The organism is Ramlibacter sp., from assembly GCF_041916345.1.
Taxonomy (GTDB): Bacteria; Pseudomonadota; Gammaproteobacteria; order Burkholderiales; family Burkholderiaceae_C; genus Ramlibacter.
In genome coordinates this window covers 6,431-60,371 of sequence record NZ_JAYRZR010000010.1, presented here as the reverse complement: position 1 = coordinate 60,371, position 53,941 = coordinate 6,431, and the positions used below count along the sequence as shown (strand labels likewise).

General features: G+C 71.3%; 55 protein-coding genes (1 of these 55 only partly in view). 26 read left to right on the top strand and 29 right to left on the bottom strand.

Annotated elements, in window-relative coordinates:
- The 3 genes in view from ACE3T5_RS05110 to ACE3T5_RS05100 are tightly spaced (each overlapping or abutting the next) and all read right to left on the bottom strand, a layout consistent with a single transcriptional unit that may run on beyond the window.
- Positions 1-577: the start of an amidase gene (locus ACE3T5_RS05110; RefSeq protein ID WP_374665151.1), read on the bottom strand. The gene continues 947 nt to the left of window position 1, outside the view; only the first 577 of its 1,524 coding nucleotides appear in the window; its start codon is at positions 575-577; its stop codon lies off the left edge, out of view.
- Positions 574-1,527, bottom strand: a complete 954-nt coding sequence (locus tag ACE3T5_RS05105; protein ID WP_374665149.1) for a Bug family tripartite tricarboxylate transporter substrate binding protein — start codon at positions 1,525-1,527, stop codon at positions 574-576. Before ACE3T5_RS05105 ends, ACE3T5_RS05110 begins: the two co-directional genes overlap by 4 nt.
- Positions 1,524-2,144, bottom strand: coding sequence for a TetR/AcrR family transcriptional regulator (locus ACE3T5_RS05100; RefSeq protein WP_374665147.1), 621 nt, complete (start codon positions 2,142-2,144; stop codon positions 1,524-1,526). The genes ACE3T5_RS05105 and ACE3T5_RS05100 overlap by 4 nt, the downstream gene beginning before the upstream one ends.
- 77 nt (positions 2,145-2,221) lie before the next feature.
- On the opposite strand from ACE3T5_RS05100, the gene ACE3T5_RS05095 reads away from it, so the two are divergent.
- Positions 2,222-3,085 (top strand): peptidoglycan DD-metalloendopeptidase family protein, encoded by an 864-nt coding sequence (locus ACE3T5_RS05095; RefSeq protein WP_374665145.1) that lies wholly within the window; start codon positions 2,222-2,224, stop codon positions 3,083-3,085.
- A 54-nt stretch (positions 3,086-3,139) separates the two neighbouring features.
- Positions 3,140-3,523, top strand: coding sequence for a glutaredoxin (locus ACE3T5_RS05090; protein WP_374665143.1), 384 nt, complete (start codon positions 3,140-3,142; stop codon positions 3,521-3,523).
- A 25-nt stretch (positions 3,524-3,548) separates the two neighbouring features.
- On the opposite strand, the gene ACE3T5_RS05085 is transcribed toward ACE3T5_RS05090, so the two are convergent.
- From ACE3T5_RS05085 to ACE3T5_RS05075, 3 genes are all read right to left on the bottom strand, one after another.
- Positions 3,549-5,216 carry a hypothetical protein gene (locus ACE3T5_RS05085; RefSeq protein ID WP_374665141.1) on the bottom strand — a complete coding sequence of 556 codons (1,668 nt, stop codon included), beginning with the start codon at positions 5,214-5,216 and terminating at the stop codon, positions 3,549-3,551.
- A 32-nt stretch (positions 5,217-5,248) separates the two neighbouring features.
- Positions 5,249-5,842, bottom strand: a complete 594-nt coding sequence (locus ACE3T5_RS05080; RefSeq protein WP_374665139.1) for a carboxymuconolactone decarboxylase family protein — start codon at positions 5,840-5,842, stop codon at positions 5,249-5,251.
- Positions 5,843-6,050: 208 nt separating this feature from the next.
- Positions 6,051-6,767, bottom strand: coding sequence for an autoinducer binding domain-containing protein (locus ACE3T5_RS05075; RefSeq protein ID WP_374665137.1), 717 nt, complete (start codon positions 6,765-6,767; stop codon positions 6,051-6,053).
- 27 nt (positions 6,768-6,794) lie between these two features.
- On the opposite strand from ACE3T5_RS05075, the gene ACE3T5_RS05070 reads away from it, so the two are divergent.
- From ACE3T5_RS05070 to ACE3T5_RS05055, 4 genes are all read left to right on the top strand, one after another.
- Positions 6,795-7,208: a DUF4902 domain-containing protein gene (locus tag ACE3T5_RS05070; RefSeq protein WP_374665135.1), complete on the top strand. Its 414-nt coding sequence runs from the start codon at positions 6,795-6,797 to the stop codon at positions 7,206-7,208.
- Positions 7,209-7,287: 79 nt separating this feature from the next.
- Positions 7,288-7,890: an acyl-homoserine-lactone synthase gene (locus ACE3T5_RS05065; protein ID WP_374665133.1), complete on the top strand. Its 603-nt coding sequence runs from the start codon at positions 7,288-7,290 to the stop codon at positions 7,888-7,890.
- 4 nt (positions 7,891-7,894) lie between these two features.
- Entirely contained in the window at positions 7,895-9,007 is a 1,113-nt protein-coding gene (locus ACE3T5_RS05060; protein WP_374665131.1) for a hypothetical protein, read from the top strand.
- Positions 9,008-9,118: 111 nt separating this feature from the next.
- Positions 9,119-10,150: a BLUF domain-containing protein gene (locus ACE3T5_RS05055; protein WP_374665129.1), complete on the top strand. Its 1,032-nt coding sequence runs from the start codon at positions 9,119-9,121 to the stop codon at positions 10,148-10,150.
- 3 nt (positions 10,151-10,153) lie between these two features.
- Here ACE3T5_RS05055 and ACE3T5_RS05050 read toward each other — a convergent pair whose 3' ends face one another.
- Together ACE3T5_RS05050 and ACE3T5_RS05045 are read right to left on the bottom strand one after the other, a co-directional pair.
- Positions 10,154-10,573 (bottom strand): VOC family protein, encoded by a 420-nt coding sequence (locus ACE3T5_RS05050; RefSeq protein WP_374665127.1) that lies wholly within the window; start codon positions 10,571-10,573, stop codon positions 10,154-10,156.
- An 88-nt stretch (positions 10,574-10,661) separates the two neighbouring features.
- Entirely contained in the window at positions 10,662-11,015 is a 354-nt protein-coding gene (locus tag ACE3T5_RS05045) for a hypothetical protein (protein WP_374665125.1), read from the bottom strand.
- Between the two features lie 87 nt (positions 11,016-11,102).
- On the opposite strand from ACE3T5_RS05045, the gene ACE3T5_RS05040 reads away from it, so the two are divergent.
- Complete coding sequence (locus ACE3T5_RS05040) at positions 11,103-11,858, top strand: 16S rRNA pseudouridine(516) synthase (protein ID WP_374665123.1); 756 nt, start codon at positions 11,103-11,105, stop codon at positions 11,856-11,858.
- 34 nt (positions 11,859-11,892) lie between these two features.
- Here the strand turns inward: ACE3T5_RS05040 and ACE3T5_RS05035 are convergent, their stop codons facing one another.
- The gene (locus ACE3T5_RS05035) at positions 11,893-12,285 is read right to left on the bottom strand and encodes a hypothetical protein (protein WP_374665121.1); all 393 of its coding nucleotides are present in this window, start codon (positions 12,283-12,285) and stop codon (positions 11,893-11,895) included.
- A gap of 147 nt (positions 12,286-12,432) precedes the next feature.
- Between ACE3T5_RS05035 and ACE3T5_RS05030 the strand changes: the two genes are divergently transcribed.
- Both ACE3T5_RS05030 and ACE3T5_RS05025 read left to right on the top strand, forming a co-directional pair.
- The gene (locus ACE3T5_RS05030) at positions 12,433-13,320 is read left to right on the top strand and encodes an acyltransferase (RefSeq protein WP_374665119.1); all 888 of its coding nucleotides are present in this window, start codon (positions 12,433-12,435) and stop codon (positions 13,318-13,320) included.
- Positions 13,321-13,362: 42 nt separating this feature from the next.
- Positions 13,363-14,796, top strand: a complete 1,434-nt coding sequence (locus tag ACE3T5_RS05025; protein WP_374665116.1) for an amidase — start codon at positions 13,363-13,365, stop codon at positions 14,794-14,796.
- Positions 14,797-14,803: 7 nt separating this feature from the next.
- On the opposite strand, the gene ACE3T5_RS05020 is transcribed toward ACE3T5_RS05025, so the two are convergent.
- Positions 14,804-15,283 carry a DUF4124 domain-containing protein gene (locus ACE3T5_RS05020; protein ID WP_374665114.1) on the bottom strand — a complete coding sequence of 160 codons (480 nt, stop codon included), beginning with the start codon at positions 15,281-15,283 and terminating at the stop codon, positions 14,804-14,806.
- Between the two features lie 91 nt (positions 15,284-15,374).
- Here ACE3T5_RS05020 and ACE3T5_RS05015 point away from each other — a divergent pair, with 91 nt between their 5' ends.
- From ACE3T5_RS05015 to ACE3T5_RS05005, 3 genes are all read left to right on the top strand, one after another.
- Entirely contained in the window at positions 15,375-16,220 is an 846-nt protein-coding gene (locus tag ACE3T5_RS05015; RefSeq protein ID WP_374665112.1) for a cyclopropane-fatty-acyl-phospholipid synthase family protein, read from the top strand.
- Between the two features lie 86 nt (positions 16,221-16,306).
- Positions 16,307-17,236: an EamA/RhaT family transporter gene (locus tag ACE3T5_RS05010; RefSeq protein WP_374665110.1), complete on the top strand. Its 930-nt coding sequence runs from the start codon at positions 16,307-16,309 to the stop codon at positions 17,234-17,236.
- Positions 17,237-17,389: 153 nt separating this feature from the next.
- Positions 17,390-17,704: a hypothetical protein gene (locus tag ACE3T5_RS05005; protein ID WP_374665108.1), complete on the top strand. Its 315-nt coding sequence runs from the start codon at positions 17,390-17,392 to the stop codon at positions 17,702-17,704.
- Positions 17,705-17,726: 22 nt separating this feature from the next.
- Here the strand turns inward: ACE3T5_RS05005 and ACE3T5_RS05000 are convergent, their stop codons facing one another.
- On the bottom strand, positions 17,727-18,365 hold the full coding sequence (locus ACE3T5_RS05000) for a GDSL-type esterase/lipase family protein (protein WP_374665106.1): 639 nt from the start codon (positions 18,363-18,365) through the stop codon (positions 17,727-17,729).
- 133 nt (positions 18,366-18,498) lie between these two features.
- Here ACE3T5_RS05000 and ACE3T5_RS04995 point away from each other — a divergent pair, with 133 nt between their 5' ends.
- Complete coding sequence (locus ACE3T5_RS04995; RefSeq protein WP_374665104.1) at positions 18,499-19,071, top strand: RcnB family protein; 573 nt, start codon at positions 18,499-18,501, stop codon at positions 19,069-19,071.
- A 28-nt stretch (positions 19,072-19,099) separates the two neighbouring features.
- Here the strand turns inward: ACE3T5_RS04995 and ACE3T5_RS04990 are convergent, their stop codons facing one another.
- Positions 19,100-19,750: a hypothetical protein gene (locus ACE3T5_RS04990; RefSeq protein WP_374665102.1), complete on the bottom strand. Its 651-nt coding sequence runs from the start codon at positions 19,748-19,750 to the stop codon at positions 19,100-19,102.
- On the bottom strand, positions 19,750-20,655 hold the full coding sequence (locus ACE3T5_RS04985) for an SDR family NAD(P)-dependent oxidoreductase (RefSeq protein ID WP_374665099.1): 906 nt from the start codon (positions 20,653-20,655) through the stop codon (positions 19,750-19,752). Before ACE3T5_RS04985 ends, ACE3T5_RS04990 begins: the two co-directional genes overlap by 1 nt.
- Positions 20,656-20,871: 216 nt before the next feature.
- Here ACE3T5_RS04985 and ACE3T5_RS04980 point away from each other — a divergent pair, with 216 nt between their 5' ends.
- The gene (locus tag ACE3T5_RS04980) at positions 20,872-21,669 is read left to right on the top strand and encodes a hypothetical protein (protein ID WP_374665097.1); all 798 of its coding nucleotides are present in this window, start codon (positions 20,872-20,874) and stop codon (positions 21,667-21,669) included.
- Between the two features lie 59 nt (positions 21,670-21,728).
- Positions 21,729-24,965, top strand: coding sequence for a response regulator (locus tag ACE3T5_RS04975; protein ID WP_374665095.1), 3,237 nt, complete (start codon positions 21,729-21,731; stop codon positions 24,963-24,965).
- 39 nt (positions 24,966-25,004) lie between these two features.
- Here the strand turns inward: ACE3T5_RS04975 and infA are convergent, their stop codons facing one another.
- Both infA and ACE3T5_RS04965 read right to left on the bottom strand, forming a co-directional pair.
- Positions 25,005-25,262, bottom strand: a complete 258-nt coding sequence (gene infA / locus ACE3T5_RS04970; RefSeq protein WP_374665093.1) for a translation initiation factor IF-1 — start codon at positions 25,260-25,262, stop codon at positions 25,005-25,007.
- A gap of 117 nt (positions 25,263-25,379) precedes the next feature.
- Positions 25,380-26,288, bottom strand: a complete 909-nt coding sequence (locus ACE3T5_RS04965) for a LysR family transcriptional regulator (protein WP_374665091.1) — start codon at positions 26,286-26,288, stop codon at positions 25,380-25,382.
- Positions 26,289-26,395: 107 nt separating this feature from the next.
- Between ACE3T5_RS04965 and ACE3T5_RS04960 the strand changes: the two genes are divergently transcribed.
- Together ACE3T5_RS04960 and ACE3T5_RS04955 are read left to right on the top strand one after the other, a co-directional pair.
- Positions 26,396-27,364, top strand: coding sequence for a Bug family tripartite tricarboxylate transporter substrate binding protein (locus ACE3T5_RS04960; protein ID WP_374665089.1), 969 nt, complete (start codon positions 26,396-26,398; stop codon positions 27,362-27,364).
- The gene (locus ACE3T5_RS04955; protein WP_374665087.1) at positions 27,361-28,569 is read left to right on the top strand and encodes a Rieske 2Fe-2S domain-containing protein; all 1,209 of its coding nucleotides are present in this window, start codon (positions 27,361-27,363) and stop codon (positions 28,567-28,569) included. Before ACE3T5_RS04960 ends, ACE3T5_RS04955 begins: the two co-directional genes overlap by 4 nt.
- Before the next feature lie 98 nt (positions 28,570-28,667).
- Here the strand turns inward: ACE3T5_RS04955 and ACE3T5_RS04950 are convergent, their stop codons facing one another.
- From ACE3T5_RS04950 to ACE3T5_RS04910, 9 genes are read right to left on the bottom strand one after another with little or no spacing between them, the layout of a single operon-like run.
- Entirely contained in the window at positions 28,668-29,036 is a 369-nt protein-coding gene (locus tag ACE3T5_RS04950) for a RidA family protein (protein ID WP_374665085.1), read from the bottom strand.
- 12 nt (positions 29,037-29,048) lie between these two features.
- Positions 29,049-30,509: an amidohydrolase family protein gene (locus ACE3T5_RS04945; RefSeq protein WP_374665083.1), complete on the bottom strand. Its 1,461-nt coding sequence runs from the start codon at positions 30,507-30,509 to the stop codon at positions 29,049-29,051.
- Positions 30,510-30,529: 20 nt separating this feature from the next.
- A complete protein-coding gene (locus tag ACE3T5_RS04940; RefSeq protein WP_374665192.1) occupies positions 30,530-31,513 on the bottom strand; it encodes an ABC transporter ATP-binding protein in 984 nt (327 codons plus the stop codon).
- An 11-nt stretch (positions 31,514-31,524) separates the two neighbouring features.
- Positions 31,525-32,529: an ABC transporter ATP-binding protein gene (locus ACE3T5_RS04935; RefSeq protein WP_374665081.1), complete on the bottom strand. Its 1,005-nt coding sequence runs from the start codon at positions 32,527-32,529 to the stop codon at positions 31,525-31,527.
- Positions 32,526-33,413, bottom strand: coding sequence for an ABC transporter permease (locus tag ACE3T5_RS04930; protein WP_374665079.1), 888 nt, complete (start codon positions 33,411-33,413; stop codon positions 32,526-32,528). Before ACE3T5_RS04930 ends, ACE3T5_RS04935 begins: the two co-directional genes overlap by 4 nt.
- Positions 33,414-33,429: 16 nt before the next feature.
- A complete protein-coding gene (locus ACE3T5_RS04925; RefSeq protein ID WP_374665077.1) occupies positions 33,430-34,365 on the bottom strand; it encodes an ABC transporter permease in 936 nt (311 codons plus the stop codon).
- Between the two features lies 1 nt (position 34,366).
- On the bottom strand, positions 34,367-35,950 hold the full coding sequence (locus ACE3T5_RS04920; RefSeq protein ID WP_374665075.1) for an ABC transporter substrate-binding protein: 1,584 nt from the start codon (positions 35,948-35,950) through the stop codon (positions 34,367-34,369).
- A 42-nt stretch (positions 35,951-35,992) separates the two neighbouring features.
- Positions 35,993-37,438 carry a M81 family metallopeptidase gene (locus ACE3T5_RS04915; RefSeq protein WP_374665073.1) on the bottom strand — a complete coding sequence of 482 codons (1,446 nt, stop codon included), beginning with the start codon at positions 37,436-37,438 and terminating at the stop codon, positions 35,993-35,995.
- Positions 37,439-37,441: 3 nt separating this feature from the next.
- A complete protein-coding gene (locus ACE3T5_RS04910; RefSeq protein ID WP_374665071.1) occupies positions 37,442-38,581 on the bottom strand; it encodes an NAD(P)/FAD-dependent oxidoreductase in 1,140 nt (379 codons plus the stop codon).
- A 110-nt stretch (positions 38,582-38,691) separates the two neighbouring features.
- On the opposite strand from ACE3T5_RS04910, the gene ACE3T5_RS04905 reads away from it, so the two are divergent.
- Positions 38,692-39,414: a helix-turn-helix domain-containing protein gene (locus ACE3T5_RS04905; protein WP_374665069.1), complete on the top strand. Its 723-nt coding sequence runs from the start codon at positions 38,692-38,694 to the stop codon at positions 39,412-39,414.
- 18 nt (positions 39,415-39,432) lie between these two features.
- Here ACE3T5_RS04905 and ACE3T5_RS04900 read toward each other — a convergent pair whose 3' ends face one another.
- Positions 39,433-39,822 carry a VOC family protein gene (locus ACE3T5_RS04900; protein WP_374665066.1) on the bottom strand — a complete coding sequence of 130 codons (390 nt, stop codon included), beginning with the start codon at positions 39,820-39,822 and terminating at the stop codon, positions 39,433-39,435.
- 83 nt (positions 39,823-39,905) lie between these two features.
- Here ACE3T5_RS04900 and ACE3T5_RS04895 point away from each other — a divergent pair, with 83 nt between their 5' ends.
- On the top strand, positions 39,906-40,541 hold the full coding sequence (locus ACE3T5_RS04895; protein WP_374665064.1) for a trimeric intracellular cation channel family protein: 636 nt from the start codon (positions 39,906-39,908) through the stop codon (positions 40,539-40,541).
- A 93-nt stretch (positions 40,542-40,634) separates the two neighbouring features.
- Here ACE3T5_RS04895 and ACE3T5_RS04890 read toward each other — a convergent pair whose 3' ends face one another.
- Positions 40,635-41,099, bottom strand: a complete 465-nt coding sequence (locus ACE3T5_RS04890; protein ID WP_374665062.1) for a CBS domain-containing protein — start codon at positions 41,097-41,099, stop codon at positions 40,635-40,637.
- Between the two features lie 100 nt (positions 41,100-41,199).
- Between ACE3T5_RS04890 and ACE3T5_RS04885 the strand changes: the two genes are divergently transcribed.
- The 5 genes from ACE3T5_RS04885 to ACE3T5_RS04865 all read left to right on the top strand — a co-directional run bounded on the left by ACE3T5_RS04885 (position 41,200) and on the right by ACE3T5_RS04865 (position 47,745).
- Positions 41,200-42,495, top strand: a complete 1,296-nt coding sequence (locus ACE3T5_RS04885) for an O-acetylhomoserine aminocarboxypropyltransferase (RefSeq protein ID WP_374665060.1) — start codon at positions 41,200-41,202, stop codon at positions 42,493-42,495.
- 15 nt (positions 42,496-42,510) lie between these two features.
- Positions 42,511-43,314 (top strand): alpha/beta fold hydrolase, encoded by an 804-nt coding sequence (locus ACE3T5_RS04880; protein WP_374665058.1) that lies wholly within the window; start codon positions 42,511-42,513, stop codon positions 43,312-43,314.
- Between the two features lie 136 nt (positions 43,315-43,450).
- On the top strand, positions 43,451-46,108 hold the full coding sequence (locus ACE3T5_RS04875) for a GDYXXLXY domain-containing protein (protein WP_374665056.1): 2,658 nt from the start codon (positions 43,451-43,453) through the stop codon (positions 46,106-46,108).
- Positions 46,105-47,382, top strand: a complete 1,278-nt coding sequence (locus tag ACE3T5_RS04870; protein ID WP_374665054.1) for a cytochrome P450 — start codon at positions 46,105-46,107, stop codon at positions 47,380-47,382. The genes ACE3T5_RS04875 and ACE3T5_RS04870 overlap by 4 nt, the downstream gene beginning before the upstream one ends.
- Positions 47,383-47,406: 24 nt before the next feature.
- Positions 47,407-47,745, top strand: coding sequence for an Mpo1-like protein (locus ACE3T5_RS04865; RefSeq protein ID WP_374665052.1), 339 nt, complete (start codon positions 47,407-47,409; stop codon positions 47,743-47,745).
- 181 nt (positions 47,746-47,926) lie between these two features.
- Here the strand turns inward: ACE3T5_RS04865 and ACE3T5_RS04860 are convergent, their stop codons facing one another.
- Genes ACE3T5_RS04860 through ACE3T5_RS04850 form a run of 3 tightly spaced genes read right to left on the bottom strand, consistent with a single transcriptional unit; the run spans position 47,927 to position 52,008 of the window.
- The gene (locus ACE3T5_RS04860; RefSeq protein WP_374665050.1) at positions 47,927-49,363 is read right to left on the bottom strand and encodes a class I adenylate-forming enzyme family protein; all 1,437 of its coding nucleotides are present in this window, start codon (positions 49,361-49,363) and stop codon (positions 47,927-47,929) included.
- Positions 49,364-49,375: 12 nt separating this feature from the next.
- On the bottom strand, positions 49,376-50,809 hold the full coding sequence (locus ACE3T5_RS04855) for a class I adenylate-forming enzyme family protein (protein WP_374665048.1): 1,434 nt from the start codon (positions 50,807-50,809) through the stop codon (positions 49,376-49,378).
- Complete coding sequence (locus ACE3T5_RS04850) at positions 50,806-52,008, bottom strand: YihY family inner membrane protein (RefSeq protein WP_374665046.1); 1,203 nt, start codon at positions 52,006-52,008, stop codon at positions 50,806-50,808. The genes ACE3T5_RS04855 and ACE3T5_RS04850 overlap by 4 nt, the downstream gene beginning before the upstream one ends.
- Positions 52,009-52,031: 23 nt before the next feature.
- Here ACE3T5_RS04850 and ACE3T5_RS04845 point away from each other — a divergent pair, with 23 nt between their 5' ends.
- On the top strand, positions 52,032-52,430 hold the full coding sequence (locus ACE3T5_RS04845) for a DUF2069 domain-containing protein (RefSeq protein WP_374665044.1): 399 nt from the start codon (positions 52,032-52,034) through the stop codon (positions 52,428-52,430).
- Positions 52,427-53,854, top strand: a complete 1,428-nt coding sequence (locus ACE3T5_RS04840) for an FAD-binding oxidoreductase (RefSeq protein WP_374665042.1) — start codon at positions 52,427-52,429, stop codon at positions 53,852-53,854. Before ACE3T5_RS04845 ends, ACE3T5_RS04840 begins: the two co-directional genes overlap by 4 nt.
- Positions 53,855-53,941 lie beyond the last annotated feature (87 nt).

Here is a 53,941-nt window from a genome sequence, read left to right as displayed (position 1 = left end):
TGCGCTGGCCCACGACGCCGCACAACGCGGCGGGAATGCGCAGTGAGCCGCCCGTGTCCGACCCTGTGCACAAGGGCAGCATGTCGGTGGCCAATGCCGCGGCGGAGCCACCGGAGGAACCGCCCGCATTGAGCGTCGGATCGAACGGGTTGCCGGTTGCGCCCCACACCGGGTTGCGCGTGTTGGCGCCCGCGCCCATGTCGGGCGTGTTGGTCTTGGCGGTGACGATGGCGCCGGCCGCGCGCAACTTCGCCACGAGCGACATGTCGGCCGCGGGCACATGGCCGCGCAAGCGCACATTGCCGCTGGTGGTGAGCAGGCCCGCCGTGGCTTGCAGGTCCTTCACGCCCAGCGGCAGACCATGCAGCAGTGGCAATGCGTCGCCCCGGCGCACCGCTGCCTCGGCCACGCGCGCCGTCGCGAGGGCGCGCTCGAAGTCCGTCGCGCAGATCGCATTGACGGCCGGGTTCAGCCGCTCGATGCGGGCGATGCAGGCCTGCATCACCTCCACCGGCGACACCTCCCCGCGCGCGATGAGGCTGCGCAGGGCGACCGCGCTCTGTGCGGCCAGGCTCATTCCGTCGCCAGGCCCAGCTTCTCGATCAGCGGCTTCCACACCGCGATGTCACGCTCGGCAAAGGCCGTCACATCGGCGGGCCGGCTGGACACCAGCGTCACGTTCATCGCCTGCATGCGGCTGACATAGGCGCTGTCGGCGCGGCACTTCTCGGTGGCGGCGTTCAGGCGCTGCACCACCTCGGGCGGCGTGCCCTTGCGCGCGACGACGGCGATCCAGGCCGGGCGCGCCAGCACCTGCGGGCCACCCGCTTCCGCGATGGTGGGCACCTCCGGCATCAGCGGCGACCGCTCGGCTGCGAACACCGCCAGCGGCACCAGCTTGCCGGCCTTCACCTGCGCGGCGGCGGTGCCGATGACCAGCGTCATCACCTGGATCTGCTGGCCCATCAGCGCCGTCAGGCCCGCGGCCTCGCCCACGAACGGCACGTGCGTGGCGGGCCAGCGCATCGCATCCGTCAAGGCCGTGGTCAGCAGATGCGCCGGGCTGCCCTTGCCGGGCGAGCCGAAGTTCAGGCCGCCGGCCTGCGCCTTGGCCACCTTCTCCAGATCCGCCAGCTTCTGGATGCCGCTGCCGGCCGGCGCCACCAGCACCAGGGGTGACAGGCCGATGACCGAGATGCCGTCGAAATCCTTCAGCGGGTCATACGGCATCTGCTTGTGCACGAAGGGGGTGATGGTCATCTGCGACATGCCGATGGTCATGACGTTCGCGCCATCGGCCGGCTGGCCCTTGAGGTAGTTGATGGCCAGGATGCCATTGGCACCCGCCTTGTTCTGCACCACCATCGGCTGGTTGATCTGGCGCGCGGTGCATTCGGCCCAGGCGCGGGTCATGGCGTCCGACCCGCTGCCGGGCGGCTGCTGCGCGATCACCTGCAGCGGGGTCTGGGCCTGCGCGAGCAGGGCGGCGCCGCCCAGCAGGGCCGCCGCGAGGAACGGCTGGGTCATGAAGAAGTCTCCGGGTCGTTGAAGGACTGCAGGTAGCGCGACAGCTCCTGCAATTGCGGGGGGATGGCCGAGGGCTCGGCAAAGGGGGCCAGCAGGCCGATGCCGCGCAGCGTGGACAGCACGAACTGCATGCGGGCGGCTGCATGCGGGCCGCGGCACATCTCCGGAAAGCTGAGCGCCATGTGGTGATGGAGGTGGGCCGCCAGCTCGGCACGCTGCTCGATGATGTGGGCCACCATCTCCGCGTCGTCTCGCGCCGCGAGGTAGGCCGACCAGGCGACGGCGAAGCGCGGCTGCCCGTACAGGCGCGCCCAGGCCTCGCGCACGAAGTGATCGGCCCGGCGCTGCAGCGGCCAATCGGGCGACGGCCAGAAGTCGCTGTCGCTGCCGAGTTGGCCAATCAGATGCGTGAGCACCTGCAGCATCAGCAGCGCCTTGGAGCCGAAGTGATGCTGCACCGCCCCGGCCGTGACGCCAGCGGCGCGCGCGAGCTCGTGGATGGAGAACTGGCCGTGCCCCTTGGCCTGCATCAGCGACACGGCGGTGTCCAGCAGGTGCTGGCGTGTCTGCTCGCTGCGGATCTGGTGCTGATTGGGGGGCATGGCGGGGTGCGTCATCAATTACATTATGGTCGTATTGTAATTTGGTGCCTCATGGATTCCCCGGATGCCGCGGCCGGGCTATGCTGTGCGCCATGCACTGGAACCGTCGCAACGCGCTGCATCGCCTGCTGCTGGGCGCCATGAGCGTGGCGCCCGGGATGAGCATGGGCGCGCCGCCTGCTGCGGCCGCCGACCCCGCCTTGCCGCGCGCCCTGCCCGTGCCTGGCGGCATCGCCCGCATCCCGCTGGGGGCGCATGCGCAAAGGCCCCTTGCGCATGCGGGAGAGGTGCCCTTGCTGGTGATCGGCTCGCCCGCCGACTGGACCGCCCTGGTGGGCATTCCGCTTGCGGCCAAGGCGGGCCGGGCAGCGCTCCGCGTGAAGACCGATGGACCCGAGCGCGAAGTGCCGTACACCATCGCCGCCAAGGCCTATGCCCAGCAGAAGCTCCAGGTCGCGCCGCGCACGGTGGACCTCTCCGCGCAGGATCTGGCCCGCCATGAGCGCGAGCGTGTGCACCAGCAGCAGGTGATGGCGGTGTTCTCCTCTCCCATGCCGAATGCCGAAGCGCTGGGCATGCAGGCCCCGGTGGCCGGCCCGCGATCCAGCTCGTTCGGCCTGCGCCGCGTGTTCAACGGCCAGCCGAGGCAGCCGCACAGCGGCATGGACATCGCCGCGCCCACGGGCACGCCGATCACCGCGCCCCTGCCCGGCCGCGTGCTGGACACTGGCGACTACTTCTTCAACGGCGGCACCGTCTGGCTGGACCACGGCGGCGGCCTGCTCACCCTGTACTGCCACCTGAGCGCCATCGACGTGAAATCAGGCGACACCCTGCGCACCGGCGACCGCCTGGGCGCCGTCGGCGCCACCGGCCGCGTAACCGGCCCGCACCTGCACTGGGGCGTGCTGCTGAATCGCACGATGGTGGATCCGGCGCTGTTCCTGCCTGCTTGAGCACGCTGCAGCTGTCTCACGCCAGGCTCACTCTCACCCGTCACACTGCAAGCCATGCCCCGCCCCATCCTCCCCGAAACCGCTCTCCACCCCGCCATCCGTGACCGCGTCGCCGGCTACCAGCAGGCCATCCTGAAGGAGGTGATGGACGCCGTCGCCACGCATGACGTGGTGGTCGTCGGCATGGCGATGAACCCCTTCCCCAAGGCGGCCTGCAAGGCGCTGGACGAGATCGGGCAGGGCTATCACCTGCTTTCCTACGGCAGCTACTTCAGCGACTGGCGGCGCCGCCTGGCCCTGAAGATGTGGACCGGCTGGCCGACGCTGCCGCTGGTCTTCGTCCGCGGCACGCTGGTGGGCGGCGCGCAGGATCTGAAGGCGCTGATCGCCAGCGGGGAGCTGAAGGCGATGCTGGCGGCGCCGCGCGCCCCGCACTAGCCGGGGCTACGGGCGACACCTTCCGCTAGATGCGGTTGCCGGCCGACTTGCCACCGCCACCTTCGAGCGCGCGCAGCAGGTCCTGGTCACCCGAGCGGCGCACGTGCTCCAGGACGGATACGCCGTCCAGGCGCAGGCGCCCGTAGTCGACACCGGCCTTGCGCAGCAGCCGGATGGCATCGAACTGGCGCGCCATCACGGGGATCAGGGCGACGGGCACGGGCTGCTGGCCGACGAGGGCATCGGTCCTCGCCCCCGCCTTCAGCAGGCGCTCCGTCGCGGCGATCTCGCCGCTGGCCAGGGCATAGGCCAGCGCGTTCATCTGCTGGCCATCGGTCCTGTCGATCTTCTCCCCGGCATTGGCGACGAGCTTGCGCACCACGGCCACACCGCGGTCCGAGATGGCGAGATCGGCCATCAACCGGGGGGACACCGGCGCCAGTGCGCGCGCCTTCAGCAGCAACTCCGTGCCCGGTGCGGCTTCTGCCTGGCTCCACGCGATGTAGGTCACCAGGGCGCCCACCGCGCGCCGATACTCGGGATCGCACTGGGCGGCGGCGTCCAGCTGGCGTTGCGCCTCCGCCGTGTCGCCGCGCCAGAGCGCGAGGAAGCGGGCGTAGTCGGCCGGGTGGCACCAGAACTGCGGGTAGTCGGCGATGTGCTGCCGGTGCAGCGCCTCTGCCGCGTCGGCCTCGCTGCGGCGCTCCAGCAGGCGGATGGCGCGGTCGTAGGCGGACTCCCGCGCCTGATCCATCCGGTCGCCGGTGGGCTTGACGGCCAGCGCCTGGCGGTACTTCTCCAGCGCTTCGTCCGCGCGCCCCTGCCGCTCACGCAGCTCACCCCAGTTCACCCACAGCCAGAGGTTGGCCACCGGCGGCTGGATGGCCGCGAGCTCGGTGAAGAGGGCCTCGGCCTCGGCCTCCCGGTTCTGCCAGCCCCGCACGTACGCCAGCACCACGCGCGCATCCACGCTGTCGGAGCGCAGCTGCAAGGCGCTGCGCAGCAGGGACTCGGCGTCGCGCAGGCCCTCCTGCGTCCAGTTCTGCTTCATCGTCACGCGTGAGAGTTCCACGTACGCCGACTCCACCTGCGGCGTGCCGTTCACCACGGCCAGCAGCACGCGCCGCGCGAGCTTCAGCGAGGCCTCGTCGCCCTTGTCCACGTAGGCGCCCGCCAGGTTCACGGCGGCCTCGGGCGTCTTGCCGTTGAGGATGGCGTAGGCCTGGGCCGCTTCGGCAGTAGGCCACAGCACATCCCGATCGACGGAGGCACTGGCCACTTCGGCCTGGGTCGACAAATCGCGAAGCGCCACCGTCACGCGGCGCGAGACCAGCCCGGTCTCCTTCGTGAAGGGCAGCACCCACTCGTGCTGGTGGGCACCACGCTGCGCCGCCGCGCCCCCCGGGAGGGTGATCTGCCGCGATACCTCGCTCCCGTCGACGCGGTCCGCCCAGTGGCTGATCTCCACGCTCACCGCCTCCGGCGCGCCGGTGTAGAAGTACTCGAAGCGCAGCGTCCACTGGCCATCGGGCCGCGGGACCACGTCGACCCCCTTCACCTCGTTCTTGCCGGGCAACGGCGGCTCCGGCGCCACGCCGTACTGCCACCTGTAGACGTAAGGCGCGATCCACGGGCTCGCGAGGTACCCGGCCAGCACAAGCAGCAGGATGCCGCCCAGGATGTTGATTCTCATGGATCCCACTCCGATCCTCCCTTCGCCCGATGCTAGCGCGCGTGCTTGCCCGGCCCCCACCCCCGCGCGCCCGCAGCCTTCTGCGCCACCTGCGTCGGCACCGGCTCCAGCGGCGTGGCCATGCTGTCGTTCCAGCGGTTGAGGAAACCGAACATGGCCACCACGCCGAGGATCTCGACGATCTCGCCTTCGCTCCAGTGGGCACGCAACTGGTCGAACAAGTCGTCGGTCACCGCATTGGGCTGGGCGGCTGCCGCCAGCGCGAAGTCGAGCGCCACCCGCTCACGCGCCGTGTAGTGCGGGCTGCTCGCGTAGGCCCACACGTCGGCGAGCTTCTCTTCGCTGACACCGAAGTTGTGCGCGCCCAGCAGCGTGTGCGCCTGGCAGTACAGGCAGCCGGCGGCCTTGCTGGCCACATGGCCGATGAGGCGGCGAAAGCCCAGGTCCACCTCGCCCGCCGGGTCCATCACCGCACCATTGAGCTGCGCGAAGGCCTGCACCAGCTTCGGCTTGCGCTGCATGGTCAGCACGCTGTTGGGCGTGAAGCCCAGCGTGCCCAGGAAGAAGTCGAAGTGCGGCTTCAGTTCGGGCGTGGTCTCGGGCGGCAGGGGGGCCAGGCGGGGCATGGTGACAGTCGATCAGCGATGGATGCCGCGCATTCTGATGCAAGAGCAGCTGCCGGGCCGCGGCGCTTGCCGACGCGGGACGCCATCCCCATCACGGCCTTGACGGACCCGGGTCGGCCAACCCCTCTCCACCCGGACAGCCCCCCTACCCGGACAGCATCCCCCCGCCCGCCCCGGGGCTAGACTGCGCCCCGTGAGCGCCCTGCGATCAGCTGATCATCCCCAGCGCCACCCCCATGGCCACGGCCTGCATGCGGGTGGAGACGCCGAACTTCTTCAGCACGTTCTTCACGTGGAAAGCGGCGGTGGTCTCGGAGATGTTCAGGAGCTGGCCGATGTCCCAGTTGCTCTTGCCGATGGCGACCAGCTTGAAGCACTCGCCCTCCTGCGGGCTCAGGCGCGGGCGCTTGCTCTCCAGGATGCCGGGCACGATGAGGCGCTGCGAGGCCATGTGCACGCAGGCGGCCAGCACCTCGCCGGCCTGGATGGCGCGCTGCTGCTCGGCCTCGTTGGCGAAGGGCTGGTCGCGCGCCAGGCTCAGCATGCCCACGACGCGCGGGCTCTCGTGCACCGGCAGGCTCACGCCATAGCCCAGCCCGTGGTGGCGCGATTCCTCCATGATCTCGTAGCTGGAGGGCACGTAGATCTTCTCGGACCACACCAGCGGGTCGCTGCGCGTCTGGCAGTGCGTGACGGTGGGGTCGCGCGCGATGAAGGCGCGCTGGTGATAGAGCTGCTGGTAGGGCATGGGGTAGCCGCTGGTGATGTGCTGCACCACGCCCACCTGCGGCAGCCGCATCTCGATGCCGTAGAGCACCTGCTCGCAACCGATCGTGGCCATGGCACCGCGCATGGCTTCCAGTAGCCCCGCTTCGTCCTGCGCGTGCAGCACCGACCACATCACGCCCAGTGCATCCTGCCCCATCCTGCGCCTCCTTCGGAGATCTCCTTGATGACCTACTCTCCCCGCCAGGCCTTCACCCAGCTGCACAGCGGCGACTACCGCCTGCGCATGACCCTGGCCCAGCTCGACCGGCTGGCGCTCACGCACCTGTGCACGGTGATGGATCCCTCCGTGCTGGAAGACGCGCACGCGCTGCAGCCTCGGTGCGCCGGCTGGACGGAGTGGACGGCCGACCATCAGGGCCGGGCCGTCTCGCTCGCGTGGGACTGGGTGGAACTCGCCGATGGCGCCATCCAGGCCCTGCCGCGCGTGCCGCCGCGCACCAATCTGCAAGTGGTGGATGGTAAGGGTTACGACCTCACAGGCAAGGCCCATGAGCAGGCCCTGATGGCGCGCCTGGCGGCCCTGCGCTGGTCGTCTGCCGTGCGCACGGGCGTGATGCACGCCGGCTTGCCTGTATAGATCCGCAGCCTCTCTACCTGGAGAGGTGCCTGCGCGGCCGTGCGCCGGTTCAATGGACCTGCACAGAGGGGCGCAGGTCATGAGTCACACCATCCAGACGCATTCGCTCAGGGACATGGCGGCACAGGACCGCCTGGGCATGTTCAGGCTTCGAGCCGAGGTCTTCTCACAACGTCTGGGATGGGATGTGCAGCTCACGGACGACGGCCTGGAGATCGATCCGTTCGATCAGGTCGATACGGCCCGTTACATCATTGCCCGCGATCCTCTGGGCCGCGTGGACGCCTGCTGGCGCCTGCTGCCGACACTGGGGCCGAACATGTTGCGAGATGTGTTCCCGGAGCTCCTGCATGGGCAGCCGGCGCCGGCGGCGGCCGACGTGTGGGAGCTGAGCCGCTTCGCCGTGGCGGCCGAACGCGTGGGCGCGAGCGACAGCGCCGGCACGCACCAGATCGGCTTCGGCGAGCTGTCGGTGGCGCTGATGGCGCAGTCCACCCGCTTCGCGCAGGCGCACGGCATCGCGCGCTACGTGACGGTGACCACCGCCGCCATCGAGCGCATGCTGCGCAAGCAGGGCGTGAACGTGCATCGCCTGGGTCCGCCGCTGCGCATCGGCCAGGTGCTCACGGTGGCCTGCTTCATCGAGATCGACGACATCACCTTGCGCGCGCTGGGGCGCTGAAGCCATGCGCACCGGCCTGCTCATCTCGCTGGCCAGCGGTCAGCAGCCGGCCACCGGCCCGCCACCCGGCGTGGTGCCGGCCTGGCATGCGGCGGCGGTCCCACGGGCGGGCGGCCGCCTGGCGGCGCACCGGGTCGCGAGCGGCGCGCCCGGCCTGCCGCTCTACCAGCCTCGCGCCAGCGTGGCCTGTGTTGACGCCGATGCGGCCTTCATGGGCGCGCTGTGCGCGCAGCTCCTGTGCGCCCTGCCGGGCGTACGCGTGCGTCACTTCATGAGCGCGGCCGATGGCCTGGCGGCCTTGCGGCCCGAGGTCACCCGCTGGGAGGCCGCGCTGCGCGCGCAGCAGGGGATCATCGCGGCCTGGCACTGCGGCCAGCCGCTGCTGGAGCCGCTGCTGAACGACATGGCCTTCGGCTGGCCCCGGCATGTGTCGACCGCCGTGCTCGTGCTGGATCAGGACCTGCCGGAACTGACCGGCCTGGAGATGCTGGCCGACCTCTCGGGCTGGCCCGGCTGGCGCGTGCTCACCGCCGCCAGCGACAACCCGCGGCTGGCACTGGCCGGCTTCAACGCCGACCTGATCACGCGCTTCGCGCGCAAGCGCAGCGGCGACGCCGTGCACACACTCGCGCGCCTGGTGGAGGTGCTGCTGGCCACGCCGCAGCCTCGCCAGCAGCAGCTCTGGCAGGCCACGCTCACGCCGGCGCAGGCCGCGCTGCTGGCGCGCGAGGACATCGCGCAGGAGATCGGTGGCTACCTGCGGGATCGCTTCGTCGAATGGGTGGTGGTGGGCGACCCGTTCGGCGTGCTCGCGTTCGACCTCATGGGCGGCCCCTACTGGCTGCAACTGGAGCCACGCGGCGACCTGCCCGCGCTGGCGGCCCTGTGGCGCCACGTGGATGACGGCACCGTGGACCCGTCGGTCGTGGAGCGCGGCGAACAACTGCCCAACCTGTCCATGCGCCGCGCCCTGGGCCTGCCCGGCTGCGATCTGGTGCCCGCCTGCGCCGTGGGCGCCGACGGCGCCTTGCGCGCAGCGCTCACCCGGCTGCAGCTCCATGCGGCACCGGTCCCCCGCGGTCGCTTCCGCCGCGCCGCCGCCAACGGTGACTGGTAGGCACGCCAGCCGCCACCGCAGCGCGGGGGCTGCATCGCCTTACCTGTGCCGCCGGCAGGGACTCCCCGGGCTGCCGCTTCGCCCTTCATGCATGGGCACCAACATATCGGGGTGACCCGCGTGCTTGCACCCGCCAGAATCCCCCGCCCCGACGACGTGGACCGCGTCGTCATGGCGAGCCGGGCCACGTCGATCGATTCGGTCTACGGCCAGATGGAGCGCATCCGGGCGGCGGCCCTGCGCCAGAACGTGCCGGCCGGCGTGCACGGCGTGCTGGTCTACCTCAGCGGCTGGTACCTGCTGTGGGTCGAGGGGCCTTCCGCGGGTGTGCGCGAGGCCCTGCGCCGCGTGGCGCGCGACCCCCGCCATTACTCGCCGCGCGTGCTGCACTTCAGCCAGGGCCCACGCCTGCTGCCCACCCCCTGGAGCATGATGATGCTGCCCTCCAGCGACACGGCCGATGCGGTGGGCCAGCGCGTGGATGCCTTGCGTACCCTGCTGCTGAGCGGGCGCCAGTTCTCACCCACCTCGGTACTGCGCCGCGTGGCCGCGCCTTTCGGCCTGCCGCTGGGCGCGGGCGTGACCGACCCCGAATCGTTTCATCGCGTGGGCATCTGCGCGGCGGAGTCCGCACCGGCATTCGGCCTGGTGCGGTGGATCGCGGGCCAGCAGGGCCAGCCTACGCGGCACCGGCGCGTGGCCGGCGAAGAGGGGCTGGATGCCGGCATGGACCAGGTCGACATCCTGGTGGACAACCTGCCCTGCCGGCTGAATGCCCTGCCCTGGCAGAGCCTGGTGCACGGCCTGTTGCGCGTCTACCTGCCGGAATGGCAGCACATGCTGATGCTCTTCGGCGGCTCGGTCCGCGGTGACGAGACGCTGATGCAGCGCATGGTCAAGGCAGCCGCCGAGCTGCCCGAGCCCACCTCGCTGCTGGCCTCGGCGCCGGACGAGGAGACCCACGCCCGCATGGCCGCGATCGCGGCGCCCGCTGGTCTGCCCTACGAGCCCATCGCCGTGGCGTCGTCACAGGACCATGCGGTCCTCTGGCGCGCCCTGGCCGCGCACATCCGGCGTCTGGGGCCGCCCGCGGGCTCCGAGTGGGCGGTACCCGAAGGCGCGCTGCTGGAACTGGCGGCCTGAGCGTCAGCCCGGCTGCAGCATGCCCCCGCTCACCATCCACGGCGTGCCGTAGCGATCGGTGGCCATGCCGAAGGCCTGGGCCCAGAAGGTGGGCCCCATGGGCATCATCACCTGGCCGCCCTCGGCCAGCTGCGCGAAGACCTTGCGCGCGTCGTCCGGCGAGTCGTAGAAGGCCGAGAGCGCGAAGCCCTGCATCGGCTGGTGCTGGACGGCCGGCGAATCCGAAGCCATCAGCGTGCGGCCATCCACCAGCAGGCTCGCATGCATGATGCGGTCGGCGGAGCCGGGCGGGCAATGGTCGGGATCCGGCGACTCGCTGTACTTCATCATGGCCGTCATCTCGCCGCCGAGCACGCGCTGGTAGAAGCGCATGGCGTCGGCGCAGGTGCCGTCGAAGAAGATGTAGCTATCGAGCATGGGCATGGCGTTCTCCTTTCAGATGCCAGGACGACGCTCGACCGTCGCACGGATCGACGGTGTCCGACCCCGGACAAACCCGGAGCGCCCGGCCCTACTTCACGCGGCAGCGATTGGCGCGGCCCTGGTTCACCCAGGTGCCTTCGCCGCCGAAGGCACGGAACTCATAGGGCGCGGCGCCATAGCGGCCGCCCCCCTGCCCCTGCAGGCGCAGCGTCATGCCGCTGTTGAGCGTGGCGTACGCATCGGGCTGGCCCTCGGTGAGGGCGACCGAGGTCAGGTCCTCGCAGGTGTAGGTGGCGGAGCGGGCCAGCGGATGCGGCTGCGGCGCATTGCCGGGGCTGGCCACCACGGGCGCGACCGGCCCGTTGGCGTGCGGGCCGGTGGAGACGCAGCCCCCCAGCATCACGCTGGCAAGGGCGGCGGCGGCAAGGGTGGGGTGGCGCATGGCGATCCTTTCACTCGATGATGCCCATTGTGGCGCAGCGCCACGCGGGTGCAACGGGCGGCCGCCGCGGCTTGCGATACTCGGCCCATGCAATGGCAGGAACTGCTTTTCACCCAGGGCTTCGGCACGCGGCGCATCTGCGCCGGTCTCATCCAGCAGGGCCTGGTGCGTGCCGGCGGCCAGACGCTCACCGACGCCACGGCCGATGTCGAGCCGACCGAAGGCATGGCCTACCAGGTGGCCGGCGTCGACTGGGCCTATCACGCACCGGCCTACCTCATGCTGCACAAGCCGGCCGGCTACGAATGCTCGCAGCGCCCCGGCGCCTGGCCCTCGATCTACACGCTGCTGCCCGGGCCGCTGCGGCAGCGGCCGGGCCGCAACGCCACGCCGGGGGTGCAGGCCATCGGCCGGCTCGACCAGGACACGACCGGCCTGCTGCTGCTGAGCGACGACGGCGCCTTCATCCACCGCATGAGCTCGCCGAAGAAGCTGGTGCCCAAGCTGTACCAGGTGACCACGGCCGACCCGGTGACGCCGCAGCAGGTGCAGCGCCTGCTGGCAGGCGTGGTGCTGGACGATTCGCCGCGGCCGGTGCGCGCGGCAGCGTGCGAAGCCACCGGCACGCACACGCTCGACCTGACGCTGACCGAGGGCAAGTACCACCAGGTCAAGCGCATGCTGGCGGCGGTGGGCAACCGCGTGACGGCCCTGCACCGCGCGCGCATCGGCGCGCTCGCGCTGCCGGCCGATCTCGCGCCGGGGCAGTGGCGCTGGCTGACGGCCGAAGACCTGCAGGCGTTGAGCGCCGCCGCGCCAGCGCAGGAGCCCCTGCGGGCGTGAAGCGGGTCGCCGCCTCAACCCCGGCGGCGTGCCCTCAGCGGCACTTCATTTCCCGATACTTCTTCTTCGCCTCGGTCAGGCTGCGCTCGTCCTCGGGCTTGACGTTGGGGCCTTGCGCCTTGACGCCGTCTTCCAGCTGCGGAATCGTCACCTCCAGGCCTTCGCATTCCTTGCGCGCTTCGGGCGTCAACTGCGCGCGGCGGGCCGCCTTGGCGCGGTCCTGCGGGGGCTTGACGTGGCGCGCGGAGGAGGCCGCCTTGCGCGGCTTGGGCGTGACCTGCCGGCCGCCCTCGCAAGGCGTGTGGGTGTAGACCGGCTTGCCGTTCTGCATGCAGCGGAACGCGGGGCGCTCCTGCGCGGCGGCGGGGGCGGTGGCCAGCAGCAGCGCGACGGCCAGCGACAGGGCGGTGGGAAGGCAATGTCTCATCTTGGGTTCCTCGCCGGGCCGCGACGCCCGCCGTGTGGGCAATGTAGCCGCAGCCGCCACGCATGCAAAGCTTGATCTGGCACAAGGTCACGCCGGCGTGGCGGGCCGCACAATGCGCCGCCGAGTTCTCACCCCCCGCTCCCGCCCATGATCGCCTTCCTGCGAGGCTGCCTCGCCATGCTGGCGCTGGCCGCCAACACCGTGCTGTGGTGCACGCCGTTGCTCACCTTGTCGCTCGTCAAGCTCCTGCTGCCCCTGGCCGCGGTCCGCCGCCACCTCGACCCGCTGCTCAACCGCATCGCCAAGAACTGGATCGCCTGCAACAACGCCCTGTGGGCCGCGGTGAACCCCGGCATGACCTGGGACGTGCAGGGCGCGGAGTCGCTGCAGCCCGGCGGCTGGTACCTGGTGAACGCCAACCACCAGAGCTGGGTGGACATCTTCGTGTTGCAGAAGGTGCTGAACCGCCGCATCCCGCTGCTGAAGTTCTTCCTCAAGCGCGAGCTGATCTTCGTGCCGGTGATCGGCCTCGCCTGGTGGGCACTCGACTTCCCGTTCATGCGCCGGCATGGCAAGGCCGCGCTGCGCCGCAACCCGGCCCTGCGCCAGCAGGACCAGCAGGCCACGCGCCGCGCCTGCGAGCGCTTCGCCCTGGTGCCGACGAGCGTGACCAACTTCGCCGAGGGCACCCGCTTCACACCCGCCAAGCATCAGGCGCAGGGCTCGCCCTACCGGCACCTGCTCAAGCCCAAGGCGGGCGCGATGGCGCTGGCGCTGGGCGCGCTGGGCGAGAAGTTCCGCGCGCTGGTGGACGTGACCATCGTCTACCCGGACGGCGCGCCGCGCTTCTGGGACCTGCTGTGCGGGCGCGTGCGGCGCGTGGTGGTGCGCGTGCGCGTGCTGGAGGTGCCGGCCGGGTTCGCCGCCGGTGACTTCACCGCCGACGGCGAGTACCGCCGCGCCTTCCACCGCTGGCTGGACGAGCTGTGGCGCGAGAAGGACGCGCAGATCGACGGCCTGCTGCACGGGACCTGACGGCCTGCGCCCGCCATGGGCGCGGCTTTGGCATGATGGGGCATGGACCCCCTGTCGCTCAGCGCCACCGAGGCGTCGCGCCGCATCCACGCCCGCGAACTCTCCTGCCGGGAGTTCATGCAGGCCGCGCTGGACCGCATCGCGGCGCTGAACCCCACGTTCAACGCCATCGTCAACCCGGCCGGGCCGACCAACCTGCTCGCCCAGGCCGATGCCCGTGACGCCGAGCTGGCCGCCGGCCGCAGCCGCGGCTGGCTGCACGGCCTGCCCATCGCCATCAAGGACGCCGCGGACGCGCAGGGCTTCCCCACCACGCGCGGCTGCGTGCTGCTGCGTGACCACCGGCCCGGCCGCGACAGCGTGATGGTGGAGCGGCTGCGCGCGGCCGGCTGCATCGTGATCGGCAAGACGAACATCCCGGAGTTCGGGCTCGGCTCGCACACCTTCAACAGCCTGTTCGGCCCCACCCGCAATGCCTGGGATCCCGCGGTCAGCGCCGGCGGCAGCAGCGGCGGCGCGGCGGTGGTGCTGGCGCGCCGCATGCTGCCGCTGGCCGACGGCTCCGACTTCATGGGCTCGCTGCGCAACCCGGCCGGCTGGAACCATGTGTTCGGCCTGCGCCCGAGCCAGGGCCGCGTGCCCACCGGCCCCGGGCCCGACGTGTGGGTGGACCAGCTGTCGACGGAGGGGCCGATGGCGCGCACCGCCGGCGACCTGGGCCGGCTGCTGGCCACGCAGAGCGGGCACGACCCGCGGCTGCCCCTGTCGCTGCAGTCGGACCTGGGCTACGCGCCGCCCGAAGCCGGCGACACGCGCGCGCTGCAGGGCCTGCGCGTGGGCTGGCTGGGCGACCTGCAAGGCCACCTGGCCATGGAAGATGGCGTGCTGGCCGCCTGTGGCGAAGCGCTCGCGGCCCTCGCCGCCGGTGGCGCGCGCGTGGACGAAGCCCGGCTGGGCACCGACCCGCACGCCCTGTGGGACTGCTGGCTCACCTGGCGGCGCGCCCTCACCGGCCCGCGCGTCGCGCCCCTGCTGCACCTGCCCGGCGCGCGGGAGCTGATCAAGCCCGAGGCGCTGTGGGAACACGACCAGTCGCAGGGCCTGGGCTGGACGGACTTCATGCGCGCCAGCCAGGCCCGCACCCGCTACTACCACCACATGCTCGACCTGTTCGGCCACTGGGACGTGCTGGCGCTGCCGTCGGCGCAGGTGTGGCCGTTCCCGGTGCAGGAACGGTGGCCGCGCACGATCGCCGGCCGCACCATGGACACGTACCACCGCTGGATGGAGGTGACGATCTACGCCACGCTGGCCGGCCTGCCGGCGATCAGCATGCCGGCCGGCTTCCACCCGGTGCGCGGCTGGCCGATGGGCCTGCAGCTCATCGCCGCGCCCGGGGCCGACGCCCTGCTGCTGCGCGTGGCCGCCGCCTACGAGGCCACCCGGCCGGACTTCATGGCGCGCGCGCCGGCCTGAGGCGGCCTCAGCGCTTCGGCTGCGAGCCGGCTGCAGCTGCGGCCGCCGCGGCAGCCTGCGCGGCTGCCTGGTTGGCCGCCTGCGCCGAACCGAACCCGCGGCAGCGCAGGTCACGCAGGCGCAGGCGGGCCTGCACCAGGGGCCGCTCGTCGTCCGCCGTGGCCTGGGCACCCTTGGCGCGCAAGGCGGCCTCCTCGCGCACGATCAGGGCCTCCAGCTCCTCGCATTCCTGGCGGCGCTCAGGGTCGAGCTGCGCGCGGTTGGCGGCGCGGGCGCGGTCCTGCGGGGTGGGCTCGGTGCGCTCCGTGCGGGTGCGCTGCGGCGGCTCGTTGATGACCTTGGCGCCCGGGCAGGGCGTGCTGCTGTACGTCACGCCCTGGGGCGTCTGGCACTTGAAGATCGGCGCCTGCCAGGCCAGTGCCGGCGCCGCCAGGGCACCGCCCAGCACGCAGGCCACGGCGGCCGTGCGGAAAGTCGTCCATCGCATGCGCGCATCGTAGCGCCACGGGGCGGCACCGACACGGGGAATTGCAACCAGTTGAAGGGTTGCATGGGCGGCGCATGGTATGTTGCCGCGCATGCCAGACCGTCGATTCCGCCGGGGCCTGATCGCCCTCGCCGCCGCCCTGCCCTGCATCGCCACCAGCCCGGCCCGGGCCCAGGAAGAGGTGCCCTTCATCACCACGCCCGACAACGTCACGCTCGAGATGCTGCAGGCGGCGCGGGTCGGCCCGACCGACCATGTGATCGACCTCGGCTCGGGCGACGGGCGCATCGTCATCACCGCGGCGCGCCGCTTCGGCGCCAGCGGCCTGGGCGTGGAGATCGTTCCCGACCTGGTGGAGAAGAGCAACCGCCACGCGCGCGATGCGGGCGTGGCGGACCGCGTGCGCTTCCTGCAGCAGGACCTGTTCCAGACCGACCTGTCGCCGGCGACGGTGGTCACCATGTACCTGCTGCCCGAGGTGAACCTGCAGCTGCGCCCGCGCCTGCTGGCGCTCAAGCCCGGCACGCGCGTCGTCTCGCACGACTGGGACATGGGCGACTGGGCGCCGGACCGCACGACCGTGGTGCCGGTGCCGGACAAGAAGGTCGGCCTGGAGAAGTCGAGCAAGGTGCACCTGTGGATCGTGCCGGCCCCGGTGGAGGGCCTGTGGTGCGGCGAAGGGCCGCTGAAGGAATTCAGCATCCGCCTGCGCCAGAAGTACCAGGTGATCGAAGGCCACATCACCCGCCGCCAGCGCGAGCGCGCCTTCAGCGGCCGGATCGATGGCACGCGGGTGCAGACCGACAGCTACCGCACCGGCTCGCTGGTGCTGGAGGCCGCGCAGGGCCTGCTGCGCGTGGTCGACGGCACCGGGCCGCTGGCGCTCACGCGCGGCCAGTCGTTCAGCCGCGCGAGCGGCGACCGGTGCCCCGCCTGAAGGCCCGCGCGCGCCGGCGCCGCTGGCGAATGCCGCCGTGCCGATCGGGTACGGCCGGTGGCGGGCACAGGGTTTAGATTGGCGCCATGACAAGCACGGCGCCGGCCTGGATGGCCTGGATCTGGATCCCCATCGTCGTGGCCGCGGCCGCCACGCAGACGGCCCGCAATGCCGCACAGCGCGCGCTGGTGGCCCAGGCCGGCACGCTCGGCGCCACGCTGGCACGCTTCCTCTACGGCATCCCCTTCGCCGCCGCCTGGGTGGGCGTGCTGCATGCGCTGCCGGCCACCGCGCAGCCGGTGCCCGCCTTCCATGGCGGGTGGTTCGGCTGGCTGCTGCTGGGTGCGATCGGGCAGCTCGGCGCCACGGCCGCCCTGCTGGCGACGATGAAGCAGCGCAGCTTCGTCGTCGGCGTCGCGCTGTCCAAGACCGACGCCTTGCAGGTGGCGCTGTTCGCCTCGGTGTTCCTGGCGGAATGGCCCGGCTGGGTGACGGTGCTCGCCATGCTGCTGGCCACCGCCGGCGTGGTGGCGCTGTCGTGGCCGCAGACGGATGCCGCCGGCGTCACCGCGCGCTGGAACGGCCGCGCCGCGGCCTGGGGGCTGGCCTCCGGCGCCGGCTTCGCGCTGTCGGCCGTCGGCTACCGCGGCGCGGCCCTGCAGCTGCCCGATGTCTCGCCCTGGCTGAGCGGCGCGTGGGGCGTGCTGTGGGCGCAGTCGGTGCAGACCCTGCTGCTGGGCGGCTGGCTGGCCTGGCGATCACGCGCGAGCCTGCTCGCCATCGTCACGGCCTGGCGCGTCTCCCTCGTCGCGGGCGCGGCCGGCGCGGCGGCCTCGGCCGGCTGGTTCACCGCCTTCGCGCTCACCACGGCGGCCAACGTGCGCACGCTCGGCATGGTGGAGGTGGTGTTCAGCTTCGCGGTGTCGCACCGCTTCCTGCGCGAGCGCGTGACCCGCGGCGAGCTGGCCGGCCTGCTGCTGGTGTGCGGCGGCGTGGCGCTGCTGCTGCGGTCCTGAGCGCGGGGCGACAGACGCACGCCCGTGCATTTCGTCGCGGCACCGGCCGGCGCGCAGGCCGCCTTGCAGTCAACCCGCATGGACACGCGCGCGGCAAGCCGCTACAAGCATCGAACGGCCCAGGCGTGCGCATCAAGCGCCGGGCCGTCTGCCATGCAATTCCGAACCCTGCTGTACCGCTACTTCTTCTTCGGCTGGCTGTTCCAGGATGTCAACCGCGGCAACCTGCTCGAGCGCGCGGCGGCCTGGCGCCACAACCGCGCCCAGGCGCGCTGGCTGCCCACCTACATGCGCCGCTGGGCGGGCTGCGGCGCCATCCTGTACATGCTGGGCCTGCTGGTCGAATGGGCGATGGGCACGCCGGCGCTGTCGGTGCTGTTCTACGTGCCCAGCGCGCTCAGCGTGCCGGTGAACGCCGTGATCGGCGCGGCCTGGGTCGGCTTCAAGCTGCTGCCGGCCCCGCTGTAGACCGGTCGCCCCGAGGGCCGGTTCAACCGGCCAGCAGCCCGCTCTCGCGCAGGGTGCGCGCCAGGCTCCCGGCAAACTTCGCATAGCCCTCCGCATTGGCATGGATCGGGTCCGAGCGCAGCGCCGGGTCGCTGAGCACGTCGGCCCAACCGTCGGCATGCAACGGCACGCCGAGCTCCTTGGCGAGTTCGGCGTACATCGGGTGATCCGACAGCGATCGCGCCACGGCCGCGAGCGCGCTGGCCTGCGGCACCGCCACCAGCACCACCTGCGCACCGGAGGCGGCCGCCTGCCGGCAGATGGCGCGGATGTTCTCCCGCGTATCGGCCTCGGACATGCGGCGCAGGAAGTCGTTGCCGCCGATGCTGACCAGCACCAGTTGGGGCCGGTGCTCGGCCAGCAGCGCGGGCAGGCGCTGCAGCGCCCCGCCCGAGGTGTCGCCCGGCACGCCGGCATTCACCACCTTCCAGCCCGACAGGCCGGCCAGCACGCTCGGATAGCTGGCGTCCGGCGTGGTGCCGGTGCCGAAGGTGATGGAGTCGCCCAGGGCCAGCACCACCGAGCCTGCCGGCAGGGCAGCCAGCCGGGCCTTGCGGCCGCAGGCAGCCAGGGTGGCCGCAGCAAGGGCCAGGACGACGGTTCGGCGGCGGATGAGGGGCATGCGGCATTGTGCAGCGCGCTACAGGCCGCGTGACAGGCCAAGGCCGCCCCGGGCCAGGGGACATCCGGCCCGCGCGCCGCCGGTCGGTGCATGATGCAGCCAACCATCTGCCCCGCTCGCGCGTTGAATGCCCATGACGACACGACCGCCCCGAACGCCGCCTTGGCGGCCGGCCTTCGCCGCCCTGCTGGCGGCGGCGTGCCTCACCGGGGGACCCGCGGTCGCCCAGGCCCCTGCCGCCAGTGTGCGCCCGCATGAGGCCGCCGAGCCGCGCGATGCCCGGGCGCCGGCCACGCCGGAACCCCAGGACCGCCGCCACCGGCCGCCACGACCCGACAAGCCTGAGCGGCCGGACGCCTTGCCCAAGCCCTACCCGTACGTGCGGGCGGTGCCCAACAACGTGCCCGTCGCGCCGGCGCAGGCCGCGGGCTACCCGCCGCTGGTGATCATGCCGCCGGTCCATCACCGGCCGCCGGTGGTGGTGGTCGAGCCGCCGGCCCAGTTGCCCATCTCCCAGGGGCCGCCCTTCCAGCCCGGCTACGCCCTGCCCGAGGCCTACCGACATCCGATCTACTACCTGCACGACTGGCAGCACCGGCCGGGCCTCTACCCGCCACCGGCCGGCTACCAGTGGGTGCGCATCGGCGTGGAGGTGCTGCTGGTATCGCCCACCACGGGCTACATCGCGCAGCGCCTGGTGTTCTGAGGGCGGATGGCCTGAGCCCGCCGCGCGCTCAATCCATCAGGTCCAGCGCCAGGTCGTCGACCCACAGGGTGCCGTCGTCCTCCAGCATGGCGCCCACCTGCAGCCACCAGGCGGCCTGCACCACGCGCACCTGCACCGAGTACTGCTGCCAGTCCAGGTCGCCCCGCACCCGGCGGCCATTCATCTGCTCGGCCACGAGGATCTGGTCGGAGCCATCACGTACTTGCAGCACCAGGGCGGCGCCCGTGCCCGTGACACCACGGGTCCGCAGGTAACCGGACAAGCGCACGGTGCGGCCGATCCACTCGGGTTGCACGCGCACGCGCTGCTCCGTCAGGCCATAGAACTCGAGCCCGTGACGCGAGATGCGCAGGCTGGTCGGGGCCGAGAGGGCATACACCTCGGCGTCGGCCTCGAACCGGTAGGAGTTGCCCACGTTGTGCTCGAGCTTGGTCCAGCCGGTGAAACGGCCACTGGCGTCGACGGCGAAGCCCGGGTTGACCAGCGCGATCGACTGCTTGCCGGGCGGCAGGTTCGAAGCCGGCACGGGCTCGGCCGTCTGGCAGCCCGCCAGCAGGCTGCCGCCCAGCGCGGCACCGGTGGCGGCCGCGAGCCTCGCCAGGACGTGTCGACGCGACGGCGTCGCCAGGGTGGTGGCCAGGGTGCGCGCTGCGGGCATCACCGCCCCCCGCGCGCCAGGCGCATCTCGTTGGCACCCTGCTCGGCGCCACTGCCCGGCACGCTCTCGCCCGCCCGGTCGCGCACCGCATCGAGCTGCTCCGCGAGGCGTTCCGGCACGTCCGCGCCGATGCCCAGGAAGCGGCCCTGCGTGAGCGTGATGTGCGCGGCCTCGAAGCCGCCGGCACCGGCGCACAGCGTGGTGCGGGTGGGCGCACCCTCCGCTGCCAGCACCAGCATCGCCGGCACCACGGCCTCGGGCCCGAAGGCCGACAGCATGTCGGGCGGGAACAGCGCCTCGGTCATGCGCGTGGCCGCCGTGGGCGCCAGGCAGTTGACATGGATGCCGTGCTTCTGGCCCTCGATGGCCAGCGTCTGCATCAGGCCCACCAGCGCCAGCTTGGCGGCGCCGTAGTTGGTCTGGCCGAAGTTGCCGTACAGCCCGCTGGAGGAGGTGGTCAGCACGATGCGGCCGTACTTCTGCTCGCTCATCACCGGCCACAGCGCCTTGCAGCAGTGCACGGCACCCATGAGGTGCACGTCCAGCACCAGGCGGAAATCGGCCAGGTCCATCTTGGCGAAGCTCTTGTCGCGCAGGATGCCGGCGTTGCTGACCAGCACGTCGACGCGGCCCCACTGGTCCATCGCCTGCCCCACCATGGCCTGCACCGCCTCGTAGTCCGTCACCGAGGCGCCGTTGGCGATGGCCTCGCCGCCGGCCGCGCGGATCTCGTCCACCACGCGCTGGGCCGCCGTGAGCGACCCGCCGGAGCCGTCGACCGCGCCGCCGAGGTCATTGACGACCACCTTGGCACCCCGGGCGGCCAGCGCCAGCGCATGTTGCCGGCCCAGGCCGCCGCCCGCGCCGGTGACGATGGCCACACGGCCCTTGAAATTGACTTCCATCTTGGATCCGCTCCGTCGAGGTCTGAAACCGGGCGAATGTAGCGCATGCGTCGCGCCTGCCACACGGTGCCGCCACTCCTGCACAAGGGTCAGGCCGACCCTGCCCAGGCAGGCAGGTGGCGGCCCCGCTGTCAGTTTCGCGTCAGCGAGTGCGGCTGTGATGCCAGCTTCGACCGCGGTCCCGCCCGGGCTGCGCACCAACACGGAGCCAGACTCATGGGGATCTTGGACAGTTCGCTGATGCGCTGGCTGCGCAAGGAAGACGCGCCGGCACCGGGCAACGGCCGCGGCCACCGGCCGGGCCGGGCCCCGAAGGGCGTCAACGGCGTGAACGGCGCCGGCTCGCACGACGCCCCTTCGCAGTTCGTGGTGTCGCAGTTCGCCAACTCGCAGCTGGTCGCCGGCCCGGGCCACCCGCCTGTGGCGCCGGCCGCGGCCGCCTCGCCCGAAGCCCAGCACGCCCGCCGGAAGGACTTGCTCAAGACCGTGCTGCGCGAGACGCTGGTGCACAACGGCATTCCCCTGCAGTGGATCGCGGCCGACATGCTGCGCACCACCAACGGGCGACGCGAGCAGGGCCTGCACATGCGCCTGCTCGTTCGCCACTGGCACCCGCAGCTGTTGCTGTGCGGCGTGGCGCTGGAACAGAACTTTCACCGCCGCCTGCTGGCCGTGGACCCCGAGGCCGAGCACTGGCTGATGGGTGTGTCGTGGCAATACGCCATGGACAACCTGGAGGCCTGCCCGCCCCTGCCGCACCCGGGCTCCTGGACGGCACCCGTGGGCGAAGCGAGCACCGCACCTTCCCCCCTGGCCGCCCAGCCGCCCGTGGGCGGGGATTTCATCGCCGGATCCGCCCGCTTTCCCTCCGAAGGCGGCAAGCGCGCCGAACTCGAGCGCATGCTGGCCGAGCGCGATGCCGCCGCGACGCGTGCCGGCCACACCGCAGACAGCTTCGCGGCCACGCAACCCATGCCGGACAGCTTCGCCGCCACGCAGCCGATGCGACTCTGAGTCGTGCTGGTAGCCGTCGCACGCGGCGGCCCGTAAACTGGCACGCAGGTGGCGCGGGCATGGCGCAAGCGACCGCCGACCGCACGCGCATGCCGCAGTCCCCCCTTCACCGCTGGTCCGACCTCGCGCGCCGCGCACTCGGGGCGGGGGTGGGCCTGCTGATCCTGTTCGCGTTTCTTCTCGCCGGGGCGCCCGCGGCCCGGGCACAGGATCTGCAAGCGCGAGCGGGCGTGATCGAGCTGGGTCCGCAGGCGCTGACGGGCAGCGTGGAGTTGCGCGGCGAGTGGGGCTTCGGCTGGCAGCAGTTCCAGGATCCGCAGGCGCGCGCCATGCCACCGGCCCTGGCCCGCGTGCCCGGCGACTGGAACGAGCTGGCCGCCGGCGGCAAGCCGCCCGGCCCGGACGGCTGGGCGACCTATGCCCTGCAGGTGCGCTGCCCTGAAGGCACGCGGCTGGCCGTGGCCATGCCCATGCAACGCACGGCTGCGCGCCTGTACGTGAATGGCCGTCTCGCCACGGCGCAGGGCAGCCCCGGCGCGACGGCGGCCGACACCGAGGCCGCGATCGGCCCGCGCGTGCTGCTCACGCCGCCGCAGGCCTGCCCGCTGCGGCTGACGGTGCACATCGCCAACCACGCGCATCGCGCCGGCGGCTTCATCCGCGTGCCGGTGATCGGCCCGCCGGAAGTGCTGGCGCAGCAGCTGCGGCAGCACCTGGTGCTGGATGCCATCCTGCTGGGCGGCTACCTGGTGCTGGCCGGCATCGCCTTCATCTACTTCCTGGCCCGCCGCAAGGATGTGGTGCCGCTGCTCTTCGGCCTGTTCTCCCTGGCGCTCGCGGTCTACGCGGACATGACCGGCGAGCGCCTGCTGCTGCAGCTCTTCGCCGAGGAGACGGCCTGGGAGGCCTACCTGAAGATCGAGTACGTGGCCTGGTTCCTGGTCATGGCCTCGTTCATGCAGCTCGTGAACAAGCTGTTCGAGCGCGAGCTGCACCAGGAGGTGGTGCGGCTGGTGCTGGCCGCGTGCGGCCTGTGCATCTTCATCGTGCTGCTCACGCCGGCGCGCATGTTCAGCCACCTGGCGGCGCCCGGTCAGGTGCTGGGCATGGCCATGGCCGCCTACGTGACCTTCGCCATCGCGCGCGCGGCGCGCCACGGGCGCGACGATGCCGGCGTGCTACTGGCGGGCGTGGCCTTCCTCTGCGCGGTGGTGGTGATCGACGTGGTGCAGTACCGGCTGGGCTGGGCCTCGCGCAGCATCTCCCCCTTCGGCCTGCTGGGCTTCGTGCTGTCACCGGCGGTGGTGCTGGCGCGTCGCCTCGCGCGCGCGCTGGGCCACGAGGAGAAGCTGAGCGCCGAGCAGCGCGAACGCGCGGACCTGCTGGTGCGGGCCACCCTGGCCGGCATCCTGGACTGGGACGATGCGCGCAACCTCACCACCTACTCGCCGCGGCTGAAGGAGATCCTGGGCTACCCGCCCGACGCCGACACCAGCCACTGGCCGCCGTTCTTCGAGCGCATCCATCCCTACGACCGCGAATCGGTCCACAACGCGTTCATCCGGCAGCTCAAGACGCGCAAGGTGGTCAACGGCGAGCTGCGCCACGAAGCCAAGGACTACCGCCTGATCCGCCGCGACGGCACGCACGTGTGGGTGCATGCGGAGGCGATCAGCCTGCGCGGCCGCGACGGCCGCATGCTGCGCTACATCTGCTCGTTCCTCGACATCACCGACCATCGCGCGGTGGCCGAGAGCCTGAAGCGCCAGAACACCGCGCTGGCCGAGAACGCGCGCCTGCGCGAGGACATGGAGCGCATGTCGCGCCACGACCTGAAGACGCCGCTGAACAGCATCATCGGCGTGACCCGCCTGCTGCGCGAGGACGCACGCCTGCTGCCCGAGCACCAGGAACTGCTGGGCATCACCGAGCGTGCCGGCTACCGCATGCTGGACATGGTGAACCTGTCGCTCGACCTGGCGAAGATGGAGCTGGGCAGCTACGACTTCCGGCCCCAGGCGGTGAACCTGGTGGACGTGGTCTCGCGCGTGATGCTGGACACGCACAACCTGGCCGAGGCCAACCAGGTGCAGCTGCGCGTGGACCGCGCCTTCCAGCAGCCGGTGTACGCGCGGGCGGAGGAGCTGCTGTGCTACTCCATCATCGCCAACGTGCTGAAGAACGCGGTGGAGGCCACGCCGCCCGGCGGGGTGGTCACCGTGGGGCTGGAGCCCGGCGAGCCGGTGCGGCTGTGGGTGCACAACCCGTCCACCGTGCCCTCCGCGGTGGCGGCGCGCTTCTTCGAGAAGTACGTGTCGGCGGGCAAGAGCGGCGGCACCGGCCTGGGCACCTACTCGGCGCGCCTGATGGCCCAGATCCAGGAGGGCGACCTGCAGATGCGCACCAGCGCCGCCGAGGGCACCACGCTCACGCTCACCCTGCGGCCGCTGGGCGCCGAGCAGCTGCCACCGCCGCGGCCGACCCTCGAGCCCCTGGCCGGCCAGGCGGCCGCGGCACCGGTGGACGTGTCCGACTTCGTGCCGCGCCGCGTGCTGGTGGCCGACGACGATGAGTACAACCGGCTGCTGCTGCGCCGCTACCTGCCCACCCCTCCCTTCACCGTGGAGGCGGTCGCCCACGGCCAGGCCGCGGTCGATGCGGTGATGCGGCAGTGGCCCGACATCGTGCTGATCGACATGGAGATGCCGGTGATGAACGGGGTGGAGGCCGTCTCCTGGATCCGCGCGCAGGAGGCCCGCGAGGGCCGCGCGCCGTGCGTGATCGTCATGCTGTCATCGAACGACGACAGCCACTCCATCCAGAAGGGCCTGCGGGCCGGCTGCAACCGCTACCTGACCAAGCCGGTCACCCGCGAGGCGCTGCTGGCCGTGATGCACGACCTCGACCAGGCGGGCCACTCGCACCCGACACCGCTGGAGACGCCCCCGCCTTCGATGGCCCCACCGCCCGGCCTGCTGCCGGGCGAGAAGCCGCCGCCCGTGTCGCCGGCACAGCCGGTGGCGGTGAGCCCGGAGCTGGAGGACCAGCTCGACGACTTCCTGGATACGCGGCGGGCGCTGGTGGGGGATATGGTCACCGCGCTGGCCGCGGGGGATCGCAAGCGGCTGCGTGACCTGGCGCACAAGGCCGCGGGGGGGCTGGCCCTGTTCGGCTTCGAATGGGCCGCGTGGCAGGCGCGGCGGATCGAGCGGGAGGCCGAACAGGCGGCGGCCGACTGGCTGGCGCGGGAGATCGACCTGCTGCAGGCGCACCTGCGGGACGTGGTGCTGGCCTGAGGGGCCGCGCGAGCGGGAGGCGCGCGGCGGGAGCCGGCCTCAGCGGCGGCGGGGGCCCTGGCCCATGGGGGCGCGGCCGGGCAGGTGGCGGAACATGATGCGGCCCTTGGTCAGGTCATAGGGCGACAGTTCCAGGCTCACCAGATCGCCGGCGATGATGCGGATGTGGTTCTTGCGCATCTTGCCGCCGGTGTAGGCGACGAGCTCGTGGCCGTTGTCCAGGATCACGCGGTAGCGCGAATCCGGCAGGATTTCGGCCACGCGGCCGTTCATTTCGATCAGTTCTTCCTTCGCCATGCGGGCGAGACTCCTTCAGGGCTGGCGGACCGCACGAGCGGGCCGCAGGGGCACCCACCGCACGGAAACTTTTGGATTGTAGCGGCAAGGTCGGCCGCCCGCATCGCGCCGGCTTGTTCAGCCCCCGGCCGCCACCGCCTCCACGATCTGCTGCTTGAGCCACTGCACGCCGGCGTCGCCGTCGGTGCGGCTGTCCCAGCACAGCAGCGACTGGTAGGCCGGCAGCTCGAAGGGCAGCGGCTGGATGCGCAGCACGTCCGCGTAGTGCCGCGCCACGCGGCCGCCCAATACGGCAGCGTGGTCGCTGTGCAGGAGCTGATGCACGATCTGGCCGAAGCTGGAGACCGCGATCTGGGCCAGCCGCCGGCGGCCGGCGCGCGCCAGCGTCTCGTCGATGAGATCGTCGAAGGTGGAGGTGCCATAGCCCAGGAAGACCTGCGGCGTGGCGCAGAAGCTGTCCAGCGTGACCGGCTCGTGCGCGCACGGGTGGTCCCGCCGGGTCACGTACACGTAGCGGTCCTCGTACAGCAGCCTCGTCTGCAGGTCGCGCGGCACATGGATGCGCGCCACCACGGCGACGTCCAGCTCCCCGCGCCGCAGGTGCTCGGCCAGCGACCACGCCCCCGGCGGCACCCACACCAGCCGCACGCCCGAGCCGGCCTGCACCAGCGTGCGCGACAAGGCGGGTAGCAGCAGGCGGCTGGCATGGTCGGAGCCGGCGATGCGGAAGATGCGCTGGCTGCGCGCGACGTCGAAGCCCTCCTCCAGCAACGCGGCCAGTTCCGCCAGCACCTTCTGCACCTGCGGCGCCAGCGCGAGCGCGCGCGCGGTGGGCACCACGCCATGCGCCGTGCGGGTGAACAGCGGGTCGCCGAACACCTGGCGCAGCTTGTTGAGCGAGGCGCTCACCGCCGGCTGGCTGAGGAAGAGGCGCGCCGCCGCGCGCGAGACGTTGCGCTCGCGCAGCAGGGCGTCGAAGGTGCGCAGCATGCCGATGTCCAGGCTGCGGATATCACGCTGGCTCATATCTCATATCCGAACGTTGGTTTGGACACCGCTTGCAAGGGCCGGCAGGATGGACGGACTTCGACTGCATCCACGGCGGCCGGAGGCCCATGAAGGAGACAACCCACATGATCGACCGCAGAACCTTCCTCGCGGCGGCGGGCCTGACGCTCGCCGCGGGGGCCGGCGCCCAGGCGCCCGCATTCCCCAGCCGCCCCGTGCGCATTGTGCCCTTCGGCACCGCGGGCGGGCCCATCGACACGCTGGCGCGCATCTACGGCGACAAGCTGGCCGCGCGCTGGGGCCAGCCCATGGTGGTGGACCCGAAGCCCGGCGCCGCCGGCATCATCGCGGCCGACTTCGTGGCCAAGGCCGCGCCGGACGGCCACACGGTGCTGATGACACTGCCGCTCACCCACGTGAACCACGCCATCCTGCAGGCCAAGCTGCCCTATGACCCGGTGAAGGACTTCCAGCCGCTGTCGATGATCGCCACCGGCGGCCCGATGATCGTGGCACGCGCCAATGCGCCCTATTCCAACCTGAAGGAGTTCGTGGAGTTCGCGAAGAAGAAGGGCCGCATGACCTACGGCACCTGGGGCAACGGTTCCACCGCGCACCTGCTGTGCGAACTGCTCAAGCGCCAGACCGGGGTGGACCTGGTCCACGTGGCCTACAAGGCCGAGGCCGCCGCCCACAACGACCTCTTTGGCGAGCAGCTCGACTTCGCCTGGGCCAACCCCTCCACCGCGCGCGGCCACACGCAGGGCGGCAAGATGAAGCCGCTGGCCATCGCGGCCACCCGCCGCGTCACCATCCTGCCGCAGGTGCCTACGTTCGCCGAGCAGGGCTTCCAGGGCTTCGACGTGGAAAGCTGGATCGGCTTCTACGCCCCCGCGAAGACGCCTGAGGACGTGGTGCAGGCCTGGACCACCGCGCTGCGCGACGTGACGGCCATGACCGACGTGCAGGGCCGCCTCACCGGCTATGGCTTCGAGCCGCTGGGCAACACGCCGGCGCAGTTCATGGAGCGGTACCGCGCGGACTACCCGCGCATGGCGGAGCTGATCAAGGCCGCCGGGGTGACGGCCGAATGAGCGCCGTGCTGCCAGCGCAGGGCCGCGTGATCCCCATCGTGCCGGACCAGGGCACCGCCTACGGCCGGCCCGCCCCCACGCACCGCGCCGACCTCACCCACGTAGGTCCCGGCACGCCCATGGGCGAGCTGCTGCGCCGCTACTGGCACCCGATCGGCATGGCTGCCGACGCCAACGCCACGCCGCGCCAGGTGCGCGTGCTGGGGGAAGACCTGATCCTGTTCCGCGACGGCCAGGGCCGCCCGGGCCTGGTGTACCCGCACTGCGCGCACCGCGGCACCTCGCTCTACTACGGCAAGGTGGAGGAGCGCGGCATCCGCTGCTGCTACCACGGCTGGCTGTTCGACGTGCAGGGCCATTGCATGGATCAGCCCTGCGAGCCCGACGGCGGCCGCGCCCGCGACAAGGTGCGCCAGCCCTGGTACCCGGTGCAGGAGCTGTACGGCCTGATCTGGGCCTACATGGGTCCGCCCGAGAAGAAGCCGGTGCTGCCGCGCTACGAGTGCCTGGACGTGCTGGACGAGGGCGAGCTGCTGGAGGCCGACGACAGCAGCATCGGCGGCGGCGGCCCGCAGGTCATCCCCTGCAACTGGCTGCAGCACTACGAGAACCTGGTAGATCCGTTCCACGTCGTCATCCTCCACAGCAGCTTCAGCGGCACGCAGTTCGTGCCCGAGATGGCGCAGATGCCGCAGGTGACCTGGGAGACGCACGAGACCGGCGTGCGCACCATCAGCCTGCGCACGCTGGCCGATGGCCGCACGCTGCGGCGCGTCAGCGAGGCCGGGCTGCCCACGCTGCGCGTGATCCCGAGCCCGCGCCTGGGGCGCTTCGGCCGCGTGGAATCCCTCGGCTGGGTGCTGCCCATCGACGACCACAGCTTCCGCATCTACGTGGTGGGCCGGGTGCGGGAGGCGGGCGAGCTGCGCCGAATGCGCACCCGCATGAACGGCAAGCTGTGGGAAGAGATGAGCGAGGCCGAGCACCAGCAGTTCCCGAACGACGTGGAAGCGATGGTCAGCCAGGGCGTGATCGCGAAGCACTCCGAGGAGCACCTGGCCACCAGCGACCGCGGCATCGTGATGCTGCGCCGGCTGCTGCAGAAGCAGCTGGATGCCGTGCGCGAGGGGCGGGATCCGGCGGGCGTGCACTTCGATCCCGAGGCGCCGGCGGTGCGATTCGAGGCGGGGAACTGGGTGGTGTAGCGGGCGCCAAACGCTGGGGTTGCACTGCGTTCCACCCCAGCCTACGCGGGAAGCCACACGCGAGACGTCAGGCGCGGGACGTCAGGCGGCGCGCTGCGTCACGCCAGCGCCATCACCTCGATCTCCACCCGCGCGCCGCGGTAGAGCTCGGCCTGCACGCAGGACCGCGCCGGCAGCGCGCCAGCGAAGTGCATTGCGTACTCGGCGTTGAAATCGGCGAAGTCGTTCAGGTCGGCCAGCCACACGGTGGCCTTGACGACGCGGTCCATGGCGCTGCCGCACTCGGCCAGCGTGGCCGCGATGCGCTCCAGCACGATGCGGGTCTGCTCCTGCACGCCATTGCCGATGATCTGGGCCTGTGCGTCCATGGCGAGCACGCCGGAGAGATAGAGCATGCCGCCGGCACGCACCGCCTTGGAGAAGGGCACAGGCAGGGGCGTCGGGTAGCGAATCAGTTCGGTGGTCATGGGTCTTGTCTTTCAGTTGCGGGTGGCCGGCATGCGCGTGACGACCTGGCCCGCCCGCGCGCCGGTGTGCGTACCGCCGGACCAGGCCAGATGCCCGTTGACATAGACGCGGTGGATGCCTTCGGCCGGGCGTGTCGGCTCCTCGTAGGTGGCGGCGTCGCGCACCGTGGCGGCGTCGAAGAGCACGATGTCGGCATGGCAGCCGGCGGCCAGCGTGCCTCGGCCGGCCAGACCGAAGTTGCGCGCGGTGAGGCCGGTCATCTTCCACACCGCCGTCTCCAGCGGGAACAGCGCGACCTCGCGGCTGTAGTGGCCCAGCACGCGCGGGAAGGTGCCCCACAGACGTGGGTGCGGCTTGTCGCCGAGCGGAATGCCGTCGCTGCCGATCATGGTGTCGTCGAAGGCCAGGATGCGCTGCACGTCCGCCTCGTCCATCAGGAAGTAGATGGCGGTGCCGGGCTGCAGGCGGCGCGCGGCCTCGCTCTCCTCCACGCCCCATTCGCGGGCGATGTCGCCCAGGTCGCGGCCCGCGCACTCCGGGTGCGGCTCGCTGGAGGCGATGAGCACGCGGCCGTCGAGCATGCCGCGGTCGGTGCGGATCATGGTGGAGCCCGCGGTGTACGGATAGCAGTCCAGGCACACCGACTGCCGGCGCATCGTCTCGCGGATGAAGGGCAGCGTCTCCTGCGAGCGGCCGAAGTTGGGCCTGTTCTGCACCTTGTGATGCGACACCACCACCGGCACGCCCAGCTCGCGGCCGATGCGGAACGTCTCTTCCAGCGCCTCCATCACCTTCGACGATTCGTCCCGCATGTGCGTCACGTACAGGCCTTGCCGCGCGCGGAGCGGCTCGCCCACGGCAATGATCTCCTCCGTGGTCGCGGCCAGCGCGGGTGGATAGAACGTGCCCGTGGACAGGCCGATGGCCCCGGCATCCAGTGCCTCCTGCACGTGCGCCTGCATGGCCGTGATCTCCTCGGCGTTCGCCGGGCGATCCAGCTGCGCCATGGTCACGGCGCGCAGCGTGGAATGCCCCACCAGCGCCGCCACGTTCACGGCGGCCGGCTGCGCGCGCAGCTGCGCCAGATAGGCCGCGAAGCTTTCGTGCCGCCGACCCGCTGGCGCATCCAGCAGGTTCAGCGGCATGGGCAGGTCCATCGCCTGCTTCAGCGGCGCGGCACTGATGCCGCAGTTGCCGGCGATCACCGTCGTCACGCCCTGCGAGACCTTGAAGCCCATGTCGGTGGCCAGCAGCGCCATGTCGTCATGGGTGTGCGAGTCGATGAAGCCCGGCGCCACGATCAGGCCCCTGGCATCCACCACCTCCGCCGCGCGCGCCTCGGCCGGCAGCGCGCCGACGGCGACGATGCGGCCGTCCTTCACCGCCACGTCGGCGGTGAAGCGGGGGGCCTTGGTGCCGTCGATGACGGTGCCGCCGCGGATCAGCAGGTCATAGTTGTTCGCCAGGGTCATGGGGTGTCTCGCATCGGGGTTCAACGGAAGTGGCAGGCCACCCACTGCGTGCCGCCCGCCGCCTCACGCGGGGTCAGCGCGGGCTGCTGCTCGCGGCAGAGGGGCTGCGCCAGCGGGCAGCGGGTGTGGAAGCGGCAGCCCGCCGGCGGGCTCGCCGGGCTGGGCGGGTCGCCCTGGAGCAGCGCGCGCTGCACGCGACGGCGCGGGTCGGGCACGGGCACGGCGGACAGCAGCACCTCGGTGTACGGGTGGCGCGGCGCGCTGAACAACGTGTCGCGGTCGGCCACCTCCATCACATGGCCCAGGTACATCACGGCGACGCGATGGCTGATGTGGCGCACCACCGCCAGATCGTGCGCAACGAAGAGGTAGGCGAGGCCCAGCTCCGCCTGCAGGTCCATCAGCAGGTTCACCACCTGCGCCTGCACAGAAACGTCCAGCGCGGACACGGGCTCGTCGCACACGATCAGCTTGGGGTTCAGCGCCAGGGCGCGCGCGATGCCCAGCCGCTGCCGCTGCCCGCCGGAGAACTCGTGCGGATAGCGCCCCGCCGCCTCGGGCCGCAGGCCCACGCGCGAGAAGAGCCACTGCACGCGCTCGCGCCGCTCGGCGGGCGTGCCCACCGCGAAGTTGCGCAGCGGCTCGGCCACGATCTCGCCCGCCTTCCAGCGCGGGTTGAGCGAGGCATACGGGTCCTGGAAGATGATCTGCAGGTCGCGCCGCCGCTGGCGCATCTGCTCCGGCGACAGGGCCAGGAGTTCCTCGCCTTCCAGACGAACCGAGCCCGAGGTCGGCTCCACCAGGCGCAGGATGGACTTGGCGGTGGTGGTCTTGCCGCAGCCCGACTCCCCCACCAGCGCCAGCGTCTCGCCGCGCGCCACGCTGAAGGAGACGCCGTCCACCGCCTGCACCGGCGGCTTCGCGGGGCGCATCCACTGGCGCGGCGCGGCGTAGTGCTTGCGGAGGTTCTCAACGACCAGCAGCGGGATGGCGGGCGGGTCCATCGTCGCCGTGCTCATGCCGCCTCCCCTGCCGTCACCGGCGCCTCGGGCACGCGGCCCTCCTCCACGGCAAAGCAGGCGGCCACGTGGCCTTCGCCGCGCAGCTCAGGCCTTTCGGTGCGGCAGCGCTCGGCCGCCAGTGCGCAGCGCGGCGCGAAGGCGCAGCCCGGCCCCAGGTCATGCAGCGCCGGCACGATGCCCGGGATCTCCGAGAGGCGCTTCGCATGGGTGTTCATCGACGGCATGGAAGCCATCAACGCGCGGGTGTAGGGGTGACGCGGCCGCTCGAACAGGTCCGTCACGTCGGCCTCCTCCACCTTGCGGCCGGCGTACATCACCACCACGCGATCACAGGTCTCGGCCACCACGCCCAGATCGTGCGTGATGAGGATCATGCCCATGCCCAGCTCGCGCTGCAGGCGGGCGATGAGATCCAGGATCTGCGCCTGGATGGTCACGTCCAGCGCGGTCGTGGGCTCGTCGGCGATCAGCAGCTCGGGCCGGCAGGCCAGGGCCAGCGCGATCATCACGCGCTGGCGCATGCCGCCGGAGAGCTGATGCGGGTACTCGTTGGCGCGTCGCTCGGCCTCGGGGATCTGCACCAGCTTCAGCATCTCCACGGCACGGGCCATCGCCTCGGTGCGGCCGAGGCCCTGGTGCTGCTGCACGCTCTCGGCGATCTGCCGGCCCACGCTCATCACCGGATTGAGCGAGGTCATGGGTTCCTGGAAGATCATCGAGATGCGGTCGCCGCGCACGCGGCGCATCTCGCGCTCGCTCACCTGCAGCAGGTTGGCACCCCGGTAGCGCACCGCGCCCGCGTGCCGCGCCGGCGGCGTAGGCACCAGCCGCAGGATGGACATGGCCGTCACGCTCTTGCCGCAGCCCGATTCGCCCACGATGCCCAGCGTCTGCCCGGCGCGCACGGTGAAGGACACACCGTCAACCGATTTCACCGTGCCGGCGAGCGTGTCGAAGTGCGTGCGCAGGTCGACGACCTCCAGCAGGGGCGCGCTCACAACTGCCTCGCCAGCCGCGGGTCGATGGCATCGCGCAGGCCATCACCCACCATGTTGATCGCCAGCACCGTCACCGCCAGCAGGATGCCGGGGTACAGGATGATGTGGAAGGCCACGGCCACGACATTGCGGCCCTCGGCCATCATGTTGCCCCAGCTCGGCGTCTGCGCCGGGATGCCCACGCCCAGGAAGGACAACGAGGCCTCGATCAGCACGGCGGAGGCGGCGACGAAGGTCGCCTGCACCACCAGCGGCGCCGTCATGTTGGGCAGCACGTGCCGGCCCAGGATGGCGGGCAGCCGGGTGCCCACGGCATGCGCGGCCTCCACGTACAGCTGTTCGCGCAGCGTGAGCGCGAGCGAGCGCACCAGTCGCACCACGCGCGGAATCTCCGGCACGGTGATGGCGACGATCACGGTGGTGAGGCTGGCCTTGGTCACCGCCATCAGGGCGATGGCCAGCAGGATGCCGGGGATGGCCATCAGCCCGTCCATCACGCGCATGATGGGGCCGTCGGCCCAGCGCACGAAGCCGGCCAGCAGCCCGAGCAGCGTGCCGATGACCGAGGCCAGCACCGCCACCGACAGACCGACGATCAACGAGACGCGGGCACCCCACACCGCGCGGCTGTAGACGTCGCGGCCCAGGGCATCGGTGCCGAAACGGTGCTCGGCGGAAGCCGTCTGCAGCCGGGCCAGCGGGTCGATCTCCTGCGGGTCGTGCGTGGCCAGCCAGGGCGCGGCCAGCGCCAGCACCACCATCAGCGCCAGCAGCAGCAGCCCCAGCACCAGCGTAGGGTTCTTGCGCAGCCAGCGCCAGCGCCGGCGCGGCGGCGCCGCCGGCATCTCGGCGGCGTCAGGCGTGGAGGTCGCGAGCGTGGACATGCGGGAAGCGACGCCTTCAGTAGCGGATGCGCGGATCGAACAGGCGGTAGCTCAGGTCGATCAGCAGGTTGATCAGCACGTACACGCCCGCGGCGATGAGCAGCACGCTCTGGATCACCGGGTAGTCATGACGCTGCACCGAATCGATCACCAGCCGACCCACACCCGGAATGGCGAAGACCGTCTCGGTCACGACCACGCCGCCGATCAGCAGCGCGATGCCCACGCCGACCGTGGTGGCGATGGGCACGGCCGCGTTGCGCAGCGCGTGGCCCAGCACGGCCAGCACGCCCAGGCCCTTGGCGCGCGCGGTGCGGATGTAGTCCTCCTGCAGCACCTCCAGCACGGTGGCGCGGGTCATGCGGGTGAGCAGGGCCATGTACAGCAGCGCGAGGTTCGTGCAAGGCAATGCCAGGCTGCGCAGCCAGGGCCCCACGCCCTCGGCCACGCGGGTGTAGCCCTGAACCGGGAACCACTCCAGCTGGATGGCGAAGGCGTAGATCAGCAGGTAGCCCACCAGGAACACCGGCACCGAGAAGGCCAGCACCGCGAACACCATCACCGCGCGGTCGATCCACGTGCCCGCCTTGTACGCGGCCAGCGTGCCCAGCGGCACCGAGGCCGAGACCGCCAGCGTCATGGTGATCACGGCGATCGACAACGTGGGCTCCAGGCGCTGCGCCAGCAACTGCGTGACGGGCACCTGCGTGAAGATGGACGTGCCCAGGTCCCCCGTGAGGATGCGCCCGAGCCACAGCAGGAACTGCTTCCACAGCGGCTGATCCAGGCCCAGCGCCACCCGCAGCTTGGCGATGTCGTCCACCGTGGCCAGGTCGCCGGCGATCAGCGCCGCCGGGTCGCCGGGCGAGAGGTGGATCAGCAGGAACACCACGACGGCCACCACGCCCATCACCGGCAGCGTGGCGGCCAGCCGCCGCAGCACGTAGTTCACGCTACTTGTCGAGCGCCCACACCAGCGGCAGGCCGTTCCACATCTTCTCCACGCCCTTCACCTCCTTGCGGATGGCCATGGCGGGCGTGTACTGGCCCACCGGGATGTAGGGCAGCGCGTTGAAGGCCTGCACGTGGAACTTGTCCAGCAGCTCCTTGCGCTTGGCCGGGTTGGTCTCCTTCAGCCAGGCGGTGCGCAGCTCGTCCAGCGGCTTGTCGCAGGGCCAGCCCGGCAGGCTGCTGCCGCAGGAAGCGCTGAGGTAGGCATTGGTGATGGGCGAGTCGGCGTCGAAGCTGCCGGCCACGGTGACGTACATGTTCCAGCCGCCGGCATCCGGCGCGTCGCGCTTGGCCCGGCGTGCGCCGATGGAAGCCCAGTCGGAGGTGACCGGCTCCACGTTCATGCCCATGTTGCGCAGCGTCTGCAAGGCCATCAGCGCCTCGGCGTTCAGGTAGGTGATGTCGCTGGGCACCAGCAGCACCACCTTCTCGCCCTTGTAGCCCGCCTCGGCCAGCATCTGCTTGGCCTTGGCGAGATCGGGCGTGCGCCACGGCTCGGCGCCGGCAAAGGTTTCGTGCGCGCTGCCGCAGATGAAGAAGGTGGCGCAGTTCGTCACCCGCATGTCCACCGGGTAGCCCATGGCGGCCATGAACTTGTCCTGGCTCACCGCCTTCAGCACGGCCTGGCGGATCTTCGGGTTGTTGAAGGGCGGGTGCAGCTGGTTCATCACCATCCAGCCCTGCCACGCGCCCGAGGGCGCGAGCTTCACGTTGGTGTCGGAACGCAGCGGGTTGATGTAATCCGGCGGCACCTGCTCGATCAGGTCGACCTCGCCCTTCTTCAGCGCGGCCACGGCACTGTTGGCATCGGGGATGTAGCTCCACTCGATGCGGTCGAAGGCGGACTTCTTGCCACCCGCCAGGCCATTGGCCGGTTCGTTGCGCGGCACGTAGTGCGGGTTGCGCACGAACACCACCTTGTTGCCTGGCACCCACTCGTCCCGCTTGAAGACGAAGGGGCCGGAGCCCATCACCTCGGTCAGCGGCGCGGTGGTGGGCATCCTGGCCAGCCGCTCGGGCATCACCACCGGCGGAAAGCCCGAGGGCTTGGCCATGCCCTCCAGCACCATGCCGAAAGGCTCCTTCAGCGTGAGCGTGAAGGTCTTCTCATCCACCGTCTTCCACTCGGCGGCAGAGATGGCCGTCATGGCGCGGCCGATGCTGTCCTTGGCGGTCCAGCGCTGCATGGAGGCCACCACGTCGGCCGCCTTCACCGGCGTGCCGTCGGAGAACTTCAGGCCGGGGCGCAGGGTGAACGTCCAGAGCTTGCCGTCCTTGGAGGTGGTGTACTTGTCGACCATCTGCGGCTTGGGCTGGCCCTTGCTGTCCAGGCCGAAGGGCATGTCGTACACCATATAGCCGAAGTTGCGCGTGATGTAGGCGGTGGTGAAGCTCGGGTCGAGGATCTTCACGTCGGCGTGGGCCACCACCTTGAGCGTCTTGGTCTGGGCCATCACCGCAGGGGCGGCGGTGCCCAGCAGCCCGGCGATCAGCAGGGCGGCGGTGGCGAGGGTGCGTCGTTGCATGGCTTTCTCCTGGCGAAGGACGGGTGGGGCGTGGAAGGCGGCTCAGGCATCCAGCGGCCACTTGGGCCGGCGGACCTTGCGGTAGGGCAGGCTGCGCAGATCGAAGCTCACCGCGCCCGGCGCGGCGGCGTAGATCACATGGCGCGCGACCTTGGAGTACGAGGCATGGAAGTGCTGCGACGACTTCACCACGATCAGCTTCTTGCTCGCCAGATCGCAGCCGATGCCGGTGAAGAGATCGGTGCCCATGGCCTGGTTGCGCAGGCTCACCAGCAGGATCTGGATGCCCTTGGCCTCCACCAGCGCGCAGTCACCCATGTGCGTGAGCGTGTTGGACAGGCCGGTCTGCGTGTGCTCGTGCCTGACGGCCAGCACGTGGCAATCCAGGTCCAGCGGGGCGCCGGACAGCGGGCTCACCTTGCCGCCGATGCGCAGCGGCAGGCGTGCGCCCTCCCCGGCCTCGATGGCGATGCGCGCGGCGATGGGATCCCAGAAGGGGCCGATCGCCACGTTGGTGATGCCGCGCTCGATGAGCCGCTGCAGGATGAAGGTGGCGTCGCTCGCGGCGCCACCACCGGGGTTGTCCGCGCCATCGGAGAGCACGACCGGTCCGCCTTCGAAGGCCATGGCCTGGTCCAGCGCCTTGTCGATGCCGGGCACGTGCGGCGAGAGGGCGTCGCGCAGGGCAATCAGCTCATCGGCCAGTTGCCGCGCGAGGCGCGCGGCCTTGGGCGCGTCGCCGTCGGTGTAGACCAGCACCTTGGTGCCCATGTCCGGCACATCGCCCCAGGCGAAGCCATGCGTGATGGAGATGGAGAGCACGCCATCCTGGCCCTCCATGGCCTGGATGCGGTCCACGAAGCCGCGCGCCGGCTGGCGCGAGGTGTGCAGCGTGACGATCATGTCCGTGTCCACCACGGCCGCGGTGGGGCGGATGCGGCCCTGCACCTTGGCGGCACACAGGTCCACCAGCTCGAAGGCGCGCTCCAGCACGTCGGTGTGCGGATACTCCTTGTACGACATCAGCACGTCGGCGTGATCCACCATCGCCTGGCTCAGGTGGTTGTGCGGGTCCAGCTCGGCGCCGACCACGACGTCGGGCCCCACGATCTCGCGCACGTGGGCCAGCAGGTCGCCTTCGCAGTCGTCGTAGCCGTCGGCCACCATCGCACCGTGCAGGCCCAGCAGCACCATGTCCACCGGCAGCGCGGCGCGCAGGTCCGCCAGCAGTTCGGCTCGCAGGCGCTCATAGGTGGCGCGGGTGGTGATGCCGCTGGGCTGGGCGCCGGCCACCAGGCCTTCCACCAGCGTCCAGCCGCGTTCCTTGCCGCGGATGCGCGCCGCCCACAGCGGGCCGGCGAAGTAGAACATGTGGTCCGGGTGGGTGCCGCCCGGGTAGTAGCCCCGGTCCTGGAAGGAGGCCATGCCGGTGGGCATGGGGCCGAAGGTGTTGGTTTCGGTGGCGATGCCGCCGGAGAAGACGCGCATGGGCTAGGGGCTCGAGTGAAGTCGGGCGGGCGACAGCATGGCTTCGGTCAGACCGTGCCGGGCAATCGCTTCGGGAAGGGGCTGGCGGCGGATCAGCGCGGCACAGGCCTCGCCCATCGCGGCAGAGGTCTGGATGCCGTAGCCGCCCTGCGCGGCCACCCAGAAGAAGCCGGGCGCGCGGTCGTCCCAACCGCCGACGAGATCGCCATCCGCCACGAACGAGCGCAGGCCGGCCCAGGTGCGCGTGGGCCGGCGGATGGTGAGCGTGGTCAGGCTCTGGATGCGGTCGATGGCGATGGCGATGTCCATCTCCTCGGGCTGCACGTCGTGCGGCGGCACCGGATCGACGTTCGCGGGGGAGCCCAGCAGCATGCCGGCATCGGGCTTGATGTACCAGTCTTCGGTGACGCCGGCCGTCATGGGCCAGCGGCTCGCGTCACACCCCTCGGGCGGCGCGAAGATGAAGGCCGAGCGCCGCTTCGGCTGCAGGCCGATGGGCCGGGCGCCAGCCAACGTGCCCACGACATCGGCCCAGGCACCGGCCGCATTGACGAGAACGGGCGCCCGCACACGATGCTCGCCGGCGTGCACCTCCCATTGGTCGCCCACGCGCTGCACGCTGCGCACCTCGGCATCGGTCAGCACAGCGCCGCCCGCGCGCCGCACGCCGCGCAGGTAGCCCTGGTGGATGGCGTGCACGTCCATGTCGGACGCATCGGGCTCGTAAACGCCGCCGATCAGGCCCTCGCGCCGCAGCACCGGGGTGAGTTCACAGGCGCCCGCGGCATCCAGCAGCCGGCCCTGAGGGGAGATGGGTTGCAGCACGCGCCAGTGCTCGTGCAGGGCTTCTTCCTGGCCGGCGGTGGCCACCATCATCGCGCCGCGCGGGCTGAGCACCGGCTGCTCGGCAAAGCCGGGCGGCGGGTTCTGCAGGAAAGGGCGGCTGGCGATGGTGAGCGCGCGCACCTGCGGCGTGCCGTAGCTCTCCATGAAGAGCGCGGCGGAGCGGCCGGTGGAGTGGTAGCCGGGTTGCGACTCGCGCTCCAGCAGCAGCACGCGGCCGTGCGGGGCGAGCCAGTACGCCACCGAGGCCCCGGCGATGCCGGCCCCGACGACGACGAAGTCCGCCTGCTGCGATTGCATGGTGCGCATCCTAGCCTGGAATTTTCACATTCGCAAATTCGGCCGGTCTGTTGGCTGACCGCGTCAGATCGGCATGGCGTTTGCCTTTGCGTTCACGCAAAATCGGACCGATGAGTTCCGCGCCCCGCTCAAGTGCGCGCCAGGCCACTGGCCAGGCGCCGAAGGCTGCGCGCGCCAGCCGTGCGGCCTCGACACCGGCGCCCGCGTCAGCGGCCGGCCTGCACACGCTGGACCGGGAGACCTTCGGCCGCCGCCTGCGCGCGGCGCGCAAGAAGTTCGGCTGGACCCTGCAGGAGGTGGCCGACCGCTCGGGCGTCTCGGTGCCCACCATCTCGCGCGCCGAGCGCGGGCAACTCGCGCTGTCGTACGAGAAGTTCTCGGCCCTGGCCCGCGCGCTGAAGATGGACATCGGCGCCCTCTTCGCCGAGGGCGACGCGCCCGGCGTCGGCCTGCCCGGCCCCATCCTCACCCGGGCCGGTGAAGGGGTGGCCTATCGCGGCCAGTCGTTCACCTACGAGTTCCTCGCCACGCAGGCCACCGGCAAGCAGATGAGCCCCATCCTGGGCACGGTGCACGCCCGCGCGATCCACGGCCCGGAGGATTTCGCGCGGCACGAGGGCGAGGAATTCGTCTACGTGCTCTCAGGCGCGATCGAGGTGCACTTCGACACCGGCCAGGTGGTGAAGCTGGCACGCGGTGACTCGCTGTACTTCGACAGCCGCATCGGGCACGCCTACATCAGCACCAGCCGCCAGCTCGCGCGCACCGTGGGCGCCACCACCAGCGAGAGCACGCAGATGCGCTATGCGCGCAAGCGGTCGGCGGGCGATTGAGCCGGGCGCTGCGCGCCCTCAGGGCTCGTGGCACGCCACGCAGAGCTTGTTGCCATCGGGATCCCGGAAGTACGCGCCGTAGTAGTGGGCGTGGTACTCCGGCCGCAGCCCGGGCGGGCCCTCGCAGCGGCCGCCGTGCGCCAGCGCAATGGCATGCGCCCGATCCACCACCGCCCGCGTCGACGCGAGAAAGGCCGTCATCTGACCGTTGCCGGGCGCATGGGCCTGCCCGTCGTAGGGCCGCCCCACCAGGAACAGCGGCCGCGGCCCCGGGGTCGACTGCCAGCCGGCCCACGGGCGCTCCCGCTCGACGAAGCGCTGCGGCAGGCCCAGGCTCTCCATCAGGGGCTGATAGAACGCGAGAGCACGGTCGAAGTCGGTCACGCCGACGAAGAGGTGCGAGAACATCAGGCGGGCTCCTGGCCGCAGTCTGCGGCGCCCTGCCAGCTTAACGCGACACGCCCGGCCCCTGCCCATGGACAATCCAGGCCATGTGGAACTCCGCCATCCTCTCCTGGCTGCACATCGCAATGGAAGCCACGGCCACGCTGGCGTTTGCCTTGTCGGGCCTGCTGGAGGCCTCACGCAAGAAGCTGGACCCGGTGGGCGTTTGCATCGTCACGGGCCTGGCGGCCTTCGGCGGCGGCACCCTGCGCGACGTGCTGCTGGATCGCCGACCGTTCGTGTGGGTGGCGCATGCGCAGTGGCTGTGGGTGCTGCTGGCGCTGTGCATCGGCGCCATGTTCTTCCTGCGCACGCGCCATCTGGAGGTGACCGAGCGCGCCATGCAGTGGCCCGACGCGATCGGGCTGGGTCTGTTCAGCGCCAGTGGCACGCAACTGGCACTGGCGCAGGGCCTCCCGGCCATCGTGGCGGTGTTGATGGGGGTGATCACCGCCGCCTTTGGCGGCGTGCTGCGCGACATCGTCTGCAACGAGATCCCTCGCGCGCTGCATGACCACAGCCCTTACGCGGTGTGCGCGTTCGTGGGCGGCTGGGTGCTGGTCGGGGCGACTGCGCTGGGGTGGCCGCCCGAGGCCGCGATGGCCACGGCAGCGGTCGTTGGCGCGGGGTTGCGGGTGATCGTGCTGTGGAAGGGGATCAGCCTGCCGAGGTGGGATGGGTAGGGCTGCGCATCGCTGGGGTTGCACCCCAGCCTACGAATAAAGGCAGCCCCTTGTAGGCTGGGGTGGAGCGCCAGCGCAACCCCAGCGTTCCCCTCACCCCGCCGCCGACTGCTGCGCGTCGTCTTCCGCCGGCCAGTCGCGGATGTACGCCTTGAGCATCTTGTTCTCGAAATTCTGGCTGTCCACCACCGCCTTGGCGACGTCGTAGAAGCTGATCACGCCCATGAGCATGCGCCGGTCCATCACCGGCATGTAGCGGGCGTGGCGCTCCAGCATCATCCTGCGCACTTCGTCGAGCTCCGTCTCCATGGTGCAGGTGAGCGGCGCGTCATCCATCGCGGCGCGCACGGTGGTGTTGCCCACCACGTGGCCATTGCGCACCACGCACTGGATGACCTCGCGGAAGGTCAGCATGCCCACCAGGTCGCCGTGGTCCATGACCACGAGCGAGCCGATGTCCTTGTCGGCCATCACGTCGATGGCCCGCGCGAGCGGCTCGTCCGGGGACACGGTGAACAGGGTGCCGCCCTTCACGCGCAGGATGTCGCTGACTTTCATGGGGTCTCCTTCTCCAGGGCCGCCCGCTGGCGGGGCTGAGATGAATATAGCCCACAATCCGGGGCAGTTCCACAGCGGACACGAGAGGAGACGCATCCCCATGCCCGGTTACTCCGACCCCGGCTTCGACACCCTGGCGCTGCATGCCGGCGCCGCGCCCGACCCCGCCACCGGCGCGCGGGCAGTACCGATCCACCTGAGCACCTCGTTCGTCTTCGAGTCGAGCGACCACGCCGCGGCGCTGTTCAACCTGGAGCGCGCGGGCCACGTCTATTCGCGCATCAGCAACCCCACCAATGCGGTGCTGGAGCAGCGCGTGGCCGCCCTCGAAGGCGGCATCGGCGCCATCGCCACCGCCAGCGGGCAGGCGGCGCTGCATCTGGCCGTGGCCACGCTCATGGGCGCGGGCTCGCACATCGTGGCCAGCACGGCGCTCTATGGCGGCTCGCAGAACCTGCTGCACTACACGATGCGCCGATTCGGCATCGACACCACGTTCGTGAAGCCGGGTGACATCGACACCTGGCGTGCCGCGATCCGGCCCAACACGAAGCTGCTGTTCGGCGAGACGGTGGGCAACCCGGGCCTGGACGTGCTGGACATTCCCACGGTGAGCCAGATCGCGCACGAGGCGGGCCTGCCGCTGCTGGTGGACTCCACCTTCACTACGCCGTACCTGATGAAGCCGCTGGATCTGGGCGCCGACCTGGTCTACCACTCGGCCACCAAGTTCCTCTCCGGCCACGGCACCGTCATCGGCGGCGTGCTGGTGGATGGCGGCAGCTTCGACTGGAACGCCTCCGGCCGCTTCCCCGAACTGACCGCGCCCTACGACGGCTTCCACCAGATGGTGTTCAGCGATGAGTCCACCGTGGGCGCCTTCCTGCTGCGCGCGCGGCGCGAGGGCCTGCGCGACTTCGGCGCCTGCATGAGCCCGCACACCGCCTGGCTGATCCTGCAGGGCATCGAGACGCTGTCGCTGCGCATGGAGCGCCACATGAGCAACACGCGCCGCGTGGTGGAGTTCCTGGCCGCCCACCCCTTCGTGGCGAAGGTGGGGCACCCGCTGCTCGAATCGCACCCCAGCCATGTGCTCGCGCAGAAGCTGCTGCCCAAGGGCGTGAGCTCGGTGTTCAGCTTCGACATGAAGGGCAGCCGCGAGCAGGGCAAGCGCTTCATCGAGACGCTGAAGCTGTTCAGCCACCTGGCCAACGTGGGCGACTGCCGCTCGCTCGTCATCCACCCCGCCAGCACCACGCATTTCCGCATGACGGACGAAGCGCTGGCGGGCGCGGGCATCGGCCCCGGCACCATCCGCCTGTCGATCGGGCTGGAGGATCCGGACGACCTGATCGACGATCTCAAGCGCGCCCTCAAGGCCGCCGAGAAAGCCTGAGGCGGGAGCGAAGCGATGGAACTGCAAGTCAACGGCGCCCGCACCTTCTGCTACACCGGCGGCAAGCCCTTCGATGCCGCGAAGCCCACCGTGGTGTTCATCCACGGCGTGCTGAACGACCACAGTGTCTGGATCCTGCAGACACGGTACTTCGCCCATCACGGCTTCAACGTGCTGGCGGTGGATCTGCCTGGCCACTGCCGCAGCGCCGGCGAGGCCCCGAAGTCGGTGGAGGAAGGCGCCGACTTCATCCGCGCGCTGCTGGATGCCGCGGGCGTGCAGCAGGCAGCGCTGGTGGGCCACAGCTTCGGCGCGCTGATCGCGCTGGAGACCGCCGCTCGCTACCCCGAGCGCGTGACGCGCCTCGCGCTGGTGGGCGTGGCCTACCCGATGAAGGTATCGCCGGCCCTGCTGGAGAACTCGGTGGCGAACCCGATGAAGGCCATCGACATGGTGAACGTGTACTCGCACTCCATGCTGGCCCCGCCGCCCTCCGCACTCGGGCCGGGCACCTGGCTGTACGGCGGCTCGCGCGCGCTGATGAAGCGCGTGCTGGCCAGCAACCGCGAGGTGAACATCTTCCATCGCGGCTTCAACGCCTGCGACACGTATGCCGGTGGCGAGGCGGCGATGCAGAAGGTGCAGTGCCCCGTGCTGTTCCTGCTGGGCCGCGCCGATGCGATGACGCCGGTGAAGGCCGCGGGCAGCCTGCAGAAGCTGGCGCGCGACGGCCGCACGGTGGTGGTTCCAGGCGGCCACGCCATGATGACCGAGTCGCCGGATGAGGTGCTGGCGGCGCTGAAGGGCTTCCTGGGCTGACCGGCATGGGCGCTGCCGCTCGGCCCCCCGGTATCGCGGCAAGCGACCCGCCAGGGCCTGTGACGGCACTCCGCACGGCGCTGACCATGGATTCGGCGCAGGGCCCGACCATGGCGAGCCAGGAGAACCGCGCCCCATGAACCTGCGACTCACCCTCTATGCCCTGGCGTCCGGCCATGCGCTCGACGCGCCCGCCACCCTGCGGCTGTTCGAGACGGCCGGCCTGAGCGACGAGCCCCTGGCCGTGCGTCGTCGCCTGTGGCCCGCCGTGGCGGTGATCGCCGCGGCGCTCACCGGGCTGGGCGTGATCCTGTGGCTGGCCGCGAACTGGGACACCCTGGGGCGCGCCGGGCGCTTCGCGCTGCTGCAGGGCGTGATCCTCGTCTTCTGTGCCGGCGCCGCGCTGCGGCCCCGGCTGGCGCCCGCCCTGGGCCTGCTGGCCTTGCTGGGCACGGGCGGGCTGTTCGCCTACTTCGGGCAGACCTACCAGACCGGCGCCGACCCGTGGCAGCTCTTCGCGTTGTGGGCCGTGCTGACCCTGCCGCTGGCCCTGGCGGTGCGCAGCGACGCGGTCTGGGTGCCCTGGACGCTGGTGGTCATGACCGGCATCTCGCTGTGGGTGCAGGCGCACACGGGCCACCGCTGGCGCATGGAACCGGGTGACCAGGGCGTCTTCCTGGCCGCCTGGCTGGCCATGGCCCTGGTGGTGGCGGCGCTCTCACCGTCCGCGTGGCGCTTCACGGGCGCAGGGGCATGGGCGATGCGGACGGCGGCCACGCTGGCGGTGATCGCCATCACGCTCACCGCGCTGGGCGGTCTGTTCACGCGCAACGAGGCCTCTTTCTACTGGCTGGGGCTGGCCGTGCTGGGCATCGCCGCCGCCGTACTCACCCTGCCACGCGTCTTCGATGTGTTCGTGATCAGCGCTGTCGCACTCGGCCTGGACAGCCTGCTGATCATCGGCACCGGCCGCCTGCTGTTCGAGATCCCGGGCAGTGACTGGGTCGGCCGCATGCTGCTGCTGGGCCTGGGCGCCGCGGGGCTGCTGGCCGCCTCGGTGAGCGCGATCCTGCGGCTGGCACGACGCGACGTCGCGCACGCAGGCGCAGGCGCAGGCGATGCACGCGCGGCCGCGAGCGCTGTGAAGACCGTGGTTCCGGTCGCGTCCCCAGGCGACTCGCAGCCGCCCCTCGAACGCATCCTCGAACAGGCCAAGGCCCGCGGCATCCTGCCGGCGGAGGCCCGCCTGCCCGAGCCCGAGTCGCGCCCCTGGCCGGTGGTGCTGCTGGTGGCGCTGGGCGCCTGGCTGGCCACGTTGCCGCTGCTGAGTGTGGTCGGCCTGCTCCTCGGCCCGCTGCTCACCACCGACGTGGGCGCCAGCGTGGCTGGCGTGCTGCTGCTGATCGCCTCGGTGGTGGTGCTTCGCGCCCGCGAGCTGCCGGTGTTCGTGGAGCAGTTGGCCATCCCCGGCCTGCTGACGGGCGGCGGCACGCTGGCCTTCGGGCTGGGCCGCGGCCTGGGCACGCAGACCACGGCCGCCGTGCTGTGCCTGGTCGCCCTGGTCATCGCGGCGTTCGTGGCGCGGCCCTGGCTGCGCGTGCTGCTGGGCGCCCTGGCCGCCACGCTGTTTGCGTTTGCCGTCACCCCACTGCGCCTCTTCGACCACGGCTCGGGCCACCAGGTGGCGTGGATGGCGCTGCACTTCGGGCTGGCCGCCTGGGCCGCGGCGCTGGTGATCCAGTCCCAGGTGCTCGCCGATGGTCGGCATGCGCCCTTTGCAGCCGCCGTCGAATCGATCGCGGCTGGCTGGGTGCTGGCCGTGCTGGCCGGCCTGGCCGTGTGGGCGGGCATGACGATGCTGGTGGGCGGGGTGATGGGGGGCATCGGCCCCCAGCCTGGGCGGTACGCCGTCGACCAGTGGCCGATGCGCGCGGCATCGACGGTGCTCGGCGCAGCGGGCCTGCTGCTCGCGGGCCGCCACTGGCCCACCCTGCGCCAGCCGGCGCCTGCGCTCGCCGGCCTGGTGATCGCCAGCCTCGCCTGGTTCCTGCCCAGCCTGGGCGGCGTGCTGTTCGCGCTGGCCGCGCTGGCCATCACGCAGCGCTGGCTGCTCGCGGGCGCTGGCGCGATGGCCGCGGCCTGGATCACCGGGGCGTTCTACTACCAGCTCCAGTGGTCGCTGGCGACCAAGGCGGTGGTGCTGGTGGGCGCGGGCGCGGCGCTCGGGGCCATCGGCTGGCTGGCACAGCGCACGCGGCGCACCGTCGGCGCCACACCTGGCCTCGTTCCCATGCCCTGGCGTTGGGGCCGGCCGCTGATCGCCCTGACGGCCGTGCTCGTGGCCGGCGTGGCCAACTTCGCCATCTGGCAGAAGGAGACGCTCATCGCCCATGGCGACAAGGTCTTCGTGCGGCTCGCCCCTGTGGACCCGCGCTCGCTGATGCAGGGCGACTACATGCGTCTCGCCTTCGCCGTGCCGGGCCCCATGGATGCGCAGATGCAAAGCCTGGTGAGCCTGCAGCGGCCGCACGTGGCTGCGGTGCGCGCACCGAACGGCGTGGCCGAACTGCGCCGCCTGCTGGCCCCGGGCGAATCACTGGGGCCAGGCGAGATGCGCATCGAACTCACGCCCAAGGGCGGCCGCTGGATCCTGGTCACCGACGCCTGGTTCTTCCGCGAGGGCGAGGCCGCCCGCTTCGAGCGCGCCCGCTACGGTGAATTCCGCGTGCTGCCGGACGGCCGGGCCCTGCTGGTGGGGCTGGCCGATGAACAATTGCGCACCATCCCGCCATGACCTTTTCCATCACGCCCACCATGACCCCGGCGCGCGCCCGCGAGATCGCCGACAGCTTCGACCTGCGCGCGCTGCCACCCGACTTCTACGCCAACCCCTTCCCGGTCTATGCCGCGCTGCGCGAGCGGGAGCCGGTGCGGCGCATGCCCGACGGCTCGTGGTTCCTCACGCGCTATGCCGACCTCGTGGCCGTGTACCGCGACGCGCAGATCTTCAGCTCCGACAAGAAGGTGGAGTTCACGCCCAAGTACGGCGCCGGCGCGCCGCTGCTGGAGCATCACACCACCAGCCTGGTGTTCAACGATCCGCCGCTGCACACGCGCGTGCGCAAGCTGATCATGGGCGCGCTCACCCGACGCGCCATCGCGGAGATGGAGCCGGGGCTCGTGACGCTGGTGGACGGCCTGCTCGACGCCATCGAGGCGCGCGGCAGCGGCGACCTGATCGAGGACTTCGCCTCCGCGATCCCGGTGGAGATCATCGGCAACCTGCTCGGTGTGCCGCACTCGGACCGCGGGCCGCTGCGCGCGTGGTCGCTCGCCATCCTGGGCGCGCTGGAGCCCAAGCTCACCCCCGAGCAGGAGGCCCTGGGCAACCGCAGCGTGCTGGAGATGCTGGACTACCTGCGCGGGCTGGTGGCCGAGCGGCGACGCCACCCCGGCGACCCCGAGCACGACGTGCTCACGCGCCTGATCCTGGGTGAAGGCGGCGAGCAGCTGAGCGAGGTGGAGCTGCTGCAGAACTGCATCTTCATCCTCAACGCCGGGCATGAGACCACCACCAACCTGATCGGCAATGCGCTGGTGGCCCTGCAGGAGTGGCCCGACGAATGCCGCCAGCTGGTGGCGGCGATCGGCGGCGATGCCAGCCGGCCCGAGCTGGAACCCCTGCTCACGCTGGCGGTGGACGAGTTCCTGCGCTTCGAGTCGAGCAACCAGCTGGGCAACCGCCGCGCGCTGCGGGCCTGCGAGGTGGGCGGCATCACTCTGCCCGAAGGCGCGCTGGTGACGCTGTGCATCGGGGCGGCCAACCGCGATCCGGCGCAGTTCGTGGATCCGGACCGGCTGGACCTGGGCCGCGAGAACAACCGCCACCTGGCCTTCGGCTTCGGCATCCATCAGTGCGCGGGCCTCAGCCTGGCGCGGCTGGAAGGCCGCATCGCCATCGGGCGCTTCCTGGCGCGCTTCCCGCGCTACCGGCTGACCGAAGCACCGGTGCGCGGCGGGCGGGCACGCTTCCGCGGGTTCTTGCGCGCGGCGTTCCGCGTTGAATAGACTTCACGTCCAGGAGACAAGACCATGACGGCTACCACCACGCCCACGGCTGCGGCGGACCCGCGCAGCTTCCAGACCTTCGCGGACTTCTACCCCTTCTACCTGGGTGAGCACAGCAACCGCACCTGCCGGCGCCTGCACTTCCTGGGGTCGACGCTCGCCCTGGTCTGCCTGGGCCTGCTGATCGCTACGGCCAATGCCTGGTGGCTGCTCGCTGGGCTGCTTTGCGGCTACGGCTTCGCGTGGCTCGGCCACTTCGGCTTCGAGAAGAACAAGCCCGCCAGCTTCAAGCGGCCGCTCTACAGCTTCATGGGCGACTGGGTGATGTACAAGGACATCTGGACGGGACGCATTCCGTTCTGAGGACGGGCCGCCCAGGCGCCTTCGGCATCGCTGGGGTTGCACCCCAGCCTACGAGATACCCTTTGCCTGCGTAGGCTGGCGGTGGAGCGAAGCGAAACGCCATCCGACGAGGTGCCCTTGGACCGCGTAGGCTGGCGGTGGAGCGAAGCGAAACCCCAGCGTTCCCCGACGCAGCAGCGCATCAACCCGCTGCGCGACGAAACAGCCCCAGCAGCCCCACCCGATCCACCTTGCCCGTGGGCAGGCGCGGCAACTCCTTCAGCACGACCAGTTGCGCCACCACCTGCCCCTGCAGGTTGAACAGGCCGGTCAGCTTCTCCAGCACCGCCTCGGGCGATGCACCCGGTGCCAGCACCGCCGCCACGCCCACCGACATGTCGCTGCCCGGCGCGTGCACGGAGACGACGGCGCAGTCCGCCACGGTGCCGGTGGCACGCAGGGTGTTCTCGAACTCGCTGGCGGCCACCTTGGCGCCGCCGAGGTTGACCAGGTCATCCATCCGCCCCGCCACCCGCAGCAGCCGCGGCTGCACCAGCATGCCGAGGTCGGGCGTGAGGAACCAGCCATCCTGAAAGGCCTCGGCCGTCTCCTGCGGCCGGTCGATGTAGCCCGTCACCATCGCGCTGCTGCGCAGGGCGATGCGGCCCCAGGTGCCGGGCGGCAGATCGGCCCCTTGCGCATCCAGGATGCGCACGTCCACGCCGGGCCGCACGATGCCCAGGCCGGTGTCGTCCAACCCGTCGCACACGCCGCCCACCTCGTTGCTGCCATAGCGCCCGACGGGTTCGGCGCCCAGCCGATCGCGCAGCCGCTGGCGCAGCGTGGGCGTGAGCACGCCACCGACCGCCGCCACCTGCACCGGGTGCGGTGAGCGCCAGTCCGCGGGCATGGCGTCGAGCAGGCGTTCCAGCAGCAGCGGCATGCCCCACAGGTGCGTGGGCAGATAGCGCGGCAGCCACTGGCCCGAGCCGGCCATCACCGTGCCGCCGGCACGCAGGCAGGCGCTGGCGCGCGCGTAGGCGAGGTTGATGATCAGCGGCCCGGCAATGTGCAGGCGTGTCCGTGCGTCATACCCGTTCACGTCCACGCTGCCGTGCACCCAGTAGTCCTGCACCGGCCGTGGCACGTGCATGAACTTCGAGCGCCCGCCAGAGCCCGAGGTGCGGCTGATGCGATGCGCGGTTTCCGCGGGCAGCGGCACCCAAGGCCCGCCCACCGTGGCCAGCGGCTGCCCGAGCGCGGCGAGGAAAGCCTCGTCGGCGAGCCGGAAGCCCGCGTGCGAGGCGGCCGGCCCGGCACGCCCCGAGAGCACCCAGCGCGAATGGCGCAGCACGAAGTCCAGATCGGGGTCATCCTGGTCGCGAAACGAGATCGTGCAGGCGCCGATGCCCTCGGCCGCCAGCAGCAGCACCAGTTCCAGCGTGAAGGCAGGGCCGCCGACCGCCACGCAGTCCCCGGGCTGCACGCCCATCTGCCGCAGCATGCGCGCGGCATGCGTGACCATGGCGCAGAACTGGCCGTGGGTGAGCGCGCGCCCTTCTTCCACCACGGCCACGTGGTGCGGCGTGGCGAGCGCCCAGCGCTCCAGGATCTCGGCCGTGGTCGGTGGTGATCGCATCCGGCAGCCCGCTCAACCCTGCGACTGGAACATCCGCTGCAGCGCCATGCGGTCCACCTTGCCGGTGTGCATGAGCGGCAGTTCGGGCAGCACCAGCATGCGGGCCAGCGTCTCCGCGTCCAGCCGCAGCAAGCCCTGCAGCCGCGCCTGGGCCTGCGCCGCCGTGGCGCCGGGTGCCAGCACCAGTGCCACGCCGACGGTGACCTCGCCGCCCTGCAGGTTGACGGCGACCACCGCGCAGTCTCGCACCTCGCCACCGGCACGCAGGGCGTCCTCGATCTGCGTGGCGGGCATCTTGATGCCGGCGATGTTGACCAGGTCGTCCTGGCGGCCCGCGAGTCGCAGCAGGCGCGACGCGACCAGCGCGCCGACATCGGCGGTGATGAACCAGCCGTCCTGGAACGATTGCGCCGTCTCCTGCGGCAGATCGATGTAGCCCTCCGCCATCGAAGGCGTGCGCACCGCGATGCGGCCCCACACGCCGCGCGGCAGATCGCGCCCTTCGGTGTCGAGGATGCGCACGTCCACGCCGTGCCGCATCACGCCGGTGCCGCCGGCATCGAGGTCGTCGCAGATCACGCCGGTCTCGTTGTTGCCGTAGCGGCTGACCGGTTCGGCGTGGAACACTTCGCGCAGGCGCTGCCGCAAGGCGGGCGAGAGCACCCCGCCCACGGTGGACACGGGCACCGGCTGGGCGGACCGCCAATCAGGCGGCGCCTCGTGCAACAGGCGCTCGATCTGCACCGGCAGGCCCCACAGGTCCGTCGGCGCGAGCTGCGGCAGCCACGCGCCCGAGCCGGCCATCACCAGCCCGCCCGATCGCAGGCAGGTGCTGCTGCGGGTGAAGGCCACGTTCATCACCAGCGGCCCGCAGATCAGCAGGCGCGTGTCGGGCGTGTAGCGCTTCACGTCCAGGCTGCCGCTCACCCAGTACTCCTGCGCGCGACGCGACAGGGGCATGAACTTCGACCGGCCGGTGGAGCCCGAGGTGCGGCTAATGCGCTGGATCTCGTGCGCCTCCAGCGGCGCCCACAGGCCATCGAGCTCGCTCACCGGCTGACGCAGCTCGCGCAGGAAGGCATCATCCAGCGCGATGAAGCGCGCGGGCGCCGGCACCACCTGCTGCACGCGGGCGATCACCCATTCCGCATGCGACAGCACGAAGTCGATGTCCGGGTCGCCCTCGGCCTGGAACGACAGCGTGCTGGCCCCCAGGCCCTCGGCCGCCAGCAGCACGACGAGCTGGATGCCGAAGCCGGGCCCCGCCACGGCCACGCGGTCCCCGCGCTTCACGCCATGCCGGCGCAGCAGGTGCACGGCCTGGATCACCATGCCGCAGAGCTGGCTGTAGGTGACCTCGGTGCCCTCCTCGCGCAGGGCTGGATGCGCCGGCGCGCGCAGCGCCCAGCTCACCAGGTATTCGGCGGTGGTCGGTGGCGGTCTCACAGCACGTCGCGCAGCATGAGTTGATCGAGCGAGCCGCCGCGCCACAGGCGGGCGGTCGCCTCATTGTGCGGCAGCAGCAGTTGCCGCAACAGGGGCTGCAGCGGTGTCGTCTGCGTGTCGGCCAGCAACGCGTAGCGAGTCGCCTCGCCATCATCCACCTCGTTCAGGCGACCGATCCAGTCGAGTTGCACCAGCGACTGCAGCACAGGCGCGAGCTGCAGCTCATCCACCTCCAGCAGGACGGCGAGCTGATGGGCGGTCAGGCCCCTGCGCGGTGTCGCGCGCGCCCGATCCAGCCGCTGCAGGGCCTCCAGCGCGAGCTGGAAGCGCCAGCCCGGCCCGCCCGCCGTGCGGCGCACGCCGGCCAGCAGGCTGGGCAGGTAGGCCGCCACCACCGCGCCCAGCAGCACGATCACCCATGCCATGTAGATCCACACCAGCAGGATCGGCACGCTGGCGAACGCGCCATACACCGCCGAATAGGTGGGCACCTTGCTGATGTACCAGGCGAGCAGCCGCTTGGCCACCTCCATGCCGACGGCCGCGAACACGCCGCCGGCCAGGGCATGCGCGCCCTGCACGGGCGTGTTGGGCACATAGCGGTACAGGGCAGCGAGTGACAGCGCCAGCGCGATGAACTCCACGCTGTCCAGCACCAGTGAAAGGCCGCCGGGCAGATCGGCCACCAGCCCGCGCGAGGCCGACAGCACCCAAGACGTGGTGGCGAGACTGGCGGCCAGCAGCAGCGGGCCGAGCGTGAGCGCGGCCCAGTAGATCAGCACCCGCTGCGCGATCGGCCGCGGGCGCTGCACGCGCCAGATGGCATTGAGCGTGCGGTCGATGGTGAACACCAGCGCCAGCGCCGAGGCGAGCAGCGCCGCGAGACCGACGAAGCCCAGCTGGCTGGCCTTGCCGGCGAACTGCGTGAGGTAGCCCAGCACCTGGCGGCTGATCGCCTCGGGCACCAGGCTCTGCACCAGCCAGGCCTGCAGGCTCGCCTGCATCTTGCCGTAGGCGGGAAAGGCGGTCAGCGCCGCCAGCACCACGGTGAAGAACGGCACCAGCGCAATGGTGGTGGTGAACGTCAGGCTGCTGGCCGAGACGCCCAGGCGGTCTTCGCGGAAGCGCTCCAGCAGCGTCCGCGCGGTGGTGCGCCAGGGGAATCGGCGCAGGGTGACGGCGAGCCGGGCCAGTTTCATCGGCCGGTATCATGCCAGTCCCCATGACCCAGCCCGATCCCGCCCCCGCCGTGCCACCCCCCGCGGTGGAGGCTACGCGGTGGCTGGCCGCGGGCAGCGCGCTCGCGCTCGTGCTGCTGGCGTTCGCGTGGGAGCTGTGGCTCGCGCCCCTGCGGCCTGGTGGCAGCTGGCTGGCCCTGAAGGCGCTGCCCATCGCGCTGGCCCTGCCGGGCCTGCTACGACGGCGCCTGTACACCTACCGCTGGACCAGCCTGCTGGTCTGGCTCTATTTCACCGAAGGCGTGGTGCGCGCCACCAGCGACCGCGGCCCGAGCGTGCCGCTGGCCGTGCTGGAAGTGGCGCTCAGCCTCGCCCTCTTCATCGCCTGCGCGCTGCATGTGCGGCTGCGCCTGAAGAAGCCCCGCCCCGCCGAGCCGACATGACCGCATCCACCCCCGACACCCTGCTTACCGCGCTGCGCGCCGCCGTGGGCGAGGCCCACGTGCTGACCGAAGGCGACCTTTCCGCCTGGGAGCAGGACTGGCGCAAGCGCACGCGCGGCAAGGCACGTGCCGTGGTGCGGCCGGGCAGCACAGGCGAGGTGGCCGCGGTGGTGCGGGCCTGCGCGCAGGCCGGCGCGCCCATCGTGCCGCAAGGCGGCAACACCGGGCTGGTGGTGGGGGGTGTGCCGGATGAATCGGGCCGAGAGGTGGTGCTGAGCCTGACGCGCATGAACCGCGTGCGCGCCATCGACGCGGACAACCTCACCATGACGGTCGATGCCGGCTGCGTACTGCAGAACCTGCAGCAGGCGGCGGAGGCGGCCGGCCTGCACTTTCCCCTCTCGCTGGCGGCGGAAGGCAGCTGCACCATCGGCGGCAACCTGGCCACCAATGCGGGCGGCACGCAGGTCGTGCGCTTCGGCAATACCCGCGAGCTGTGCCTGGGCCTGGAGGTCGTCACGGCGCAGGGCGAGGTGTGGGACGGCCTCACCGGCCTGCGCAAGGACAACACGGGCTACGACCTGCGGGATCTCTTCATCGGTAGTGAAGGCACGCTGGGCATCATCACCGGCGCCACGATGAAGCTGTATCCGCAGCCGGCGGCCACGCTCACCGCCTGGGCGGCCGTGCCTTCGATGCAGGCCGCGGTGCAGCTGCTGGGGCTGGCGCATCGCCACCTGGGCGCGGGCCTCACCGGCTTCGAGGTGATGGGCCAGTTCGCGCTGTCGCTGGTGGATCGCCACATGCCGCAGCTGCGCGTGCCGCTGTACCGCGACACGCCCTACTGCGTGCTGCTGGATAACGCCGACACGGAATCGGAGGCCCATGCCCGCGGCCGCTTCGAAGCCCTGCTGGAGGCCGCGCTGGAGGCCGGCTGCGCGACGGATGCAGTCGTGGCCGAGAACCTGAGCCAGGCGCACCAGCTCTGGCATATCCGCGAGTCGATCCCGCTCGCGCAGGCGGAGGAAGGGCTGAACATCAAGCACGACATCTCGGTGCCGGTCTCGCGCATCCCGGCCTATTGCGAAGCCACCGACGCCCTGCTCGCGCGCGAGATCCCGGGCGTGCGGCTGGTGAACTTCGGCCACCTGGGGGATGGCAATCTGCACTACAACGTGCAGGCGCCCGAAGGCGGTGATGCGGCCGCGTTCCTGCGCGAGCAGGAGGAGCGCGTGAACACGCTGGTGTACGACCAGGTGGCGGCCTTCGGCGGCTCCATCAGCGCCGAGCATGGCATTGGTCTGCTGAAGGCGCACAAGCTGCCGGACTACAAGTCGCCGGTGGCGCTGGGGCTGATGCGGGCGCTGAAGCAGGCGCTGGATCCGGCCGGGTTGCTGAATCCGGGGCGGGTGGTGGGTCGGTGATCGCTGGGGTTGCGCTGAGCTCCACACCAGCCTACGGAAAACCGATCCATGACGGTGGCATTGGTAGGCTGGGGTGGAGCGCAGCGC

Coding starts and splice junctions, on each gene's coding strand:
- ACE3T5_RS05105 (WP_374665149.1), bottom strand. CDS start 1,527: ATGACCCAGCCGTTCCTCGCGGCGGCCCTGCTGGGCGGCGCCGCCCTG.
- ACE3T5_RS05100 (WP_374665147.1), bottom strand. CDS start 2,144: ATGACGCACCCCGCCATGCCCCCCAATCAGCACCAGATCCGCAGCGAG.
- ACE3T5_RS05095 (WP_374665145.1), top strand. CDS start 2,222: ATGCACTGGAACCGTCGCAACGCGCTGCATCGCCTGCTGCTGGGCGCC.
- ACE3T5_RS05090 (WP_374665143.1), top strand. CDS start 3,140: ATGCCCCGCCCCATCCTCCCCGAAACCGCTCTCCACCCCGCCATCCGT.
- ACE3T5_RS05085 (WP_374665141.1), bottom strand. CDS start 5,216: ATGAGAATCAACATCCTGGGCGGCATCCTGCTGCTTGTGCTGGCCGGG.
- ACE3T5_RS05080 (WP_374665139.1), bottom strand. CDS start 5,842: ATGCCCCGCCTGGCCCCCCTGCCGCCCGAGACCACGCCCGAACTGAAG.
- ACE3T5_RS05075 (WP_374665137.1), bottom strand. CDS start 6,767: ATGGGGCAGGATGCACTGGGCGTGATGTGGTCGGTGCTGCACGCGCAG.
- ACE3T5_RS05070 (WP_374665135.1), top strand. CDS start 6,795: ATGACCTACTCTCCCCGCCAGGCCTTCACCCAGCTGCACAGCGGCGAC.
- ACE3T5_RS05065 (WP_374665133.1), top strand. CDS start 7,288: ATGAGTCACACCATCCAGACGCATTCGCTCAGGGACATGGCGGCACAG.
- ACE3T5_RS05060 (WP_374665131.1), top strand. CDS start 7,895: ATGCGCACCGGCCTGCTCATCTCGCTGGCCAGCGGTCAGCAGCCGGCC.
- ACE3T5_RS05050 (WP_374665127.1), bottom strand. CDS start 10,573: ATGCCCATGCTCGATAGCTACATCTTCTTCGACGGCACCTGCGCCGAC.
- ACE3T5_RS05045 (WP_374665125.1), bottom strand. CDS start 11,015: ATGCGCCACCCCACCCTTGCCGCCGCCGCCCTTGCCAGCGTGATGCTG.
- ACE3T5_RS05040 (WP_374665123.1), top strand. CDS start 11,103: ATGCAATGGCAGGAACTGCTTTTCACCCAGGGCTTCGGCACGCGGCGC.
- ACE3T5_RS05035 (WP_374665121.1), bottom strand. CDS start 12,285: ATGAGACATTGCCTTCCCACCGCCCTGTCGCTGGCCGTCGCGCTGCTG.
- ACE3T5_RS05030 (WP_374665119.1), top strand. CDS start 12,433: ATGATCGCCTTCCTGCGAGGCTGCCTCGCCATGCTGGCGCTGGCCGCC.
- ACE3T5_RS05025 (WP_374665116.1), top strand. CDS start 13,363: ATGGACCCCCTGTCGCTCAGCGCCACCGAGGCGTCGCGCCGCATCCAC.
- ACE3T5_RS05020 (WP_374665114.1), bottom strand. CDS start 15,283: ATGCGATGGACGACTTTCCGCACGGCCGCCGTGGCCTGCGTGCTGGGC.
- ACE3T5_RS05015 (WP_374665112.1), top strand. CDS start 15,375: ATGCCAGACCGTCGATTCCGCCGGGGCCTGATCGCCCTCGCCGCCGCC.
- ACE3T5_RS05010 (WP_374665110.1), top strand. CDS start 16,307: ATGACAAGCACGGCGCCGGCCTGGATGGCCTGGATCTGGATCCCCATC.
- ACE3T5_RS05005 (WP_374665108.1), top strand. CDS start 17,390: ATGCAATTCCGAACCCTGCTGTACCGCTACTTCTTCTTCGGCTGGCTG.
- ACE3T5_RS05000 (WP_374665106.1), bottom strand. CDS start 18,365: ATGCCCCTCATCCGCCGCCGAACCGTCGTCCTGGCCCTTGCTGCGGCC.
- ACE3T5_RS04995 (WP_374665104.1), top strand. CDS start 18,499: ATGACGACACGACCGCCCCGAACGCCGCCTTGGCGGCCGGCCTTCGCC.
- ACE3T5_RS04990 (WP_374665102.1), bottom strand. CDS start 19,750: ATGCCCGCAGCGCGCACCCTGGCCACCACCCTGGCGACGCCGTCGCGT.
- ACE3T5_RS04985 (WP_374665099.1), bottom strand. CDS start 20,655: ATGGAAGTCAATTTCAAGGGCCGTGTGGCCATCGTCACCGGCGCGGGC.
- ACE3T5_RS04980 (WP_374665097.1), top strand. CDS start 20,872: ATGGGGATCTTGGACAGTTCGCTGATGCGCTGGCTGCGCAAGGAAGAC.
- ACE3T5_RS04975 (WP_374665095.1), top strand. CDS start 21,729: ATGGCGCAAGCGACCGCCGACCGCACGCGCATGCCGCAGTCCCCCCTT.
- infA (WP_374665093.1), bottom strand. CDS start 25,262: ATGGCGAAGGAAGAACTGATCGAAATGAACGGCCGCGTGGCCGAAATC.
- ACE3T5_RS04965 (WP_374665091.1), bottom strand. CDS start 26,288: ATGAGCCAGCGTGATATCCGCAGCCTGGACATCGGCATGCTGCGCACC.
- ACE3T5_RS04960 (WP_374665089.1), top strand. CDS start 26,396: ATGATCGACCGCAGAACCTTCCTCGCGGCGGCGGGCCTGACGCTCGCC.
- ACE3T5_RS04955 (WP_374665087.1), top strand. CDS start 27,361: ATGAGCGCCGTGCTGCCAGCGCAGGGCCGCGTGATCCCCATCGTGCCG.
- ACE3T5_RS04950 (WP_374665085.1), bottom strand. CDS start 29,036: ATGACCACCGAACTGATTCGCTACCCGACGCCCCTGCCTGTGCCCTTC.
- ACE3T5_RS04945 (WP_374665083.1), bottom strand. CDS start 30,509: ATGACCCTGGCGAACAACTATGACCTGCTGATCCGCGGCGGCACCGTC.
- ACE3T5_RS04940 (WP_374665192.1), bottom strand. CDS start 31,513: ATGGACCCGCCCGCCATCCCGCTGCTGGTCGTTGAGAACCTCCGCAAG.
- ACE3T5_RS04930 (WP_374665079.1), bottom strand. CDS start 33,413: ATGTCCACGCTCGCGACCTCCACGCCTGACGCCGCCGAGATGCCGGCG.
- ACE3T5_RS04920 (WP_374665075.1), bottom strand. CDS start 35,950: ATGCAACGACGCACCCTCGCCACCGCCGCCCTGCTGATCGCCGGGCTG.
- ACE3T5_RS04915 (WP_374665073.1), bottom strand. CDS start 37,438: ATGCGCGTCTTCTCCGGCGGCATCGCCACCGAAACCAACACCTTCGGC.
- ACE3T5_RS04910 (WP_374665071.1), bottom strand. CDS start 38,581: ATGCAATCGCAGCAGGCGGACTTCGTCGTCGTCGGGGCCGGCATCGCC.
- ACE3T5_RS04905 (WP_374665069.1), top strand. CDS start 38,692: ATGAGTTCCGCGCCCCGCTCAAGTGCGCGCCAGGCCACTGGCCAGGCG.
- ACE3T5_RS04900 (WP_374665066.1), bottom strand. CDS start 39,822: ATGTTCTCGCACCTCTTCGTCGGCGTGACCGACTTCGACCGTGCTCTC.
- ACE3T5_RS04895 (WP_374665064.1), top strand. CDS start 39,906: ATGTGGAACTCCGCCATCCTCTCCTGGCTGCACATCGCAATGGAAGCC.
- ACE3T5_RS04890 (WP_374665062.1), bottom strand. CDS start 41,099: ATGAAAGTCAGCGACATCCTGCGCGTGAAGGGCGGCACCCTGTTCACC.
- ACE3T5_RS04885 (WP_374665060.1), top strand. CDS start 41,200: ATGCCCGGTTACTCCGACCCCGGCTTCGACACCCTGGCGCTGCATGCC.
- ACE3T5_RS04880 (WP_374665058.1), top strand. CDS start 42,511: ATGGAACTGCAAGTCAACGGCGCCCGCACCTTCTGCTACACCGGCGGC.
- ACE3T5_RS04875 (WP_374665056.1), top strand. CDS start 43,451: ATGAACCTGCGACTCACCCTCTATGCCCTGGCGTCCGGCCATGCGCTC.
- ACE3T5_RS04870 (WP_374665054.1), top strand. CDS start 46,105: ATGACCTTTTCCATCACGCCCACCATGACCCCGGCGCGCGCCCGCGAG.
- ACE3T5_RS04865 (WP_374665052.1), top strand. CDS start 47,407: ATGACGGCTACCACCACGCCCACGGCTGCGGCGGACCCGCGCAGCTTC.
- ACE3T5_RS04860 (WP_374665050.1), bottom strand. CDS start 49,363: ATGCGATCACCACCGACCACGGCCGAGATCCTGGAGCGCTGGGCGCTC.
- ACE3T5_RS04850 (WP_374665046.1), bottom strand. CDS start 52,008: ATGAAACTGGCCCGGCTCGCCGTCACCCTGCGCCGATTCCCCTGGCGC.
- ACE3T5_RS04845 (WP_374665044.1), top strand. CDS start 52,032: ATGACCCAGCCCGATCCCGCCCCCGCCGTGCCACCCCCCGCGGTGGAG.
- ACE3T5_RS04840 (WP_374665042.1), top strand. CDS start 52,427: ATGACCGCATCCACCCCCGACACCCTGCTTACCGCGCTGCGCGCCGCC.